The organism is Streptomyces sp. NPDC031340 (assembly GCF_055569945.1).
Window position 1 is genome coordinate 112989 of sequence record NZ_JBVIIE010000016.1, and the last position, 57475, is coordinate 170463.

General features: G+C 73.1%; 49 protein-coding genes and 1 pseudogene (2 of these 50 only partly in view). 24 read left to right on the top strand and 26 right to left on the bottom strand.

All coding sequences use genetic code 11. From position 1 onward, the window contains the following. The 3 genes in view from ACZ5GT_RS15105 to ACZ5GT_RS15115 are tightly spaced (each overlapping or abutting the next) and all read right to left on the bottom strand, a layout consistent with a single transcriptional unit that may run on beyond the window. Nucleotides 1–198 carry the beginning of a class I SAM-dependent methyltransferase gene (locus ACZ5GT_RS15105; RefSeq protein ID WP_469021846.1) on the bottom strand. 684 nt of this gene lie to the left of the window's left edge, so 198 of the gene's 882 nt are visible here — the first part of the coding sequence; the start codon lies at nt 196–198; its stop codon lies beyond the left edge, outside the window. After that, nucleotides 195–803 (bottom strand): TIGR04282 family arsenosugar biosynthesis glycosyltransferase, encoded by a 609-nt coding sequence (locus ACZ5GT_RS15110; RefSeq protein WP_469021852.1) that lies wholly within the window; start codon nt 801–803, stop codon nt 195–197. Before ACZ5GT_RS15110 ends, ACZ5GT_RS15105 begins: the two co-directional genes overlap by 4 nt. Next, the gene (locus tag ACZ5GT_RS15115; RefSeq protein WP_469021855.1) at nt 800–1528 is read right to left on the bottom strand and encodes a glycosyltransferase family 2 protein; all 729 of its coding nucleotides are present in this window, start codon (nt 1526–1528) and stop codon (nt 800–802) included. The genes ACZ5GT_RS15110 and ACZ5GT_RS15115 overlap by 4 nt, the downstream gene beginning before the upstream one ends. Before the next feature lie 103 nt (nt 1529–1631). Here ACZ5GT_RS15115 and ACZ5GT_RS15120 point away from each other — a divergent pair. After that, nucleotides 1632–2336, top strand: a pseudogene (locus ACZ5GT_RS15120) (response regulator transcription factor); the annotation flags it as partial. Between the two features lie 497 nt (nt 2337–2833). Then, a complete protein-coding gene (locus ACZ5GT_RS15125; RefSeq protein WP_469021860.1) occupies nt 2834–3946 on the top strand; it encodes a sensor histidine kinase in 1113 nt (370 codons plus the stop codon). An 81-nt stretch (nt 3947–4027) separates the two neighbouring features. Here ACZ5GT_RS15125 and ACZ5GT_RS15130 read toward each other — a convergent pair whose 3' ends face one another. Continuing rightward, nucleotides 4028–5026: an NAD-dependent epimerase/dehydratase family protein gene (locus tag ACZ5GT_RS15130; RefSeq protein WP_469021866.1), complete on the bottom strand. Its 999-nt coding sequence runs from the start codon at nt 5024–5026 to the stop codon at nt 4028–4030. Between the two features lie 79 nt (nt 5027–5105). After that, nucleotides 5106–5234: a hypothetical protein gene (locus ACZ5GT_RS15135; RefSeq protein WP_469021871.1), complete on the bottom strand. Its 129-nt coding sequence runs from the start codon at nt 5232–5234 to the stop codon at nt 5106–5108. Nucleotides 5235–5348: 114 nt separating this feature from the next. Between ACZ5GT_RS15135 and ACZ5GT_RS15140 the strand changes: the two genes are divergently transcribed. The 3 genes from ACZ5GT_RS15140 to ACZ5GT_RS15150 are packed head-to-tail and all read left to right on the top strand — an operon-like array spanning nt 5349 to nt 7854. Then, nucleotides 5349–6470 carry an ABC transporter ATP-binding protein gene (locus tag ACZ5GT_RS15140; protein ID WP_469021874.1) on the top strand — a complete coding sequence of 374 codons (1122 nt, stop codon included), beginning with the start codon at nt 5349–5351 and terminating at the stop codon, nt 6468–6470. Then, nucleotides 6467–7189: an ABC transporter permease gene (locus tag ACZ5GT_RS15145; protein ID WP_469021877.1), complete on the top strand. Its 723-nt coding sequence runs from the start codon at nt 6467–6469 to the stop codon at nt 7187–7189. The genes ACZ5GT_RS15140 and ACZ5GT_RS15145 overlap by 4 nt, the downstream gene beginning before the upstream one ends. Continuing rightward, the gene (locus ACZ5GT_RS15150) at nt 7186–7854 is read left to right on the top strand and encodes an ABC transporter permease (RefSeq protein WP_469021880.1); all 669 of its coding nucleotides are present in this window, start codon (nt 7186–7188) and stop codon (nt 7852–7854) included. Before ACZ5GT_RS15145 ends, ACZ5GT_RS15150 begins: the two co-directional genes overlap by 4 nt. A 91-nt stretch (nt 7855–7945) precedes the next feature. On the opposite strand, the gene ACZ5GT_RS15155 is transcribed toward ACZ5GT_RS15150, so the two are convergent. The 4 genes from ACZ5GT_RS15155 to ACZ5GT_RS15170 are packed head-to-tail and all read right to left on the bottom strand — an operon-like array spanning nt 7946 to nt 12056. After that, nucleotides 7946–8548 carry a GTP-binding protein gene (locus ACZ5GT_RS15155; protein WP_469021884.1) on the bottom strand — a complete coding sequence of 201 codons (603 nt, stop codon included), beginning with the start codon at nt 8546–8548 and terminating at the stop codon, nt 7946–7948. Beyond that, nucleotides 8535–8951: a DUF742 domain-containing protein gene (locus ACZ5GT_RS15160; protein ID WP_469021888.1), complete on the bottom strand. Its 417-nt coding sequence runs from the start codon at nt 8949–8951 to the stop codon at nt 8535–8537. Before ACZ5GT_RS15160 ends, ACZ5GT_RS15155 begins: the two co-directional genes overlap by 14 nt. 34 nt (nt 8952–8985) lie before the next feature. Then, nucleotides 8986–9462, bottom strand: coding sequence for a roadblock/LC7 domain-containing protein (locus ACZ5GT_RS15165; protein WP_469021892.1), 477 nt, complete (start codon nt 9460–9462; stop codon nt 8986–8988). After that, entirely contained in the window at nt 9459–12056 is a 2598-nt protein-coding gene (locus tag ACZ5GT_RS15170; protein ID WP_469021896.1) for a sensor histidine kinase, read from the bottom strand. The genes ACZ5GT_RS15165 and ACZ5GT_RS15170 overlap by 4 nt, the downstream gene beginning before the upstream one ends. A gap of 445 nt (nt 12057–12501) precedes the next feature. Between ACZ5GT_RS15170 and ACZ5GT_RS15175 the strand changes: the two genes are divergently transcribed. Both ACZ5GT_RS15175 and ACZ5GT_RS15180 read left to right on the top strand, forming a co-directional pair. After that, nucleotides 12502–13422 carry an ABC transporter substrate-binding protein gene (locus tag ACZ5GT_RS15175; RefSeq protein WP_469021899.1) on the top strand — a complete coding sequence of 307 codons (921 nt, stop codon included), beginning with the start codon at nt 12502–12504 and terminating at the stop codon, nt 13420–13422. Nucleotides 13423–13427: 5 nt separating this feature from the next. Further along, nucleotides 13428–14912 carry an aromatic amino acid ammonia-lyase gene (locus ACZ5GT_RS15180; protein WP_469021904.1) on the top strand — a complete coding sequence of 495 codons (1485 nt, stop codon included), beginning with the start codon at nt 13428–13430 and terminating at the stop codon, nt 14910–14912. 175 nt (nt 14913–15087) lie between these two features. On the opposite strand, the gene ACZ5GT_RS15185 is transcribed toward ACZ5GT_RS15180, so the two are convergent. The 7 genes from ACZ5GT_RS15185 to ACZ5GT_RS15215 all read right to left on the bottom strand — a co-directional run bounded on the left by ACZ5GT_RS15185 (nt 15088) and on the right by ACZ5GT_RS15215 (nt 22015). Further along, entirely contained in the window at nt 15088–15699 is a 612-nt protein-coding gene (locus ACZ5GT_RS15185) for a GTP-binding protein (protein ID WP_469021909.1), read from the bottom strand. Then, entirely contained in the window at nt 15686–16045 is a 360-nt protein-coding gene (locus ACZ5GT_RS15190; protein ID WP_469021916.1) for a DUF742 domain-containing protein, read from the bottom strand. Before ACZ5GT_RS15190 ends, ACZ5GT_RS15185 begins: the two co-directional genes overlap by 14 nt. Before the next feature lies 1 nt (nt 16046). Beyond that, nucleotides 16047–16478, bottom strand: a complete 432-nt coding sequence (locus ACZ5GT_RS15195; protein WP_469021923.1) for a roadblock/LC7 domain-containing protein — start codon at nt 16476–16478, stop codon at nt 16047–16049. A gap of 14 nt (nt 16479–16492) precedes the next feature. After that, nucleotides 16493–19054 (bottom strand): sensor histidine kinase, encoded by a 2562-nt coding sequence (locus ACZ5GT_RS15200; RefSeq protein ID WP_469021926.1) that lies wholly within the window; start codon nt 19052–19054, stop codon nt 16493–16495. A 243-nt stretch (nt 19055–19297) separates the two neighbouring features. After that, nucleotides 19298–20302, bottom strand: a complete 1005-nt coding sequence (locus ACZ5GT_RS15205; protein ID WP_469021929.1) for a substrate-binding domain-containing protein — start codon at nt 20300–20302, stop codon at nt 19298–19300. A 340-nt stretch (nt 20303–20642) separates the two neighbouring features. Continuing rightward, nucleotides 20643–21074 carry a DUF6114 domain-containing protein gene (locus ACZ5GT_RS15210; protein WP_469022073.1) on the bottom strand — a complete coding sequence of 144 codons (432 nt, stop codon included), beginning with the start codon at nt 21072–21074 and terminating at the stop codon, nt 20643–20645. 269 nt (nt 21075–21343) lie between these two features. Continuing rightward, entirely contained in the window at nt 21344–22015 is a 672-nt protein-coding gene (locus ACZ5GT_RS15215; RefSeq protein WP_469021937.1) for a DUF6230 family protein, read from the bottom strand. Between the two features lie 675 nt (nt 22016–22690). On the opposite strand from ACZ5GT_RS15215, the gene ACZ5GT_RS15220 reads away from it, so the two are divergent. Further along, nucleotides 22691–23338: a Tat pathway signal sequence domain protein gene (locus ACZ5GT_RS15220; protein WP_469021942.1), complete on the top strand. Its 648-nt coding sequence runs from the start codon at nt 22691–22693 to the stop codon at nt 23336–23338. 70 nt (nt 23339–23408) lie between these two features. Here ACZ5GT_RS15220 and ACZ5GT_RS15225 read toward each other — a convergent pair whose 3' ends face one another. Beyond that, on the bottom strand, nt 23409–24329 hold the full coding sequence (locus tag ACZ5GT_RS15225) for a lytic polysaccharide monooxygenase auxiliary activity family 9 protein (RefSeq protein WP_469021949.1): 921 nt from the start codon (nt 24327–24329) through the stop codon (nt 23409–23411). Nucleotides 24330–24618: 289 nt separating this feature from the next. Here ACZ5GT_RS15225 and ACZ5GT_RS15230 point away from each other — a divergent pair, with 289 nt between their 5' ends. The 7 genes from ACZ5GT_RS15230 (at nt 24619) to ACZ5GT_RS15260 (ending at nt 33392) form a co-directional block, all read left to right on the top strand. Further along, the gene (locus tag ACZ5GT_RS15230; RefSeq protein ID WP_469021952.1) at nt 24619–25572 is read left to right on the top strand and encodes a ScbA/BarX family gamma-butyrolactone biosynthesis protein; all 954 of its coding nucleotides are present in this window, start codon (nt 24619–24621) and stop codon (nt 25570–25572) included. A 90-nt stretch (nt 25573–25662) separates the two neighbouring features. Then, entirely contained in the window at nt 25663–26310 is a 648-nt protein-coding gene (locus ACZ5GT_RS15235) for a ScbR family autoregulator-binding transcription factor (protein ID WP_469021955.1), read from the top strand. Between the two features lie 22 nt (nt 26311–26332). Continuing rightward, entirely contained in the window at nt 26333–27496 is a 1164-nt protein-coding gene (locus tag ACZ5GT_RS15240; RefSeq protein ID WP_469021958.1) for a damage-control phosphatase ARMT1 family protein, read from the top strand. Nucleotides 27497–27571: 75 nt separating this feature from the next. Then, entirely contained in the window at nt 27572–29794 is a 2223-nt protein-coding gene (gene cyc2 / locus ACZ5GT_RS15245; RefSeq protein WP_469021963.1) for a germacradienol/geosmin synthase Cyc2, read from the top strand. Nucleotides 29795–30495: 701 nt separating this feature from the next. Then, nucleotides 30496–31149 (top strand): PDZ domain-containing protein, encoded by a 654-nt coding sequence (locus ACZ5GT_RS15250; RefSeq protein ID WP_469021971.1) that lies wholly within the window; start codon nt 30496–30498, stop codon nt 31147–31149. A 118-nt stretch (nt 31150–31267) separates the two neighbouring features. Further along, a complete protein-coding gene (locus ACZ5GT_RS15255) occupies nt 31268–32395 on the top strand; it encodes a M24 family metallopeptidase (RefSeq protein ID WP_469021976.1) in 1128 nt (375 codons plus the stop codon). Nucleotides 32396–32441: 46 nt separating this feature from the next. After that, a complete protein-coding gene (locus ACZ5GT_RS15260; protein WP_469021981.1) occupies nt 32442–33392 on the top strand; it encodes a phosphotransferase family protein in 951 nt (316 codons plus the stop codon). A gap of 50 nt (nt 33393–33442) precedes the next feature. Here ACZ5GT_RS15260 and ACZ5GT_RS15265 read toward each other — a convergent pair whose 3' ends face one another. Continuing rightward, nucleotides 33443–34828, bottom strand: a complete 1386-nt coding sequence (locus ACZ5GT_RS15265; RefSeq protein WP_469021988.1) for an esterase/lipase family protein — start codon at nt 34826–34828, stop codon at nt 33443–33445. Next, the gene (locus ACZ5GT_RS15270; RefSeq protein ID WP_469021992.1) at nt 34825–39264 is read right to left on the bottom strand and encodes a hypothetical protein; all 4440 of its coding nucleotides are present in this window, start codon (nt 39262–39264) and stop codon (nt 34825–34827) included. Before ACZ5GT_RS15270 ends, ACZ5GT_RS15265 begins: the two co-directional genes overlap by 4 nt. A gap of 135 nt (nt 39265–39399) precedes the next feature. Between ACZ5GT_RS15270 and ACZ5GT_RS15275 the strand changes: the two genes are divergently transcribed. Continuing rightward, nucleotides 39400–40419: a translation initiation factor 2 gene (locus tag ACZ5GT_RS15275; protein WP_469021995.1), complete on the top strand. Its 1020-nt coding sequence runs from the start codon at nt 39400–39402 to the stop codon at nt 40417–40419. Here the strand turns inward: ACZ5GT_RS15275 and ACZ5GT_RS15280 are convergent, their stop codons facing one another. Then, nucleotides 40420–40848, bottom strand: a complete 429-nt coding sequence (locus ACZ5GT_RS15280) for a hypothetical protein (RefSeq protein ID WP_469021998.1) — start codon at nt 40846–40848, stop codon at nt 40420–40422. Nucleotides 40849–40990: 142 nt separating this feature from the next. After that, entirely contained in the window at nt 40991–42736 is a 1746-nt protein-coding gene (gene treZ, locus ACZ5GT_RS15285) for a malto-oligosyltrehalose trehalohydrolase (protein ID WP_469022001.1), read from the bottom strand. A 175-nt stretch (nt 42737–42911) separates the two neighbouring features. Here treZ and ACZ5GT_RS15290 point away from each other — a divergent pair, with 175 nt between their 5' ends. The 3 genes from ACZ5GT_RS15290 to ACZ5GT_RS15300 all read left to right on the top strand — a co-directional run bounded on the left by ACZ5GT_RS15290 (nt 42912) and on the right by ACZ5GT_RS15300 (nt 45442). Then, entirely contained in the window at nt 42912–43463 is a 552-nt protein-coding gene (locus ACZ5GT_RS15290; protein ID WP_469022004.1) for an FHA domain-containing protein, read from the top strand. Between the two features lie 216 nt (nt 43464–43679). Continuing rightward, complete coding sequence (locus ACZ5GT_RS15295) at nt 43680–45029, top strand: M14 family zinc carboxypeptidase (protein ID WP_469022011.1); 1350 nt, start codon at nt 43680–43682, stop codon at nt 45027–45029. Next, a complete protein-coding gene (locus ACZ5GT_RS15300) occupies nt 45026–45442 on the top strand; it encodes an SSI family serine proteinase inhibitor (protein ID WP_469022018.1) in 417 nt (138 codons plus the stop codon). Before ACZ5GT_RS15295 ends, ACZ5GT_RS15300 begins: the two co-directional genes overlap by 4 nt. 427 nt (nt 45443–45869) lie before the next feature. On the opposite strand, the gene treY is transcribed toward ACZ5GT_RS15300, so the two are convergent. Both treY and glgX read right to left on the bottom strand, forming a co-directional pair. Then, nucleotides 45870–48227, bottom strand: coding sequence for a malto-oligosyltrehalose synthase (gene treY / locus ACZ5GT_RS15305; protein WP_469022021.1), 2358 nt, complete (start codon nt 48225–48227; stop codon nt 45870–45872). Between the two features lie 129 nt (nt 48228–48356). Further along, a complete protein-coding gene (gene glgX, locus ACZ5GT_RS15310) occupies nt 48357–50597 on the bottom strand; it encodes a glycogen debranching protein GlgX (RefSeq protein ID WP_469022026.1) in 2241 nt (746 codons plus the stop codon). A 202-nt stretch (nt 50598–50799) separates the two neighbouring features. Between glgX and ACZ5GT_RS15315 the strand changes: the two genes are divergently transcribed. The 4 genes from ACZ5GT_RS15315 (at nt 50800) to ACZ5GT_RS15330 (ending at nt 55249) form a co-directional block, all read left to right on the top strand. Continuing rightward, nucleotides 50800–51624 carry a Tat pathway signal sequence domain protein gene (locus ACZ5GT_RS15315; protein ID WP_469022029.1) on the top strand — a complete coding sequence of 275 codons (825 nt, stop codon included), beginning with the start codon at nt 50800–50802 and terminating at the stop codon, nt 51622–51624. 54 nt (nt 51625–51678) lie between these two features. Then, nucleotides 51679–53067 carry a copper amine oxidase gene (locus ACZ5GT_RS15320; protein ID WP_469022032.1) on the top strand — a complete coding sequence of 463 codons (1389 nt, stop codon included), beginning with the start codon at nt 51679–51681 and terminating at the stop codon, nt 53065–53067. Nucleotides 53068–53169: 102 nt separating this feature from the next. Further along, on the top strand, nt 53170–54417 hold the full coding sequence (locus ACZ5GT_RS15325; RefSeq protein ID WP_469022037.1) for an SAV2148 family HEPN domain-containing protein: 1248 nt from the start codon (nt 53170–53172) through the stop codon (nt 54415–54417). A gap of 118 nt (nt 54418–54535) precedes the next feature. Beyond that, nucleotides 54536–55249, top strand: coding sequence for an exonuclease domain-containing protein (locus tag ACZ5GT_RS15330; protein WP_469022040.1), 714 nt, complete (start codon nt 54536–54538; stop codon nt 55247–55249). A 66-nt stretch (nt 55250–55315) separates the two neighbouring features. On the opposite strand, the gene ACZ5GT_RS15335 is transcribed toward ACZ5GT_RS15330, so the two are convergent. Further along, nucleotides 55316–55918, bottom strand: a complete 603-nt coding sequence (locus ACZ5GT_RS15335; protein WP_469022043.1) for a TetR/AcrR family transcriptional regulator — start codon at nt 55916–55918, stop codon at nt 55316–55318. 77 nt (nt 55919–55995) lie between these two features. Here ACZ5GT_RS15335 and ACZ5GT_RS15340 point away from each other — a divergent pair, with 77 nt between their 5' ends. Beyond that, a complete protein-coding gene (locus ACZ5GT_RS15340; RefSeq protein ID WP_469022048.1) occupies nt 55996–56814 on the top strand; it encodes an NAD(P)H-binding protein in 819 nt (272 codons plus the stop codon). A 46-nt stretch (nt 56815–56860) separates the two neighbouring features. On the opposite strand, the gene ACZ5GT_RS15345 is transcribed toward ACZ5GT_RS15340, so the two are convergent. After that, a complete protein-coding gene (locus tag ACZ5GT_RS15345) occupies nt 56861–57358 on the bottom strand; it encodes a YbaK/EbsC family protein (protein WP_469022051.1) in 498 nt (165 codons plus the stop codon). Then, nucleotides 57328–57475, bottom strand: partial view of a DMT family transporter gene (locus ACZ5GT_RS15350; RefSeq protein WP_469022076.1) — the 3' portion only. The gene runs 863 nt beyond the window's last position; the window shows 148 of its 1011 coding nt (coding positions 864–1011); its start codon lies off the right edge, out of view; the stop codon is at nt 57328–57330. Before ACZ5GT_RS15350 ends, ACZ5GT_RS15345 begins: the two co-directional genes overlap by 31 nt.

Here is a 57475-nt window from a genome sequence, read left to right on the forward strand (position 1 = left end):
CCGGCCGCTGCGCAGGGCGTCGGAGTAGGGATCGGCGGACCAGGCGCCATGCCCACCCGCCCACCCGGCCGACTCCGGACCGGCTTCCCCGGCGGCTCCCGGCGCGGCGACCGGGAGCGGTCCGGCCTGCCGCTCGGTGAGTGCCGCCGCGTCACCGGTACCCCTGACACCGGCGTCCCGCACCCTGGCACCGCTCACCCGGACACCGCCCCGAGACGTGCTCGTACCGCGGCGAAGCGGCTGCCGGGTGCGGACCCGGCGACGGCGTCCGCGTCCCGTACGGTGTCCACGTCCCGCAGCCGTGGCAGCTCCCGCACCCGCAGTCCCGCGAGCCGGGCGCGCTGCGCGGTGCCGGTGTGCGGCGTCGACATGGGCACGCCGCGCAGCAGCGCCGGATCGGGGTCGGCCAGGCCCAGCGCCCAGAAGCCGCCGTCCTCGGCGGGGCCGAAGCAGGCGTCGCAGTCCGTGAAGTCGACGGCGAGGAGTTCCGGGGTCACCTGGGGCGTGTCCATGCCGATCAGGAGGGCCGGGCCGTCGCAGCCCGCGAAGGCCGCGGCGAGCCGTTCGTCGAGGCCGCCCGCGCACTGCGGCACCACCTCGAAGCCGGCCGGCAGCCAGGTGCCGGGCTCTCCGTCCAGCACCAGCACCCGGCGCCGGGCGGGCGTCCGCGCCACCGCGTCCAGGGTGTCCGCGAGGGCCGCCTCCGCGAGCGCCGCGGCCTCGTACGGGGTGAACGGCGGCGTCAGCCGGGTCTTCACCCGCCCCGGCCGGGGTTCCTTGGCGATGACCATGAGCGTCGTCACGCGGGGCCTCCCTCGCCGGCCGGTCCGGTGGCCGGGTCGGTGAGCACGCGGCTCATGTCGCGTACCGCCTGCCAGGTGCCGCGCCAGGTCCCGGTCACCTTGGAGGAGCCGGTGCGCGGGCGGTACGGGACGTCGTACTCGGCGATCCGCCAGCCCGCGTCGGCGGCGCGGACCACCATCTGCAGGGGGTAGCCGCTGCGCCGGTCGGACAGGCCGAGGGCGAGCAGCGGCTCGCGGCGGGCGGCGCGCAGCGGGCCGACGTCGTGCAGGCGCAGACCGGTGCGGCGGCGCAGCAGGCGGGCGAGGGCGAGGTTGCCGGCCCGGGCGTGCGGGGGCCAGGCGCCGCGTGTCTGCGGGCGTCGCCTGCCCAGCACCAGGTCGGCCTCGCCGACCAGGATCCGCCGGACGAACGGCACCAGGCCGGCCGGGTCGAGGGAGGCGTCGCAGTCGCAGAAGCACACGATGTCGGCCGTCGCGGCGGTCAGGCCGGCGTGGCACGCGGCGCCGAAGCCGCGCCGTTCCTCGCGCACGACGTGCGCGCCGAGATCGCGGGCGATGCGGGCGGAGCCGTCGGTGGAACCGTTGTCCACGACGAGCGCGCGCCAGCCGGGCGGGATGCGGCGCAGCACCCAGGGCAGGGCCGCGGCCTCGTCGAGACAGGGCAGCACGACGTCCACGGACGCCGTGACCGGTGCTGAGGCGGAAGAGGTCGTCACCCCTCTCACCCTACGAACGCGAAACGGGCGAATCGGACGCAAGCTCCTTACGGAAAAAGGACGTCACGGTGCGGCGGCGGCGTCACCGTGCGCGCGGTGCGACGCTGGCTTCATGGAGCAGCAGCCGAACACACCCGGCGGGGCCCGGGTCCTCGTCGTGGACGACGACCCCACCGTCGCCGAGGTCGTCACCGGATACCTCGACCGGGCCGGATACGTCGTCGACCGGGCCTGCGACGGCCCCGACGCGCTCGCCCGGGCCGCCGCCCACTGGCCCGACCTGGTCGTCCTCGACCTGATGCTGCCCGGCATGGACGGCCTGGAGGTGTGCCGGCGGATGCGCGGCCGCGGTCCGGTGCCGGTCATCATGCTCACCGCCCGCGGCGACGAGGACGACCGCATCCTCGGCCTGGAGGTGGGCGCCGACGACTACGTCACCAAGCCCTTCAGCCCCCGCGAACTCGTCCTGCGCGTCGAGTCGGTGCTGCGCCGCACCCGGCCCGCGCGGCCCTCCGGCATCCTGCGCGCGGCCGGCCTGAGCGTCGACCCGGCGGCCCGCCGCGCCGTCAAGGACGGCAACGAACTCGCTCTGACTGTGCGGGAGTTCGACCTGCTCGCGTTCTTCCTGCGGCACCCCGGGCGGGTCTACGGCCGTCAGGACCTGATGCGCGAGGTGTGGGGCTGGGACTTCGGCGACCTGTCGACCGTCACCGTCCACGTCCGCCGGCTGCGCGGCAAGGTCGAGGACGACCCGGCACGCCCCCGCCTGATCCAGACGGTTTGGGGCGTCGGCTACCGCTTCGACACCTCGGGAGCCTCCGGTGCGCTCGACGCCGCTGGAGCTTCCGACGCCTCCTGGGCCTCCGGCGGCTCCGGGGTGTCCGGCACCTCCGAGGCTTCCTGGGCATCCGGCGGATCCGAGGCATCCGGAGTGCCCGACGCCTCCGGTACCTCCGTGGTGTCCGTAGCGTCCGACGTTTCCCGGGCTTCCGATGACCCCGGGGCTTCCGACGGGGCCAGGGCTTCCGGGGCCTCCTGGGCTTCTGACAGCCCCGGGGCTTCCGCGGCCTCCGACGGGCCCGGGGCCTCCGACGGGCCCGGGGCCTTCCGCGCATCCGATGACGCCGGGGTGTCCGGAGCAGCCGAGGCGTCCGATGGGCCCGGGGGCCCCGGCGGGCCTGGGGCGTCCGGCGCACTCCGGACTCCCGGCGCGCCCGGGGCGTCCGGGGCGTCCGGCGCACCCCGGACTCTCGGCGGGCCCGGGGCGTCCGACGCGCCCCGGATTCCCGGCGCGCCCCGAGCGGAGGCGTGACCGTGGGGGACGCTCTGCTCATCGCCCTGTTCGCCTTTCTCGGTGCCGCCGCGGCCGGGCTCCTCGGCGCCGGGGTGCTGCTGATGATCCGGCGGCGCTCGCTCGTCACGCACCTCGCCGTGGTCGCCGGCGTCGCCGTCACCGCGATGCTCGCGGGCACGCTCGCGGTCGCGCAGGCGATGTTCCTGTCCGGGCACGACCTGCGCGTCGTCACGACCGTCGTCGCGATGGCCGCCGTGGTCTCCCTCGCCACCGCCCTCCTGCTCGGCCGCTGGGTCGCCGCCCGCAGCCGGGCCCTCGCGCTCGCCGCCCGCTCCTTCGGTGACGGCGGCGACTTCACCTCGCCCGACGGTCCCGCCGCCGCCGAACTCGCCACGCTGAGCCGGGAGTTGGAGGCCACCAGCGCCAGGCTCGCCGAGTCCCGGGAACGCGAGCGCGCCCTGGAGTCCTCCCGCCGCGAACTCGTCGCCTGGATCTCCCACGACCTGCGCACCCCGCTCGCCGGACTGCGCGCGATGTCCGAGGCACTGGAGGACGGCGTCGCCGCCGACCCCGCCCGCTACCTGAGGCAGATGCGCACCGAGGTCGAACGCCTCAACGACATGGTGAGCGACCTCTTCGAACTCTCCCGCATCCACGCCGGCGCCCTGACCCTGTCCGTCTCCCGGATGTCCCTGTACGACCTCGTCGGCGACGCCCTCTCCGGGGCGGACGCCCTCGCCCGCGAGCACGGCGTGCGGCTCGTCGGCGACCGCATCGAGCCGGTGCCGGTCGAGGTGGACGGCAAGGAGATGAGCCGCGTGCTCGGCAACCTGCTGGTCAACGCGATCCGCCGAACCCCGGCCGACGGCACGGTCGCCGTCGCCGCGGAACGCTCGGCCGACGGCGTGGTGGTGTCCGTCACCGACGGCTGCGGCGGCATCCCCGAGGAGGACCTGCCCCGCGTGTTCGACACCGGCTGGCGCGGCACCCACGCCCGGACGCCGCCCGCCGGGGCGGGACTCGGCCTCGCCATCGTCCGCGGCATCGTCGAGGCCCACCGGGGCCGGGCCGGCGTGCGCAACATCCCCGGCGGCTGCCGATTCGAGGTGACGCTGCCCGCGGCCCGAACCTGAGCGCACGCGCCTCGGGCCTGAGCGCACGCGCCTCGGGCCTGAGCGCACGCGCCTCGGACCTGAGCGCACGCGCCCCGGCACTCATCCGGCCGCCGCGAACTCCCGCATCCCCTCCGCGAACCCCACCCGCGCCGTCCACCCCAACTCCCCGCGCAGCCGCGCCGAGTCGGCCGTGACGTGCCGCACGTCGCCGAGCCGGTACGCGCCGGTGACGACCGGTTCGGGGCCGCCGTACGCCGCCGCGAGCGCCCGGGCCATCTCGCCGACCGTGCGCACCTCGCCGCTGCCGGTGTTGTACGCGGTCAGCGCACCCTCCGGTGAACCGGCCGAACCGGCCTCCAGGGCGGCCACGTTGGCGGCGGCCACGTCCCGTACGTGGACGAAGTCCCGCCGCTGGCAGCCGTCCTCGTAGACCTGCGGCGCCGCACCGCGCGCCAGCGCCGAGCGGAAGAAGGAGGCCACACCGGCGTACGGGGTGTCGCGGGGCATACCCGGCCCGTACACGTTGTGGTAGCGCAGCGACACCGCCGAGCCGCCGGTGTCCCGCGCCCACGCCGCCGCCAGGTGCTCCTGGGCGAGCTTCGTCGTGGCGTACACGTTCCGCGGATCGGCGGGGGCGTCCTCGCCGACCAGCCCGGGGGCGAGGTCCGCCCCGCACACCGGGCAGGGCGGTTCGAAACGGCCCGCGTCCAGGTCGGCCACGGTCCGTGGCCCCGGCCGCACGGTCCCGTGCCGGCCGCAGGTGTACCGCCCCTCGCCGTACGCCACCATCGACCCGGCGAGCACGAGCCGCCGTACGCCCGCCTCCGCCATCGCGGTCAGCAGCACGGCGGTGCCGAGGTCGTTGCGGGAGACGTACTCCGCCGCGTCCGCGAAGCCGGTGCCGAGCCCCACCATCGCCGCCTGGTGGCAGACGGCGTCCACCCCGGCGAGGGCGCGGCGGACCGTCTCCGCGTCCCGTACGTCGGACGGCGGATCCGCCCGGACGTCGAGGACGACGGTTTCGTGGCCCCGCGCCCGCAGCGCCCGCACGACATGGGACCCGATGAACCCGGCACCGCCGGTGACCAGTACACGCATGGCCCAACGCTAGGGCGCCGGACGGCCGCGTCGGCCGGGCCGGCCCGGCACGTCACCGGTCCGTAAGACCTCCGCGCCGTCAGATCTGCGCCGCCGTCAGCCGGCCACGGCCGCCCGGGGAGGCCCGGCCCGGACGCCGTCGTCCCACCCGGCCGACGGCGAAAGCGTGCGCGAACCGGGCCACGGTCTCGACGAGAAGACGCGACACGACTCGACGAGAAGACGCGACACGAGAGGTCTAGACTCGGCCCCTCAGCGGCCCGCGTGACCGCGGCCGGGAGCGGGCAGCACCTGCTGCCAGACCCGAAGGGTATTCGGCGCCTTGATACGGATGGATTTAGTCACCAAGCGGTACCCGGACGGGACGGTGGCGGTCGACGATCTCTCCTTGGAGATACCCGACCGCTCCATCACCGTGCTCGTCGGTCCGTCGGGCTGCGGCAAGACGACGACCCTGCGCATGATCAACCGGATGATCGAGCCGACCGCGGGCACCATCCGCCTCAACGGCAAGGACATCCAGCAGCAGCCGGTCAACACCCTGCGCCGGTACATGGGTTACGTCATCCAGAACGCCGGCCTCTTCCAGCACCGCACGATCCTCGACAACATCGCCACCGTCCCCCGCCTGCTCGGCTGGAGCAAGCAGGACGCCCGGGCGCGGGCGAAGGAACTGATGCAGCGGGTCGGGCTCGACGAATCACTCGCCCGGCGGTACCCCTACCAGCTCTCCGGCGGCCAGCAGCAGCGCGTCGGCGTGGCGCGCGCCCTCGCCGCGGACCCGCCGGTGCTGCTGATGGACGAGCCGTTCTCCGCCGTCGACCCGGTGGTGCGCAAGGGGCTGCAGGACGAACTGCTGCGCATCCAGGGCGAGTTGGGCAAGACCATCGTCTTCGTCACGCACGACATCGACGAGGCCGTCAAGATCGGCACCATGGTCGCCGTGATGCGCACCGGCGGCCGGCTCGCCCAGTTCGCGCCGCCCGCCGAACTGCTCTCCAGCCCCGCGGACGACTTCGTCGAGGACTTCCTCGGCGCGGACCGGGGCATCCGGCGGCTGTCCTTCTTCTCCTCCGCCGGCCTCGACCTGCTCAGCACCCCGATCGTCGCCCTGGACTCCACCGCCGAGCAGATCGCCGCCCGCGACACCGGGGAGGCGCCCTACCTCCTCGTGACGGACCCGGCCGGCCGGCCGCTCGGCTGGAGCGAGCCGCGCGACCTGGTCGCCGGGCAGATCGACCCCGGCCGGCTCCTCGCGCACGGGCGGCCCTTCGCGGCCGGCGCCGACTCGCTGCGCGCCGCGCTCGACTGCGCCGTGCTCTCGCCGACCGGCTGGGCGGTCGCGGTGGGCGACGACGGCCGGGCGGTCGGCGTCGTCTCGCAGCAGGCGATCGCCGAGGCCATCCGCGGGGCGCACGAGGAGAGCGCGAAGGTCGCCGGATGAACGGTTTCTTCGACATCCCGAGCGACCTGCAGAACACCTACTGGGGCCTGGTCGGCCTGCACCTGCGCGAGGCGCTGCTCCCGGTGCTGGCCGGGCTGTTGACGGCGCTGCCGATCGCCCAGCTGTGCGTGCGGCTGCGCTGGCTGTACCCGCCGGTGCTGTGGGTGACGACCGTGCTGTACGCGATCCCGTCGCTGGCCTTCTTCGTCGTCCTGATCGACTACACCGGCCAGAGCGAGACCACCGTGATGATCCCGCTGGCCGTCTACAGCCTGGTCGTCTTCGTCCCGGCGATCGTGGACGGCGTCCGCTCGGTGCCCGAGGAGACCCTGGACGCCGCGACCGCCATGGGCTTCGGCCCCGTACGCCGCTACCTCCAGGTGCAACTGCCGATCGCGGCGCCCGCGATCATCGCCGGACTGCGGGTGGCGACGGTGTCGAGCATCTCCCTGGTCAGCATCGGCATGCTGATCGGCAACCAGGGCGGACTCGGCAACCTGCTCAACGACGGCATGATCTACCACCAGCCGCGCCTGGTCTGGCTGTCGGTGATCGGCACGGCCGTGCTGGCCATCGTCGCTGACGCCCTGCTGGTCCTGGCGCGCGTCCTGGTGACGCCGTGGATGCCGCGCGGCGGCACCGGCGGGACCCGCCCCGTCGACGAGCCCGACGCCCGGCCCGAACCGGCCGCGGCCGCACTGGAGAAGACCGCCCGGTGAACGTACTCCACTTCGTCAACGCCTTCTTCAGCGACGGCGCCCACTGGCACGGCTACGACGGCATCCCCACCCGGCTGCGCGAGCACATCCAGTACTCGCTCATCGCGCTCGGCGTCGCCGCCGCCATCGGACTGCCGGTCGGCCTGGTCACCGGGCACACCGGCCGCGGCGGCAACGCCCTCGCGTTCGTCGCCACGGCCGCCCGCGCGCTGCCCAGCTTCGGTCTGCTGGTGCTGATGTTCGTGCTGCTCGGCCTCGGCCTGCTGCCCGTGATGATCCCGCTGGTCGTCCTCGCCGTCCCGCCGATCCTGGTCACCACCTACGAGGCGGTGCGCTCGGTCGACCCCTCGCCGGTGGACGCGGCGCGGGGCATGGGCATGGCGGAGCCGCGGATCCTGTTCCAGGTCGAGCTGCCGGTCGCGCTCCCGCTGATCCTCAGCGGCCTGCGCTCGGCGGCCATCCAGATCGTCTCCACGGCCACCATCGCCGCCTACGTCAGCCTCGGCGGCCTCGGCCGCTACATCGTCGACGGCCTCTACCAGCGCGACTACGAGAAGGTCGTGGGCGGCGCCACCCTGGTCGCCGTACTGGCCCTGGTGACGCTCGGGGCCTTCTGGGCGGTGGCCCGGCTCTCGGTGTCGCCCGGGGTGCGCCGCACCGGCTGACGGCCGGACCACCGGGGAAGACCGCGGGCCCGGGGCGGAACCTCCATCCGCCCCGGGCCCGCTTCGCCGCGTCCCCGGTCCTCGGCCCGTCTCACCCCTCCGCGCGGGCCAGCGCCAGCTCCAGGACGACGAGCAGCGCGTCGCGTACCGAGCCGCGCTCACGCGCGTCGAACACCACGACCGGGACGCGGTCGGCGACGTCCAGCGCCCAGCGGACCTCCTCCAGCGTGTACTCGACCTTCCCGTCGAAGGCGTTCACCGCCACCGCGAACGGGATCTGCCGGTGCTCGAAGTAGTCGACGGCCGCGTAGCAGTCGTCGAGGCGGCGCGTGTCGACGATGACGAGGCCCCCGATCGCGCCCTCGACGATGTCGTCCCACATGAAGCCGAACCGCTCCTGGCCGGGCGTGCCGAACAGGTACAGCTTCAGCGTCGGGTCGATGGTGATGCAGCCGAAGTCCAGCGCGACCGTGGTCGTGGTCTTGCGCGGGGTGTGGGTCAGGTCGTCCACGCCCGCCGCGACCTCGGTGATGGCGGCCTCGGTGGTCAGCGGCTCGATCTCGGAGATGGCGCCGACGGCGGTGGTCTTGCCCACGCCGAAGCCGCCCGCGATCACCATCTTGACCGGCAGCGGCGGTCGTACGGCGGCCGCACGGACGGCCGAAGGGCGCGTGGCCATTTCAGTCGGTGTCACGGACTACCCCTCGGGAGTCGGGGATGGCGCGCAGGGCGTCGATCACCCTGCGCAGGACGTTGGCGTCGTGGACCATGCCGGAGTCGGGGACGTGCACCGCCAGGTGTCCGGCGGCGCGCAGGTCCTCGGCCAGGATGCGCACGACGTTGAGGTGGAGCCGCAGCCGGGCCGCGATCTCCGCGATGGACTGCGGCTGCCGGCAGGCGGCGACGATGTCGTGCTGCTCGAAGGTGAGCCCGTCCAGCACCGCGAGGCCCTCGGCGGTCGCCACCACCTGGGTCTCCACGGGTACCGGCCGGCCCGGCGCGGTGGGCGCCACCCGGCCGGCGGTGACCAGGAACGGCCGTACGGCGGGGGCGGGGCCGACCGGGTCCGGTCCCGGGCGCGGGGAGCCGTCCGCCATGGATTGTCTTCCTCCTCGACCGGGCCCGGCCCGGTCAGCGCATCGACGTGGAGCCGACGCTGTTCTTCAGTTCGAGCACCAGCTGCGGGCTGAGCGCGCTGCCCGCCCGGTTGGCGAAGAGCGTCATCTCGTAGGCGATGTTGCCCAGCTTGGCCTCCTTGTCGGTGACCACGCCGAGCACGGCGCCGCAGCCGATCGCGGAGACCAGCACATGGCCGCCCTCCAGGTCGATGATGACCTTGTTGAGGGCGCCCAGGCCGTAGTTGCCGGAGGCGCCGGCGGCCAGGCTGGTGATGCCGGAGACGATCGCCGCCAGCCGCTCGGAGTCGGCGTGCTCGCGCAACTGCGACACGGCGATCAGCAGGCCGTCGGAGGACACCGCGATGGCGTCGACGACGCCCGCGGTCTCGGTGGCGAACCGGTTGAGCAGCCATGTGAAGTCGGCTGCGGCGGCCTGCAGATCGGTCGGCGTGGCGCCTCCCGTCGGAGTGTCACCTGACGACGTGCTCACTGCTCCGCTCCTTCCGGGAGGTCGTTCTGCTGGTGCTGGTGCTGGTGCTGGTGCTGGTGCTGGTCAGGGGTGGTCGGGCGGGTGCAGCTGTCGCGGTTCGCGCGCTCCACGGCCGCCTCGAACTCGTCGAGCGCGGCACGGACCGCTTCCGCGTCGGCGGGCCGGGGAGCCTGCCGTGCCGCCTGCTGGCCGGCGTCGGCGGTGGTGTGGAGGGTGGCACCGCGCACGCGGCGGCGCAGGGGACGGGCGGAGCCGTCGCCGGACGGTGCGGGGGACAGCGTCGTCTCCGGGAGTGTCGTCTCGGTACGTGCCCTGGGGATGAGCGGAACGCCACCCGACGGCGTCCCGGCCACGTCGGCCTTTCCGGCCGTGCCAGCCGTTCCGGCCGTGCCGGTCGCGGCGGCCGGCTCGCGCCGGGGCAGACGGCGGGGGAGTGGTCCGGGGTCCCCGGGGTCCCCGGGGTCCCCGGCGTCCGCCACGGCGGCGCCCGGCCGGACGCTCTCGACAGCGGCGGGCCGGGGCCCGGAGCTCTCCGCCGACGAGGCGTACCGCGGGCCGGCCGGCGGCAGTGCGGGTCCGGGGCGGCTGCCGGAGGCGTCCGCGGCCGGCGGGCTCATCGTCAGCAGCAGCGACGAGGGGATGGTGACCTCGGCCGTGATGCCGCCGCCCGGCGTACGGGACAGCAGCACCTCGACGCCCCAGCGGCGGGCCAGCGTACCGACCACGAACAGGCCGAGCACCTTCGTCGGCATCACGTCCAGGCGTTCGCGGCGGACCAGCCGGGCGTTCTCCTCGGCGAGCCGCTCGGCGCTCATGCCGAGGCCGTGGTCGCAGACGACGATCGAGGCGCCGGCCGGGCCCTCGCCGGAGGAGTTCCGCACGAACACGTCCACCGGGCTGCCGGCGGGCGAGAACGACACGGCGTTCTCCAGGAGTTCGGCCGTCATCAGCGTCAGGTCGCCGACGATGTCGGGCTCCAGCATGACCTCGGTCCGCGCCTGCAGCCGCACCCGCTGGAAGCCCTCGATCTGGCCGAGCGCGGCCCGCACCACGTTGGTGAGCGCGGTGGGACCGGAGTCCAGGACCGTCTCGCGGATGCCGGCGAGCAGCATCAGGCTGTCCGCGTTGCGGCGCAGCCGCACGGCGATGTGGTCGATGGAGTAAAGGCGTTCGAGCAGGGCGGGGTCGGTCTCGCCGCGCTCCACCGCGTCGATCAACGCCAGCTGACGGGTCGTCAGGTTGCTCACCCGGCGGCCGACGTTGCCGAACATCTCGGCGACGTTGCGGCGGCTGAGCACCTGACGTTCCAGCAGCGCGACGGCGTTGGTCTGCACGCGGTTGAACATCCGGGCCAGTTCGCCGATCTCGTCGGCCGCGGTGACCGGCATCTCGCGCAGCTTCGGCGGGCTCGCGTCCTCGGCGTCGTCGTCGGCCACCCGGGCCAGTTCGCGCCCGGCCACGTCGGCGACCTCCTGGGCGGCGTCGGTCAGCGCCAGCACCGGCCGGACCACCGAGCGGCGTACCAGGACGGAGAAGGCGATCCAGACGGCGAAGCCGATGAAGCCGAGGTTCAGCAGCAGGCCCGCGCGCCACGAGGCGTCCTCGGAGGCGTCCTCCGCGCGGTCGGCGATCTGGTCGATCAGGGAGGCCGTGATCTTCAGCCGGGTCCGGGACTGCTCGTGGTAGACGGGGTAGGCGGCGAGCGCCTCACTGAAGGTCCGGCGTACCTGCGCGGGCGTCGTGGCCTGCAGGCCGCCCGGGTCGAGCTGCAGTTCCGCGTAGTGCCGGATGATCGACGCCTGCGCGGTGTTGTGCTCGATGCGGCCCAGCTCGTCGGCCTGCGTCTCGGTGGCGAACCGGGCGAAGCGGTCGGCCTGGTCGGTGTACAGGGCGTAGGAGGCGACCGCGCTGTTGTACTCGATGAGCGCGTTGGTGTCCCCGGTGCGGGCGGAGAGCACGCTGGTCTCGAAGGCGCTGTGGGCGCCGGCGGCGCGCAGCAGCGAGTCGAGCAGGTTGCCGGTGAAGGTGGCCGCCAGCGCCGCGTTGCGGTCCAGCCCGAGGCCGTCGATCAGCCCCTTGGCGGCGTTGGTGTACGCCGGGTCGATGTTGTTGGCGGGCAGGTAGCCCTGCTCCACGGTGGACCGCAGGCTGCTCAGGCCCAGGACCTCCTTCAGGGCCTGCGCCTCGGTCTCCGGCAGCCGGTCGCCGAAGGTGCCGGACACCTTCTCGACCTGGGCGTCGACGGCCTGTTGCGCCGCGCGGTAGCCGGCCGTGGACGGCGTACGGCCCGTGTCGGTGGCCTCGAAGCGCACGGAGAGCAGGATGGCCTGCTGGTGCTCGGCCTCCACCCGGTCGACCAGTTCGGCCACCTGCGCGCTGTCCCGCACCAGTCGGGCGGCGTCCGCTGCGTCCTGCGACGTGCGCACCTGATCGGCGAAGAGGTAGGCCAGCAGGACGGCGACCATGGCGAGCGGAATGCCGACCAACAGGTTGAGCTTGCGCCTGAACGGCCACCGGTCGGCGAACCTCCGTGTGCCGCCACTGCGCGGTGACGGGGCGGGCCGGGCGGTCGCGTCCACTTCGTCCGTGGACACCGGGCCTCCTTCAGGAAGAACTCACTCGCGCGACGGCGGCGTGTGACCGATTCGGAGCGACTTCGACTGACTCTGCATGGCGCTGCATGACTCTGAACGACTCTGGGCGGCTCTGGTCGACGGCGATGGTGCGTGAGGGCACCGAAGTGGCCCCTGTAAACGACTGTGACCGACGTCGACGGCGGTGAGACTACCGCCTTCGGACGATCAAGCGTGTCGCTGTACGTCAAGAATCCGTTACAACGCGCCTCCGCTTTCGCGTGAGTCCGCTCGCCCGGTCTTCACAACTGATCACTCATCGAGGCCGATTGGTGACCGTGGGGCACTTGACTGCGGGAGAACGGGCTGGATTGGATCAGTAGCGCAGCTCGCTCTTTCCCACCCAACCCCCAAGTCCGGAACGGGAATCGTGACTTTCAACGCCCATCGCAGCAGGTCCCTCAGGATGCATCCCGCGGCCGTCGCCGCGCTCGCCGCCACCACGGTCCTGCTGGCTGGATGTTCCTCCTCCTCCGAAGACAAGTCCGACCCGCTGAAGGAAGGCGCCTCGGACGGCAAGAGCGTCGTCGTCGGCTCCAACAACTTCGCCGAGAGCATCCTGATCGCCGACATCTACGGCGAGGCCCTCAAGGCCAAGGGCGTCAAGGTCACCTACAAGTCCAACATCGGCAGCCGCGAGACGACGTACGGCCTGCTCAAGAACGGCTCCGTCACGGTGCTGCCGGAGTACAACGGCGCACTGCTGGCCTACCTCGACGCCAAGGCAGCCCCGAAGACCGTCGAGGCCACCACCACCGCCATCGAGGCCAAGCTCGACTCCAAGCTGACGCTGCTGGAGCCGGCGTCCGCTCAGAACAAGGACTCGGTCACCCTCAACAAGGCCACCGCGGACAAGTACCGGCTGACCTCCGAGTCCAGCATCGCGGACCTCAAGGACGTCGCGAAGGACCTGACCCTCGGCGGCTCGCCGGAGTTCCAGACCCGCCAGCAGGGCCTGGTCGGCCTGAAGTCGGTGTACGGCCTGGAGTTCAAGTCCTTCAAGGCGCTGGACGCGGGCGGCCCGCTGACGCAGGCGGCGCTGAAGAAGAACACCGTGCAGGCCGCGGACGTGTTCACCACGGACCCGACCATCCAGAAGGAGAAGTTCGTGGTCCTCCAGGACCCGGAGAACCTCTTCGGGTTCGAGAACGTGCAGCCGCTCGTCTACAAGAGCGGGCTCTCCCAGAAGGGCGTCGACGCGCTCAACGCGGTCTCGGCCAAGCTCGACACCAAGGTCCTGATGGACCTCGACTCCCAGGTCCAGCTCGACAACAAGGACCCGCTGGACGTCGCCAAGGCCTGGCTGAAGTCGGCCGGCCTGGACTGACACCGTTGGAGACGACCCCCGACGGACCGACGCGGGTGCTCCCTCGCCAGGGCGGCACCCGCGTCGGCCTGGACGGCGCCACCCTCGACGTCGACGGGGTGGTCGCGCTCGCCGACGCCGCGGCCGTGCCCGCCGTGCCGCCCGAGGCGATCGAGCGGGCCCGCCGCTCCTGGCAGGCCGCCCAGCGGCTCGCCGCCGCCGGACTCCTCTACGGCCGCGGCACCGGCGTCGGCGCCCACCGCTCGGTGACGGTCGAAGCGGACGACGAGGCGGGCCACGGGCTGCGCCTGCTGCGCAGTCACGCGGGCGGCGCCGGTGAGCCGCTGCCGGCCCGTCAGGTGCGCGCCATGCTCGCCGTGCGCGCCAACCAGCTGCTCGCCGGCGGCTCCGGCATCCAGCCCGCCTTCGTCGACGCCCTCACCGAGGCCCTGCGGCTGGGCGTCCACCCCGCGGTCAGCGAGTACGGCGGTCTGGGCACCGGCGACCTGACCGCCCTGGCCCAGACCGGCCTCACCCTCATCGGCGAACGCCCCTGGCTGGGCGACCCCTCGCACGGCCTGCCGGCCCCCGTCGTCCTCCAGCCGGGCGACGCCCTCGCACTGCTCAGCAGCAACGCCCTCGCCCTCGGCCAGGCCACCCTGGTCTGCCACGACCTCGGCGTCCTGCTGCGCGCCACGCACGCCGTCGCCGCCCTGTCCCTCGCCGCCGTCTCCGGCTCCCCGGAGGCCTACGCGGCCGAGGTGCACGCCCTGCGCCCCTACCCGGGCGCCGCGCACGCGGCGGCGGAGACCCGCCGGCTGCTGGGCAGCCCGGTCCGGCCGGGTCGTCGTATACAGGACCCCTACGGCTTCCGTGCCTTCCCGCAGGTGCACGGCTGCGCCCTGGACGCCGCCGACGCGCTGCGGCGGGTCCTGGAGACCGAGGTCAACTGCCCGTCCGAGAACCCGCTGATCGCCCTCGACGGCACCGCGGCCCACCACCACGGCGGCTTCTTCGCCGCCCCGCTGGGCCTCGCCCTGGACGGCCTGAACCTTGCCCTGCTGCAGACCGCCCAGCTCTCCGCGGCCCGCCTCACCGCCCTCGGCCGGACCGACCTGACCGGCCTGCCCGCCCACCTCGCCGCCGGCCCGGCCGGCAGCTCGGGCACGATGATCCTGGAGTACACCGCCAACTCGGCGCTGGCGGAGCTGCGTTCCTGCGCCACGCCCGCGTCGGCGGGGCACGCCGTGCTGTCGCACGGGCTGGAGGAGGCCGCGAGCTTCGCCTCCCAGGCCGCCCGCCAGGCACTGCGCGCGGTGGACGCCTACGCCACCGTCCTGGCCTGCGAACTCGTCGTCGCCGTCCGGGCGTTGCGGATGCACCCCGCCCCGCCGCCGGCCGACGCCTTCACCGTGGCGGCCCAGGCCCTGCCGCCCGGCACCGACGACCGCCCCCTGACCGCGGACGTGACGACGGCGACGGCCCTCCTCCCCGCCCTCGCCCGCCTCTGACCTCCGCCGGAACTCCCGCGAGGCGGTGCGGAGTTCGCTCCGGGCCGGAACTCCCGCGCGGGGGTGTGACGTCCGCTCCGCGCCGGAACTCAGGGTCGGCGGCCCGCGTGTGGCTGCCCGGCGTCCGCTCCGGGCCGGAGACCGTGCGGGTATCGGCCCCGGACCGGCTGCCGGGTCAGCCGACCGGGTGGGTGAGCCGGTCGTCGCCGTCCGGGCCGGCCGCCGCGGCGATCAGCTGGTCGAGCAGGGCGATCAGGACGTCCCGGCTCGACGCGCGGTCCCGGGCGTCGCACAGCAGCACCTGGACGTGGTCCGGCAGCGCCAGAGCCTCGCGGATCTCCTCCGGCGGGTAGGGGTGGTCGCCGTAGAAGCCGTTGACGCCGACGACGAAGGGGATGCCCCGGCGTTCGAAGAAGTCCAGCGCGGCGAAGCTCGTCTGCGGGCGGCGCACGTCGATCAGGACGACGCCGCCGAGGGCGCCCACGGCGAGGTCGTTCCACATGAACCAGAACCGCTGCTGGCCGGGCGTGCCGAACAGGTACAGCACGAGGTCGTCGCCGACGGTGATCCGGCCGAAGTCCAGGGCCACCGTGGTGGCCTTCTTCCGCTCGATGCCGTCGAGGTCGTCGACGCCCAGCCCGGCCGCGGTCAGCGGTTCCTCGGTGCGCAGCGGGGCGATCTCGCTGACCGACCCGACCATGGTGGTCTTGCCGACGCCGAAGCCCCCGGCGATCAGGATCTTGACCGTGTCGGGTGCCGCCCGGGTGACGGTGTCAGAGTCGGCCAAGGCCGTCCCTCACTTTCTGCAACAGGTCCAGGTCGGGTGATGTGCGGGTGACGGAACGCGGCGGGCGGACGGTGATCCAGCCCGCCTCCAGCAGATCGTCGAGCATGATGACGATCACGCTCACCGGGAGGTCCAGCAGGGCGGCGATCTCCGCTACGGCGACCGGCTCGGCGCACAGGCGCAGGATGCGCTGGTGCTCGGGCTGCGGCCGGGTGGCCCAGGTCGGCGGCGGGTCCACCGCGGTCACCGTCGTGATGAGCGTGAAGTCGGCGCGGCTGGGCCGGGTCCGTCCGCCCGTCAGAGCGAACGGTCGTACGAGCCGGCCCGTCGTATCGCCTCCCCCCACCTCACGCGCCGGAGCCGGCGGCGGGGCCGATGCCGGCCCGCGGCGCGGCGCTGAGGTGCTCGCCGATCTTCTTCACCAGCATGTTCATCTGGTACGCCACCACGCCGACGTCCGCGCCCGCGCTGGTGAGCACCACGAGGTGGGCGCCCGGCCCGGCGGAGGTCAGGATCAGGTAGCTGTTGGCCATCTCGATCAGCGCCTGACGCACCGGGCCGCCGCGGAAGTCCATGCTGACGCCCTTGCTGAGGCTCATCAGACCGGACGCCGTCGCCGCCAGGCGTTCGGCGTCGTCCCGCAGGAACCCGGTCGACTTGCTGACGACCAGGCCGTCCTCGGAGAGCACGACGGCCTGGTTCACCTCGGCGACCCGGTCCACGAGTCCGGTCAGCAGCTGGTCGAGCTGGGTGTGGGTGGCGGGCGTGGGGCGTGTCATGGCGATGTCCTTCGTCAGCTGTCGGCGGGCGGGGTCGAGGGCTCGGGGTCGGCGGGGGAGCCGGGGGCGGCAGGGGAGGCGGCGCCCGGCTCCGGGTCGCTCGGCGGCTCGGCGCCGTCGTCGCGGGCCCGCAGCGTGCCGCGCTGGAACCCGGCGAGCGAGGAGGCGGCGCGTTCCGCGGTGAAGTCGTCGTCGTCCTCCGCGGGGGGCATGACGTCCTCGCGGAGCTCGGCGGCGAGGCTGGTCTGCGGAATCCGGCGGGGCAGCGGGGCCGGCCGGCCGCGCCGACCGTCACCTCCCGCACGGCCGGCGTCCCCCGGCTGCGGGTGCCCGGCGTCCGCGGGTTCCGTGTGCCCGGCCCGGTCCACGCGCCCGTTCTCCTGCGCGCGGGCGTGCTCGCCGTCGTCGGCGGAGCCACGGGGCCGGGCCGCGGGCGCCGGCCGCGGCCGGGCCTCCACGGCCACGGTCCCGGCCAAGGTCGTGTCCACGGTCGTGTCCGCGGTCGCGTCCGTGTGCCCGTCCGCCGGGACCGGTCCCGCGGTCCGAGCAGCTTCCTCCGGCCCCGCGAAATCCGCGGCATCCGCAGCACCTGCGGCATCCGCCGCGTGCGCCGCGTCCGCGTCCCACGCCGCCTCCCGTACGACGATGTCGTGCGGCAGCAGCACGATCGCCGTCGTCCCGCCGTACGGCGACGGGCGCAGCGTGACGGCGATGCCGTGCCGGGTGGCCAGCCGGGCGATCACGAACATGCCGAGCCGGAGGTCGTCGGCCAGCGCGACCACGTCGAACTGCGGCTCCACGCCCAACTGGGCGTTGAGCGCGAGGTACTCCTCCTGCGACATGCCGAGCCCGCGGTCCTCGATCTCCACGGCCAGGCCCTTGGCCACCATCGCGGCGCGCACCCCGACCGGGCTCGGCGCGGGCGAGTAGGCGGTCGCGTTGTCGATGAGTTCGGCCAGCAGGTGGATCACGTCGGCCACCGCGGGCGGCACCAGGTACACGTCCTCGTCGGTGTCCACCTCCACCCGCCGGTACTCGGCGACCTCGCCGACGGCGCTGCGCAGGATGTCGATCAGTGCGACCGGCTCCCGCCAGCTGCGGCGCGGCTGTTCGCCGCTGATGATGACCAGGTTCTCCTCGTACCGGCGCAACTGGCTGGCGGTGGAGTCCAGTTCGTAGAGGCCCTTCAGGACCTCGGGGTCGGAGTGCTCGCGCTCCAGCGCGTCCAGCTTGGTGAGCTGCAGGTTGACCAGGTTCTGGCTCTGCCGGGCGATGCCCAGGATCACCTTCTGGAAGCCGCGCCGGGTGTCGGCGAGTTCCACGGCGGTGTGCACCGCCGTGCGCTGCGCGGTGTTGAACGCCTGTGCCACCTGGCCGAGTTCGTCGCGGCCGTAGTCCAGCGGCGGCGTCGCGAGATCGACGTCGACCTTCTCGCCCCGGTCGAGGCGGGCGACCACGTCCGGCAGCCGTTCCTCGGCGAGGCTCAGGGTGGCCTCCCGCAGGCCGCGCAGCCGCCGGGACAGGGAACGGGTGATCCGCCAGGACATGCCGACGCACAGCAGCAGGGCGATCAGTCCGCCCGCGCTCAGCGAGGCGGCGGTCAGCAGCAGGCTGTGCGATTTGTCGGCGCTGCGGTCGAGCAGGCCGGACGTCTGGGACCGGATCAGCCGCGCGTACGCGTCGCCGACCTTCGTCAGGGCGTCGGCCCACTGCCGTCGTGCGTCCGGCAGCGCGACCCTGCCGCCGTCGGCCACGGGTCCGGCCGCGAGCACCTGGTCCTCGACGCCCTCGAGCGCCCGCCACTCGGGGCTCTGCAGGATCCGCTCGGTCTGCGCCTTCGCGCTGCCCCGCAGCAGGGGAACGATCTGGTCCTTCACGAGCCAGCGGCGGGTGCCGACCAGCTGGGAGAAGTCGCTCCAGGCCTTCTCGTCCAGGTACCCGGACGGCCAGGCCAGGGTGAGCCGGGCGTTCTCCTGCGAGACGAGTTCCGCCGCGTGTTCGAGGGCGACCAGCGGTCCGGCCTGGGAAGTGAGGTCGCCGTCGTCGACCTGGGAGAGTTCCTGGTAGGCGTGGATCTGCTCGTCGATGATCGAGCTGTACTGCCCCAGCGCCTGCTCGGCGGTGATGTCGGTCAGGTTGTCCACCTGGCCCCGGTAGTACTCGAGGCTGCCGACCGAGCCGACCACCGAGTACAACTGGTCGGAGATGCGGGCGGGGGCCCGGTTGATGGCGTCGGACTGGCCGACCAGCTTGGCGACCGCCCGGTCCGTCTCCGCGCGCTGCTCCTCCAGGGCCGCCCGGGCGCCCTCCCGTGCCGTCCGCGAGCCGTGCGGCGAGGCCAGCCACGCGGCGGACAGGCTGCGTTCCCGCTGCAGCGCGAGCGTCGCGTCGGTGCCCATGATGCCGGTCGACCGGCTCAGCTCGGTCTGAGCGCGCAGCCGCAGCCCCTCGGTGAACATCTGCTTCGTCGTGACGCCCCACACGGCGGCGAGCGTGACGCCGGGCACCAGCGCCAGCAGGATCAGCGAGAGGCGTATGGAGCCGAGACGGCGCCGGGCACCTGTCCGTGGAGACATCGTCGTCCTAGGCGATCAGCAGGAGATGAGCGGGAGGGGAACGGAGACGGATCGGAGGGCGTGACGGGGACGGGGACGGATCGGGGAGAGGACGGGGAGGGATCGGGGAAGCGGACGCGGGGGTGGTCGCGTGTCCGGTACGGCACAAGGGGTGTGCAGGATGCTATCCGCACAATTGACCGGACGTGGCGTGGGTCACCGAAATCCTTCGCGGCATCCGGGCATCCGGGGACGAAGCGTCCGTCAGCGGGTGCCGCCCGCGGCGAACCTCGCCACGGAGGCCACGTTCGCCTTCGTCACGAACGCCGGCCCGGTGAGCACGGGGGCCACCCCGCCGCCGCTGACGTTGCCGTTGGTCCGGTACAGCCACAGCGCGTCCACGGCCAGGTAGCCCTGCAGGTAGGGCTGCTGGTCCACGGCGAACTGCACGTCACCGCCCTGGACGGCCTTCACCAGGTCCTCGTTCAGGTCGAAGGTGGCGACCTGGGCCCTGCTGCCCGCCTGCTCGACCGACTTGACCGCGGTCAGCGCGAACTGGGCCCCGTTGGTGACCACTTCGTCGATCGTCGGGTCCTGCCGCAGCCGCGCCGTGATCGCGGCACCGACCGCCTGGTGATCGGTGCCCTCGACATAGAGCATCTCGGTCTGCCCGCCGAAGGTCTTCTTCACGCCGGCGCAGCGCGCCTCGAGGGCCACGTTGCCCCGCTCGTGGATGACGCACAGGGCGTGCCGGGCCTTCAGGGCGTCCAGTTTGTCGCCGACGGCGCGGCCCGCCACGCTCTCGTCCTGCCCGAAGTACTCCAGCAGCCCCTCCGACTGCCAGGCGCCGATACCGGAGTTGAGGCCGACCACGGGGATGCCGGCGCTCCTGGCCCGGGCGACCGGGTCCCTCATCGCCTGCGGCTTGGCGAGGGTCACCGCGATGCCGTCGGCCTTGTCGCGGACGGCGTCCCGCACCAGTTCGGCCTGTCCCGCCGTGTCCGGGTCGTTGGCGTACGTCAGCTCGATGCCGTCCTTGGCGGCCGCCGCCTCGGCGCCCCTGCGCACCAGGTCCCAGAACGTGTCGCCGTCGGTCGCGTGCGTGATCAGGGTGACCTTGAGGCGGGAGGTGCCGGCCCGGCCGGCCGCGTCCGTGCCGGAGTCCGACCGGCCGTCCGGCGCGGAGCAGCCGGTCACGAGGAGGACGGCCGCGGCCAGGGCCACGAAGCGGACGGTTCTGCGGGAGGCGGGCGGGGGAGCAGTGTTCATGAGGGTGCGGCACCTCGCTGTGCGGCCGAGCAAGAGGAACGGCGAGACGGCAGACCCCCCGGACGGCATGCGAACGCCGTACGCCGACCGGGTGATTCTCGCTGGCCCGGAGCCAATCGTGTGTGACCGCCGGCAGTCAAGTGAATGGCCACGTGGAGTGAGTCGATGCTGTCGCATTGTGATCAACTCTCCGGGTCGCGTCACACGACGGCCCCGTCACGGCAGCCATGACGGCGTCCGGCGCGGCATCCGTCACGGGCCCCGCCACAGCCCCGCACGACGCAACCGGCCGGCCCCGTGACAGGGGCCGGCCGGTGCGGGGCGGGATGCCGCCGAGGGCTCAGGCCTGGACGGTCTTCGCGGCCCGGGCCTCCCTCCGGCGCTGCCGGCGGACACTGCGCGGCTCCTGGTCCGGCAGCCAGCCGAAGGCCAGGCAACTGCCGACGAGCCCGAGCAGCAGGCCGACGAAGAAGCCGCCCAGGTTCGAGGTGACCCAGGTGCCCAGCGAGGAGAGGACCCCGACGATCGAGTAGAACAGGCGCTGCGCTGGGCTGAAGAGGATCAGCAGTCCGCACAGCAGCATCAGGGCCGGCAGCAGGTAGCCGGCCAGACCCTGCATGCCGATGTGCATGACGACCTTCAGCGAGGCCTTCTCGGTGAGCAGGATCTCCGCCCCGCCCAGGGCGAGCAGCAGCCCGCCCCAGAACGGCCGGCCGGCCCGCCAGCGCCCGAAGGCCGCCCGCACGCCCCGCCGCGCCCCGGCGTCGGCCACGGGTGCCGTGTCAGGCTCGCGCCGGACACCCTGCTCCGGTCCGCCGGCCGCCCCGGGGTCCGCGGCCGGCCCGGGTCCGGCGACCGACTCCAGGCGTGCGGCCGGCTCCGGTCCGGAGGCCGACTCCGCTCGCAGGGCCGACTGCGCTCCCGCGGCCGGCTCCGGTCCGGTGTCCGGCTTCGCGTGGGTACGCCGCTCCGGGCCGAAGGCCGCCTCCAGATCAGCGGCCGTCGTCCCCGGGCGGATGCCTTCGTCCGAGCCCGCCGACATCAGCAACCCGAGTCGCTGAAGCGCATCTTCAGGCCCGGGAGCTTGAACACCCCGGCCGTGGTGGCGTAGTTGGTCTGCCGCAGGTTGGCGATGTGCACGGTGTCGGCCTGCTGGCTGAAGACGCCCTTCGGGCCCTTCACTCCGGCCTTGGTGAGCGTGCTGGCGTCGTTGCCGATCTCGATGTTGTTGAAGGAGGCGTCGCCGGACACCTCGGTCGAGTCGGTGGTGAGGTCGCTCGCCTGCACCTTCGACGCCCCACCACCCGCGGTGATGAGCAGGTTGGTGCCGCCGAGGTCGACGCTCTGGCACAGCTTCGTCAGCGTGGCGTTCTTGATCGCTGACGTGATGACCAGCACCTGGCCGCCGGTGTCGCCGGCGTTGGGGCTGTCCTCGGCCATTTCGTCGAGCGCGCCGAACTGCTCGAAGCCGGTGCCGTCGAGCTCGGTCGCGGTGACCGTGAACGGCATCCCGGAGATGGAGAACTGCACGCCGAGCGCTCCCTCGGCGGTGAGGATCGCCATTCCGGCGACGGCCGCGACGGCAGGAACCGCCATCACCGCGGCGCGGCGCAGGCGGACCCGCCCGCGTCTCGCCGGATCGGACACGGAACCGCTCTCCGGGTTCCCTGGGTTGTGCTCGGCGGACGAGGTGACGTCCGAGGACGAGGCCATTTCTGCTCCCGTGTGCATAGTCAGTGCGAGTTGGGCATCAGCGGCGCGTTGTCCTGGCGCGGACAGCGGCTGCGGCGCACCACTCCTCCACCTCCCGGCGGATGGAAGGGCTTTCACGTACTCCGCAGTAGCCTCCGAGGAAGTTACCCGGGGTTACATTCGAGGGTCAAGGGAGTTGTAAAAAAAGGGTGTCGGTTGTGTGTCACCTGGACGTTCGCGCTCTGCCGCAGCTGTCGGGCGCCCCCTCGAAGACGCCCCAAGCTCGGGTCAACTCCGGTGTGATGTATTGACGTTGACTGAGCATCAGGTCTAGAACTGCCCCTGGCTTCCCCCGGATCCGTGGCGCCGGATCCCGCCGCGCGGCATCGTCCGCGTCTCCCGGATCCCGCCCGTCCTGTACGGGCAGTTCTCGTCCGACCCCCTTCACGGCTCAGCACGGGCGCCCTATCCCCTGGTCCCGTGCCGGCCGGTTCTCCCGCCCGGCCCGGCCGGAGGCCCTTTCCAGGTCCCCGGCCGGTCACCGGCCGGTCGCCGCTCCCGGCCCGTCACGTACGGAGAAGGCGTCACGGGCCGGCAACGGCGGGCGCCGATCCGCGTCCCGCACCCTCTCGCGCATCACGCCGGAAGCCTGCACTCCCCCAACCCGCAGCCCCCACCGGAAAGAGGTACGCACCCATGCGCACTCGCACCCTCCTCAGCCTCGTCGGAGCCGTCGCCGCCCTCTCCCTCCCGGCCATGCCCGCCTCGGCGGCCGGATCCGTCCTCACCACCGGCTCCGCCGGCGGCTCGGCCGCCGCGGTCGGCGACGTGCTGACGGCTCCGCTGGCCAGCGGCACCTCCGCCACGCTCTACTCCAGCGCCACCGGCACCAGCGGCGTGACCTGCACCTCGTCGCAGTTCACCGCGACGGTGACCGACAACCCGGCCGCGCCGGGCACGGCCACCGAGCAGGTCACCGCGCACACCTTCGACAGCAGCAGCTGCACCAGCAACGTCACCGGTGTGCTCGGCGTCAACAGCATCACCGTCGACAACCTGCCCTACACCGCCACCGTGACCTCCGCCGGAGTCGTCACGATCAGCCCGGCGAGCGGCTCCACCATCCAGACCACCGTCAAGCTGCGGACCCTGCTGGGCTCCATCACCTGCGTCTACCAGGCGCCGAGCCTCACCGGCACGGCGAGCAACACCGGCAACAGCATCTCCTTCACCAACCAGCAGTTCACCAAGACGTCCGGCTCGTCGCTCTGCTTCAGCAGCGGCTACTTCACCGCCAAGTACGCCCCGGTGACGGACAACGGCGCGACGGTCTTCGTCAACTAGCGCAACCGCAAGACGAGTTCAACCAGTTGCGTCAGTTCCACCAGTTCGACAGTCCACGCAGCACGGAACCTCAGCGTCGACGCAGACGCAGCGCCAGGGCGGCGCCGCCGGTGAGCACCAGCACCGCGGCGGCGCCGCCCGCCACCACCGGCGCGGACGGGCCCGAGCCGGCGGCGGCGGTGGAGGCGACGGGAACGCTGTCGGAATCCGACGGCGTCACCGCCGCCTTCGCCGTCGTCCCGGCCGGGTCCGCCTGCGCGCGGCGCCCGTCCGCGGACGGCGTCGGCGTGCCGCTCGCGGCTGCCCGCTGCCCCGTCGCGGAGGGTGACGCGCCGTCGGCGGCCGTCCCCGCCGACCGGAACACCACGTCCGAGCACGAGTAGTACGTGTCCGTCGTGCTGCTGTTCTGCCAGATCGTGTACAGCACATGGCGTCCCGTCCGGTCGGACGGCAGCGTCGCGCCGATGTGGTACGCCCCGTTCGTCAGGGCCGGGTCCGTCACCTCGGCGAACGGCTTCTCGGGCAGGTCCGACCAGGTCAGCGGCTTGGCCGGGTCGTATCCCGGCCTGGTGAGGTACAGCTTGAAGGTGCCGGTGTGCGGAATCGTGGAGGCGTACGTCATCGTCAGCCTCCCGCCGGGCGTCAGGTTCGTCGCCGGCCAGTCGGAGCGGGCCAGGTCGAGGCCCTTGTAGGCGGCCAGGCCGCCGCTGCACAGCTGCCCGTCGGGGATGACCTGCCGGTCCCGGCCGCCGACGTCCGCCACACGCAGGTTGTCCCAGAGGGTGAAGGGGGCGCCGTTCGCGGTGACGGCGGCCCGGCAGGCCGCCGAGCGGGAAGCGGCGCCGCCGTCGGGGGAGCAGGCGTACGCCCGGCTGACCGGATCGGTCGGTGCGCCGTGCGCCCGCGCCGGTCCGGCCGCCCACAGGGGCAGGGCGAAAGGGATCAGGAGGGCGGCTGCCAGGGCGGTGCGGTGGGTGGTCATCCGGGGCATCCGGAACGTCTCCTCGGCGGCGCGGGAACGGGCTGCTCCCGTCAAGTACGGGAGACCCGCCGGGCGCGTTCAACCTCCCGATCCGGACGGAATGGGTCATGTCGCCAACTGGCGTATGGCTCAGGAACAGTTGACGGGCGCCCCGGGAGGCGCGGGAGCGGTCGTACGCAGCGGTGGATCACCCGCGTCTCATTGAAAACCAACCGGTCGGCTCGTATTGTTGCGTTTCACGGACGTCGGAAACCGGCCGTCCGGCCTGTCATGTCATTCGGGGAGCCGAGGGAGAGACATGCCCCAGCTGCGGCAGCACGCCGGCGCCCCGACCCCGGCGAGCCTCTCGAAACCCAGGCAACTGAACCTTCCAGAAGGCGAGTTGACGGCGACGGTGCCGTGTCGGCTGGTGCATCGCGTCGCCGTCGCGGAGACCCTGCTCACCGGCTGGCGGCGCACCGGCGCCGACCGGTTCGTCCTGTCCGCCCAGTGGCCCCGGGCCCACCCGGTGTACGTCTCCCCCGACCGGACCGCGTACGAACCGCTGCTCGTGGCCGAGACCGTCCGCCAGTGCGGCGCATTGCTCGCCCACGCCGAGTACGGCGTCCCGCTGGACGACCGCTTCGTGCTGCACGACCTGAGGGTCGCCGTCCTCCGGCCCGGACGCCTGACCGTCGGGGCCGCACCCGCCGCACCCGCCGTCGCCGTCGCCGTCACCCCGAGCCGTCACCGCGGCGGCCGTCCCGCCGCGCTCACCTGCGACGCGGAGGTGCGGCTGGGTGACGAACGCGTCGCGACCGCGCGGCTGGACGTCAGCTGGACCCGCGAGTCCGTCTATCGCAGGCTGCGCGGCGGCCGCACCCCCGGCGCCGTGCCCGCGGCGCCCCTTCCGCCCGCCCTGCCGCCGGACACGGTGGGCCGCGGCCTGGCGGCGGACGTCGTGCTCGCCCCGCCCGGCCCCGCCGGGCGACTGCGGCTCCGCGTAGATACCGCCCACCCTGTTTTTTTCGACCACCCACTTGATCACGTACCCGGCATGCTGCTCCTGGAGGCCGCCGGCCAGGCCGTGCGGGCGCGCACCGCGGGCCGCCGCGCGCCCGTGTCGTTCCACGCGCTGTTCCGTCGCTACGCTGAACTGGACCGTCCCGTATGGGTGGAGGTGCGTGACGACGACCGGACGGTCCTTCAGGTCCGTGCGGTGCAGGGGGAATCGGTGGTCTTCGAGTGCGCCGTCGAAGTCGCCGAACCGTGAGATATCGTGTACGGCGAGTAAGAAACAAACGGCACGACCCGTTCTTTCCCGTCCAGGAGTGTTCAGTTCCGTCCCAGGAGTGTTCAGTCGATGGCGAGGCAGTTACGCGCCGAGCAGACCCGCGCGACGATCATCACGGCCGCCGCCGACCTGTTCGACCGTCACGGTTACGAATCGACCAGTCTCAGCGACATCGTCGAGCACGCCCAAGTCACCAAGGGCGCGCTGTACTTCCACTTCGCGGCGAAGGAGGACCTGGCCGACGCCATCATGGAACTGCAGTCCAGGGCCTGGCGTGAGGTGGTCGCCGAGACGGACGGCCGTGGACACTCCTCGCTCGAGGCGCTGATCCGCATCACCTTCGGCATCGCGCGCCTGTCCGTCGAGGACCCGGTCCCGCGGGCCGGCCTCCGGCTCGCCGCCGGGCAGGTCGAGGTGCGCCCTCCGCTGACCCATCCCTTCACCGAGTGGCGGGAGGTCGCCATCCGCAAGCTCAACGGCGCCGCCAGGGAGGGCGACGTCCACCAGGACATCGACGTCGAGGCCGCCGCCCACGCGCTCGTCAGCTGGTTCGTCGGGGCACGCGTCGTGGGCCGGTCCCTCGAACCCGTCGCCCGTCAGCCGCGGCGGGTGGCCGAGATGTGGCACGTGATGATCCGCGGACTGGTACCGGTCCCGCGGCGGCCCCGCTACCTCACCCTCGCCACCCGGCTGGAGCGGGAGATCAGGACGCTGTGAACCGCGCGATACGGTGAGCCGCATGCCCGACACCCCGTCCGCGCCCGTGATCCTCGGCGACGAGCCGGGCTCGTTCCCGCACAGCGTGCTCGCCGAACGGCACCCCGCGATCATCCGGCAGGTACGGGATTCCTTCCCGTACGGCCCCGCGCAACTCCGCGCGCTCGACGCGCTCCTCGCGAGCTGCGCCGAGGGCGTGCTCGAACCACTCCCCGCCGGCGCCCACGACCGGGACCGGTGGACGGCCTGGGGCGCGGACGAGTACACCGGCCGGTCCTGGTTCAAGATCCCCTGGCTCTGGTCGGAGAGCTACTTCTACCGCCGACTGCTCGAATCCGTGGGCTACTTCGCACCCGGCCCCTGGCAGGGCGTCGATCCCTTCGGGCCGCTGAAGCGGGCCGAGCTCGACTCCCCGCGGACCGACGAGGAACTGGCCGCCCTGGACGACCTGGCCGGCCGGTCCGCCGAGGAGCAGGAGGCGGCACTGCTGCACGGTTCCCTCTGGGGCAACCGCGCCGACCTCGGTTTCCGCCTCTCCGGGCACGACGGGACCGCGGAGCCCGCGCCCGGTCTGGTCGCCGACGACAGCGAGCTGCTGTGGCCGCTGCTGCGGGGCACGCTGTGCCTGATCGCGGACAACGCCGGCCGGGAACTCGTCCCCGACCTGCTCCTGATCGCCCACCTCCTGCGGCAGGGGCGCATCTTGCGGGCCGTCCTGCACGTCAAGCCGTACCCGTACTACGTCTCCGACGCCACGGCCGCCGACGTGGTGGACGCCCTGCGCCGGCTGACCGCGGCGCCTGGCCGGGCCGCCGCCTACGGGCGCACCCTGTGGTCGGCGATGGGGGACGGCCGCCTCACGGTCCGCGCGCACCCCTTCTCCGCCGCGCCCCTGCCCTTCGCCGAGATGCCCGCCGACCTGCGCGCGGAACTCGCCGGCGCCGCCCTCACCGTCGTCAAGGGCGACCTCAACTACCGCCGCCTGGTGGGCGACCGCCGGTGGCCGCCGACCACGCCCTTCCGCGACGTCACCGTCGGCTTCCCGGGCCCGGTGGCCGCCCTGCGCACCCTGAAGTCGGACGTGATCACCGGCCTCGACGCCGCCACGGAGACCGCGCTGGTGTCGGCCGAGGGACAACGCTGGCGCACCGGCGGCACACACGCGCTGATCCAGGTGAGGGCCTGACACCGGTTCACGCGATGGGGTGGTCGTCCCCCCGCCCGCGGATGCCGCCGGAGAGCCACGGGTAGAGCCCCGGCCATGACGCAGCAGCCCTTCGAACTCCCGCACTTCTACATGCCGTACCCCGCGCGGCTGAACCCGCACGTCGACGAGGCCCGCGCCCACTCGACCGCGTGGGCGCGCGAGATGGGCATGCTGGAGGGTTCCGGGATCTGGGAGCAGTCCGACCTCGACGCCCACGACTACGGCCTGCTCTGCGCCTGCACCCACCCCGACTGCGACGGCCCCGCCCTGTCCCTGATCACCGACTGGTACGTGTGGGTCTTCTTCTTCGACGACCACTTCCTCGAGACCTTCAAGCGCACCCAGGACCGCGCCGGCGGCAAGGCCTACCTGGACCGCCTGCCGCTGTTCATGCCGCCGGCCCTGTCGGCCCCGGTCCCGGAACCGCTGAACCCGGTCGAGGCGGGCCTCGCCGACCTGTGGGCCCGTACCGTCCCGGCGATGTCCGCGGACTGGCGCCGGCGCTTCGCCCTGGCCACCGAGCACCTGCTCAACGAGTCGCTGTGGGAGCTGTCCAACATCAACGAGGGGCGGATCGCCAACCCCGTCGAGTACATCGAGATGCGCCGCAAGGTCGGCGGCGCCCCCTGGTCGGCGGGGCTCGTGGAGTACGCGACCGCCGAGGTGCCCGCGTCGGCGGCCGGCACCCGGCCGCTGCGGGTGCTGATGGAGACGTTCGCCGACGCCGTGCACCTGCGCAACGACCTGTTCTCCTACCAGCGGGAGGTCGAGGACGAGGGCGAGAACAGCAACGGCGTGCTCGTCCTGGAGACCTTCTTCGGCTGCACCACCCAGCAGGCCGCCGACCTCGTCAACGACATCCTCACCTCCCGCATGCAGCAGTTCGAGCACACGGCGCTGACCGAGGTGCCCGCGCTGGCCCTGGACCGGGGCCTGACCCCGGACGAGGTCGCCGCCGTCGCCGCGTACACGCGCGGACTCCAGGACTGGCAGTCCGGCGGCCACGAATGGCACCTGCGCTCCAGCCGCTACATGAACGCGGGCGCGCGTGCCGCCCGCCCGTGGCAGACCCCCACCGGGCCCGGCACCTCCGCCGCCGACGTCCGCGGCCTGCTCGCGGCGGCCGGTGCCGACCGGCTGCGCGCCTGGACGTACGTGCCGTACCAGAAGGTCGGCCCGTCGCTGCTGCCCGACTTCCCGATGCCCTTCCAGGTCGAGCTCAGCCCGCACCTGGCCGCCGCCCGCCCCCGCCTCACGCAGTGGACGCGACGCATGGGCATCCTCCAGGAAGGCGTCTGGGACGAGGACAAGCTCGCCGCTTACGACCTGGCGCTCTGCTCGGCCGGACTCGACCCGGACGCCACACCGCAGGCCCTCGACCTCAGCGCGCAGTGGCTCGCCTGGGGGACCTACGGCGACGACTACTACCCCCTCGTCTTCGGCCACCGCCGCGACCTGGCCGCCGCCCGGCTGACGACCCGGCGCCTGTCGGCGTGCATGCCCGTCGACGGCGAGCCGGCCGTCGTCCCCGTCAACGCCATGGAACGCGGCCTCCTCGACCTGTGGCCCCGCACCACGGCCGGGATGGGCCCGGACGCGCGGCGCTCCCTGAAGGACGCCATCGACACGATGACCGAGAGCTGGGTGTGGGAGCTGTCCAACCAGCTCCAGAACCGCATCCCCGACCCCGTCGACTACCTGGAGATGCGCCGCGCCACCTTCGGCGCCGACCTGACCCTCGGCCTGTGCCGGGCCGGGCACGGGCCCGCGGTGGCGCCGGAGGTCTACCGCAGCGGGCCGGTGCGCTCGCTGGAGAACGCCGCCGTCGACTACGCGTGCCTGCTCAACGACGTCTTCTCGTACCAGAAGGAGATCGAGTACGAGGGCGAGATCCACAACGCGATTCTCGTCGTGCAGAACTTCTTCGGCATCGACTACCCCACCGCGCTCGGCGTCGTGCACGACCTGATGGCCCGGCGGATGCAGCAGTTCCAGCACGTCGTCGAGCACGAACTGCCGGTCGTCTACGACGACTTCGCGCTGTCGAAGGAGGGGCGCGACGCCATGGAGGGTTATGTGGCCGATCTGCGGAACTGGATGGCGGGCATCCTCAACTGGCACCGCTCCGTGGACCGTTACAAGCCCGACTTCCTGGCCCGCCGGGCCCACGCCTTCCTGCCGGACCGCCCGCCCGCGCTGCCCGTCGGCCGACGCCACCAACCGGCCCCCGGCCGTCCGCCCGGCGACCCGCTCCGGCTGTCCGACGCGGCCCGCTGACCACGCACGGCGCCGGAAGGAACCCCGGGCACACCCTGCCACCCGGCACACCCCGGGGCGCCACCCGACACACCCCGGGGCGCCGCCCGACACACCCCGGGGTTCCGCCCGGGCGCCTCGGACGGCGCCCCGGCAACCACCGACGCCCCCGCCTGGGCGCGCCGCACGTGCCGGACGCAGGCCGTGAACGGCCGCCGCCGCTGCCGCCTCTCGACGCGCCCCGGGGTTCCGCCCGGGCGCCCCGGACGGCGCCCTGGCGAACCCACCGATGCCCGCGACTGGGCGCGCCGAACGTGCCGGACGCAGGCCGTGAACGGCCGCCGCCGCTGCCGTCCCTCGACGCGTCACGGGGGCGCCGACGTCCGTACCCTCACCGCGTCGGCGCCCCTGCCGACGCCAGCGCGGCGCCGCCGTCGGCCCCCGCACGCCAGCGCGGCGCCGCCGTCGGCCCCCGCACGCCACCGCCCGCCGCGACCTGCCCCTGCCTGCCCCGATCCGCGGCCACGGGCGTCCCCCGCGCGGCCGTGATCCCGCTCCCGCTCCCGTCCCGGGCCGTGGCGGATGCGGTGGCCGTGACGATGCGTACGGGACCGTCTTCCCGGTTCCGCCCCCTGGTCAGTCTCACTCGTTCGTGGCTCGTCGGCCGCCGGTCCGCCGGGTAGGGCACCGGCGGACCGATCCGCGTCAGCCGGAGGCGTTTGATGGAACAGACCGCGTTGCGTCCCAAGCCGCTGCCCGGCCGGCCGCCCGGCGACGGCTCGGCGACCGTGCCACCCCCCGCCCGGCGTCCGCACACCGCACGGCGGCGGCTCCGACGGCTCAGGGCCGTGCTGTCCGGACTGATCGCCGGCACGGTGCTGCTGCTGTCCGGGGTCGGCCTCGGCACCCTCGGCGCCACGGCGATCGGCATGGACGGACTCCTCCGCCCGGGACGCCACGCGGCACCGGCGGCCCGGCCCCCCGCCCGTCCAGAGCCGCCCGCCCCGCCGGCCTCCTCCGCACCGGCCCCGGCACCCGTCGCTGCGGCCGCGACCCTCGGCGTGGAAGCCGTGGACGCGGCGGAAGCCGCGAACCCGACGGACGCCACAGACGCCACACGGGCCGCAGCGGCCACGGACGACGAGAAGACGACCGGCGCGCTGCTGGTCGCCGTCCACGTGCCCGGCCCGGCAGCCTCGGCGGGCCTGGTCCGGGGCGACGTGCTCCTCGGGTTCGGCCGTACGCCCGTCGGCTCGGCCGCCGACCTCGCCCACGCCGTCGCCCGGACCCGCCCCGGCTCCCGGGTCACGCTGACGGTGCGCCACCGCAACGGCGTCCACCAGCGGCTGACGGTCGTGCCCGGCGTCGTCACCTGACCCGCCCCGGGACCGGAAACGCGCGCGAAACCGGGGAACCGGCTCGCGTCGTTCCCCGCGTACGGGCAGGATGCTGAGCGTGGCACAGTGATCCCGTCACCCGCTCGAGGAGGCCCGGATGACCGGCAGCACGACCTCGCCCTTCACCGCCGACGACTACCGGGCCCGTATGGAGCGCGCGGCGGCCGCGGCCGCCGACGCCGGTCTCGCCGGGCTCCTGGTGGCGCCGGGGCCGGACATGGTGTGGCTCACCGGATACGCGCCCCCCGCGGTCACCGAACGGCTCACCCTGCTCGTCCTGGCCCCCGGACGCACCCCCGTCCTGGTCGTGCCCACCCTGGAGGCCCCGGACGCCGCCAAGGCCCCCGGCGCGTCCGCCATGAGCCTGCGCGACTGGACCGACGGCAAGGACCCGTACGCGGCCACCGCCGTCCTCCTCGACGTCGACGGGACCTTCGGCATCAGCGACAACGCCTGGGCGATGCACCTGCTCGCCTTGCAGAAGGCGCTGCCCGGCACGTCCTACGCATCCCTCACCGAAGCCCTGCCGATGCTGCGCGCGGTCAAGGACGCCGCGGAACTGCGGCTGCTGGCCGCCGCCGGCGCGGCCGCGGACCGGACGTTCGAGGAGATCCGCGAGGTTGCCTTCGGCGGCCGCCGGGAGTCGGAGGTCGCCGCCGACCTCGCCGGCCTGCTGCGGCAGTACGGCCACGAGCAGGTCGACTTCACCATCGTCGCCTCCGGTCCGAACGGCGCCGACCCCCACCACGAGGCGGGCGACCGCGTCATCCAGCGCGGCGACATGGTCGTCCTCGACTTCGGTGGCCTCAAGGACGGCTACGGCTCCGACACCTCCCGCACCGTGCACGTCGGCGAACCCACCGAAGAGGAGCGCCGGGTGCACGACATCGTGCGCGAGGCGCAGGAGGCGGGCTTCCGCGCGGTCCGCCCCGGCGTGGCCTGCCAGGACGTCGACCGGGCCGCCCGCGCGGTCATCGCCGACGCCGGATACGGCGAGTACTTCATCCACCGCACCGGCCACGGCATCGGCGTCACCACGCACGAGCCGCCGTACATGATCGAGGGTGAGCGGCAGCCCCTGGTGCCCGGCATGTGCTTCTCCGTGGAGCCCGGCGTCTACCTGCCCGGCCGGTTCGGCGTGCGCATCGAGGACATCGTCACGGTCACCGAGGACGGCGGCCGACGGCTGAACACCACCGACCGGGAGATGGTCATAGTGGAGTGAACCACTCCGAAAGACCCGGCACATCCCCGAGGACGACGGCGCGACCATGACCCAGGCACCGACACCCACCGCGGACACCGTCCGCCGGCTGGTCCGCACCCTGCTCAAGGAGGGCGCGGACGGCGCCGGCACCGCAGGACCCGAGGTGCGGCCCGTCACCGAGGGCGGCGGGCACTCGACCTGGTGGGTCGGCGGCAGGCACGTGCTGCGCCTCGCCCTCGACCGTGAGGCCGCCGTCCGGCAGCGCCGCGAGCTGCGGCTGCGCGAGCTGGTCCGGCCCCACCTGCCGGTCACGGTGCCGACCAGCGTGGCGCGCGGCGAGTGGGCGCCCGGGCTGACGTACACGCTCGACGCGAAGCTGCCCGGCGGTACGGCGGAGGAGCACGACGTGTCGGCCGTCGGCGAGGCCGACCTCGCCGGGCTGCTCGGCGGGCTGCGCGAGGTGCCGGTCCGGCAGGCCGAGACGCTCGGCGTGCCGCGCACCGCACCGCGCTCCCTGGAGGCGCTGCGCCGGATGGCCGTGCAAGCGGCCGAACGACTGCGCGCCGCCGACGAGTTCGACTCCGACCGGATGATCCAGCTGACCGGTCCGGCCGCGGCGCAGCTCGCCGCCCAGCCCGGCACGGCGGTCCTCGTCCACCACGACCTCAGGGGCGAGCACCTGGTGACCACCGCCGACGGCCGGGTGCGCGGAGTCCTCGACTGGTCCGACGCGGCCGTCGGCGACCCCGCCGAGGACATCGCCGGCCTCGCCCTCGCCGTCGGCTCCCCGGCGGCCGTGCGCGCCGCCACCCTGGCCGGCTACGGCGCCCGGCCCTGTCTGCGCGGCCTGTGGCTGGCCCGCTGTGACACGGTGATCCGGCTGGCCGCACGCCTCGGCGGCCAGGACGTGGGCCCGCTGCCGCTGCTGCGGACCCAGCTGCGGCGGGCCTGGGAGGCCATCCTCCTGGAACGGGTGACGGAGCTGCGCGAGGACGGCTCGGACGACGGGTTCTGAGAGTTCCGTCCGGCCTCGCGCCAAGAGAGTCCCGCAACGCGTCGACGTGGTCACACGACCAGAAGCACGTCCCGGCACACGTAGCCGGCCGTCGGCGAATACACCTCCAGTGTCCACCGCCCGCGCTCGGCGCGTGTCTCGGCGAGGAAGGCCCCGTCACCGCACGGCCGCATCTCCTCGTCCCACACGCATCCGCCGTTCTCGGCGAGGCGCCGCACCCGCAGACGCAACGCGGGTTCGGCGTTCGTCGCCCAGATCTCGAACGGCTCGCCGGCGACGGCGACATCGGGCAGCTCCACGCCGACCGGGTACTCGGAACTCAGCGCCTGGGCGAGCGGTACGTCGTCACAGATGCGCTTGAGCTGCTCGATGGCCTTGTCCGCGTTCATGAGATCAGCGTGCCTGCTGTCCAGCCACAGCGGCCGGCCGGTACTCGACCACTCGGGCGGGGTCTGGGCAAGGTAGGACACCGTGCCGTCACCACGTGGAGGCGGCAGGTACCGGTCATGGAAATCGGTGGACTTCGAGAAGTCGGAGTGGAACCTCGGTCGGCTCCCCATGGGGAACGAGACCGCCTGATCGGTGCGGTGTTTGTCGCCCCCGAACGCGAACAGGTCGTAGCGATGACGCCCGTACCGGGCGTCGTTCTGCTGCATGGCATCGTCGATCTCCATACAGAACCGCACCGAATCCTCGATCATCGACGGGTCCACTCCCTCCGGCGGGGTGCGGCTGTCCAGCGCGACCCTGCCGTGCTCCTCGTCCAGCACGATCCGGTAGGTCGGAATCAGCTGCCCGAGCGAGGGATACGTCGAGCAGATCTCGCGGATCTGCTCGTTGAGAGGTCCGGGCACCCACCGCGCCTGCCCCGTCAGGAACCGCAGCGCCTTGACGCTCCCCGAGAAGGGCGTGCCCAGCGTCGTGACCGACCGGGTCTTCTCCCATCCGCCGAGGACCTCTGTGTAATACCGCACGACGAGGCCGCCCATGGAACGGCACAGGAAGACCACCTTGGCGTCGCCGGCTCCGGGATGCAGTGCCGGATCGGCTGTCTCCTGCCAGCGCGACAGCCGCTCGTCGACGAACCGCCGCAGTTTCCGGGCCGAGTTGCGGTTGGACAGCCGCCAGTCGTAGGAGAAGACCAGGAACCTGTCCGCCTCGACACCCAGCTTCCCGCGGAGGCCGGCGTATCCGGTGTCGGAGATCAGGCCGGGCAGCAGACGCGGGCCGAGGATGGGCCCGCCCACGTCCAGGGCGTGCGGCGGTTCCGGATCTTCGTCCCCGATGCCCTGCTGCAGCTTGAGCGTCTCTCTGGTCCGCGTCGACCCGAGGACGCCGCCGATCGCCCGCAGGCTCAGGTCCCAGACGTCGTGCCCGTCCCGGGTCAGGGCCGTGCCCATGATTCCCGAAACCACGACGACGAGATCGTCTCTCACCGAATGCTCTCGCTTCCCTCTTGGGCGGTCTCCGCCCCTTGCCGCCGGACGATCCGTGGCGTCGGACCGCCCCCGTCGGCCGGCCAGGGCAGCACCACCTGGTCGCAGCGGAGGCTCTTCTGCGCGATGCCCTGGATCATGAGTGTGATGTCGTGCCCGTCGTAGGCGGAGTCCACGCTGGTCACCTCGTAACCGCGGGACTCGACCGGCTCCAGCCGCCGCTCCTGCCTGACGTCCCACAGCCGCAGGCTCCCGGACTCCCGGCTCCAGCCGGCGAGCAGGGGCCGTTCCGGCGGCCCGGCCAGAGTGAGCCCGTCGAGCGGCGCGCCGGGCTGCTCCGGAAGGTCGACCGGCCTGCCGATGCGGCCGTCGCACTGGCGGAAGCGCACGGTGTACGGCGTCGCGTAGGCGACCAGCGGAACGGACCGGACCGCCCGTCTCAGCAGGCCGGTCGCGACCGCCCTCGCGCCGGGGCAGTCGACCGGTTCCGGCCGGGCCTGGGGCTCGGCGAGGTTCCAGACCCGGACCGCGTCGCCGCCCCAGAGCGACAGCCAGGACGGGCCGCCGGGCACGCCGACCACGTCCAGCTGCTGCACGGAGCCCGAGGCGGTCAGCACGAAGGTGCGTCCCTCCCGCCAGGGGCCGGCCCGCTCCCACTGCTCGCGTTCCCAGGTGATGACGTTCTGCCCGGACGGCCACATCAGGCGCATCAGACCTGTGCCGGTGACGGACAGCCCGAGCGTGGGGGTTCGCAGGTCGGACGCGCCGGGCAGGTCGAACTCCTCGGTCCCCAGCAGCTCCAGTCGCGGGCCGAGCTTCCACAGCACCACGTGCCGGCGACCGACCGCCGCGGTCGCCCATCCCTCACCGGTTCTCGCGGCGGCGACCGCGGTCACCTGGTACGAGTGCGGGAGCCGTGGTCCCTCGACGACGCGGCCGGACCCGGTGTGCAGACTGAGCAGCACGTCGATGCCCTGTGAGCGGGCGAGGAGCATGGTCCCGTCGGAGTCCCGCACCAGCCGCAGTTGCGGGCTCTCGGCAACGCGGCCCCGGACAGGCGCCCGGGCGGCGCCTCCTGCCTCGAAGGGAGCGTGCGGCTCCCAGATGTGGAGCCGGGTGTCGTCGGCGACCGCCAGCCGGCCGGTTCCCGAGGGGTCGAAGGCCAGGGAATCGTGCCCGTGGTCGCAGGGCAAGGGGGTGTACTCCCTGCCGGACTCGTCCCACACATGCAGCTCGGCGTTCTCCTGCACGGCGGTCAGCACGCCGTGGGGGCCGTGCCCGAGGGTCACGGCCCCTCCCGCGCTGCGGGCGCGGAACCGGAGTTCCGCCTCGCCGTGGAAGAGGTCCTCCACGTGCCAGACGTGGAGCGTGTGGCCGTCCAGGGCGGCGATCACGGCCTCGGGTCCGTCCCCGCGAACCAGCACCGAAACTGCCTTGACCACCTCCGCGCCGTCGGTCAGGGAACGCGTGCGCACGAGCCGGTTCTGTCCGGTCCGCAGCCCCTGCACCTCCCACACGGTCACCCCTCCGGGGCCGCCCGTGACCACGCCCACCCGCCCGCCGGAGACGGCCAGAGCCACACAGCGCGCCTGCGCGGAGACGTGGAACGGCCGCCTCAACCGCCCTCGGGCGTACTTCAGGGAGGAGTCCCACCGCCACACCCAGGTGCCGGTCCGGTCGACCGCGGCGAGGAAGACGTCCCGGCGGTGCCGCGCGGAGGCGAGGGCGTTCGGCGTTCCTCCCCAGTACAGCTCCTCGACCGGGTGCCTGCGGTGGCCGTGCCAGATCCGCACGCACTGGCTGTCGTGCGCGGCGATCACCCGGCTCTCCCCGCGTCCGGAAGCCGTGACCCCCCGTTGCACGGGCGGCGAGTGCCATGTGGCCGGGCCCGTGGTCCTGGTCCGCGTCTCCCGCCCGTCCTCGGTCCACGAGGTGATCTCACCGGCACCGGCGATGTGGATGAGCCCGTCGCCGTCGGTCTCCCAGTGCACCGCGAGCGCCCCGCCCGACGGAGCGGGCCGGCTCCGTCGCAGCGGAAGCCGCTCCGCGCTGCTCCACACGTCGTCCCAGAAAACGGAAGGGGGCTTCGGCACGGCGTTCAGGAACTCCGGGGAGAACATGGCCAGGGCGGTGGCCCGCAGCACCGCCCATCGTGCCGGCGGCGACGGATGTCTGCGGAAGTGGTCGGCGACGCGCAGGTACAACGCGCTCTGCCGACCGGTCGCCAGCCGGCCGGCGACCAGCGGCTCCAGGACGTCGGGCGAGGTCGCCACCAGGAAGTGGTGGTCGGCCACCAGCTCCTCCAGGGCGTCGTCCCCGGCCAGAGCGGCGTGCGCCGCCAGGTAGTGGGCGACGTAGGGTTCGACGTCCTGCCAGCCCACACCTTCGCGCGGGGTGAGGGCGCGGACCACCGCGCGGTGCTGCTGTCTCTGCTCCGTCTCGCCGTACAGCAGGTGGGCGCCGAAACTGGGATGGTGGAGGCGGTAGACCTCCTGGCCGAACTCCTCGTCCTTGGCGATCGTCACGCCCGTGGCCGCGCGGATCACGGTGCTCAGGTCGGCGCTGTCGTATTCCCTGCCGACGGCGTCGTCCCGCACCGCGTTGGTCACGGCGAGCCACACTCCCGGCTGGGGCAGCCCGACGCCCTGAGCGAGAGCGAGGCTCCGCATGAAGTCCCGGACGCGGGCCGGGTCCTGCGGGTCGAGCCGGTCCAGCTCCTCCGTCAGCAGGGAGTCCAGGACGGCCGTGCCGCTCCGGAGTTCCCGGTCGAGCCGGTGCTCGTCGACCGGAGTGGGCAGCTGGGCGAGACGACGTGCCCACAGGGTGGCCACGAGGAAGAGACCGCTGCTGCGGCTCGCGATGTACTGCGCGACCGCGCTGCGCGTCTGTGCCGCGTCTCGCAGCCGGCTGTACGGGGAGTTCTCCTCGCCGAGGAGACGTTCCACATGGCGGGCGATGTCCTGCTCGACCTCGGCGGACCGGTCCAGCTCCATCGGACGCACGCAGTGCAGGACTTCCAGCAGGGTCTCGGCGGGCGGATCGCCCGGCAGATTGCGGCGCGGGTTGGCCCGGGTGGCGACCACCACGCGCACCCGCGGCTGTGCCGCGAGCGGGTTGAGCAGGCCGCGTGCGATGTCGAAGGCGTGACCGGCCGCGGCTTCGTCCAGTCCGTCGAACATCAGGGTGAGGCTGCCCTTCCGGCCGGCCAGGTCCCTGACCCTCTCCACACAGCCGGGCGGGGATAATCGGGCCCCGTCGGGCACCACCAGGCCCAACGGCCGCAGACGCTCCGTCAACTCCTCGCACAACCCGGCGAGCGTCTTGCCCCGGCAGTGCAGAGCGGCGTTCACCGAACGGAGTTCGGGCAGGTTCCGCGGCCGGCGATCCGCGGGCAGTGAGGCGACGAAGCTCTCCGTCGTCAGATGCGCCACATAGGCCAGCAGGGTCGACTTGCCCGCACCGGACGCTCCGGTGACGGCGAACATCCCCGATTCCTGGACGCGCAGCCAGTCGACCACTTCCGTGACCACCCGGTGTCGCGAGGCGAAGTCGCGCAGGTGCCAGCGCTCGCCGGAGTCGGAGAAGACGGGCAGTTCCGCGCGCCGGAACTCCCTGCCGATCCAGGACTCGTCGTCCTCCGGACGCAGCGCGGCGTTGACCCGCGGGGACCAGTGGGGATTGGTGAGGAACTCGGGGCTCAGGGTGTGCACTTCACGCCAGACCGGTGCCTGCCCCCGCATCAGGGTCTGCACGCCGAGCATGAGGTGCTGGAAGACGACGGTGTCCTTCTCCCGGCTGAAGATCCGCTCGCTCTCACCCACGACGAAGGCGGGATTCGACAGCACCTCTTCGAGACGCTCGACGAAATGGCCCTCCACCGCTTCCTGCCGGGACTCGGCGGTGGCGAGGTAGGCGAATCCGGCGAGGGAGCCGGACCGCCGCATCAGATCGCGCGCGTTCTCGACCTGGGCGCTCAGTCCCCGTACCGCCTCACCCGCGAAACAGGCGTCCAGGACGAGCAGGGTGTCCGTGGCGTCCTGGGCGAGCCACTCGACGAGTTCCGCGGCCGCCACGGCCCGGCCGGGGTCGAACCGGCCTGTCTCATAGCTGTCCTCACAGGCCAGGTAGAAGGTGTCGCCGACGACTTCGCCGTGCCCCGTCCAGTAGAGGATCCGCCGCCGCACCGCCTGCTGATGCAGCCGCCGCACGAACGCGCGAATCCCCTCGCGTCCCGCGGACGGGGGCGCCGCGGCCGTGACGTCCGCGCTGGCCAGGCTCAGCGCAGGGGCGTCGAACCCGAGGCGTCGGGTCTGCTCGACGAAGCGCGCGGCGGTCGTCCTCAGGCGAGTACGGTCCCTGGCCCCTCGCGCGTCCCCCCGGTACCGGTCGACGACGACGGTGGCGACCACCCCGTCCCGCCCGTGCGCTGGCTGCATCCCCGGGACTCCCCCCTCGGAGGCCGTCCCCACCTACCCGCCCATGGACAGAATGCTCGTGGAGACCTGACATCTCACGCCAAGAAATGTGTGCCGTCTCACATTACTGGACGGCTGGGCGGGTAAGGAGGCCGAATGAATCAGCGCGACGCGTTCGTCATCGGGGACATGGAGACGGACTGTCACATCTTCGAGGGAGACGGCACGCGCCCGATCCGCGAGGAGAACGTCACGGTCATCTATGAGGCGGGCCTTCGCCGGGTGGACCTTCCGGTGCGGGTCCAGCAATGGCGCCAGGAGATCGAGGCCGAGCAGAAACGCAGGCAGGCGGCGGGCGAGCGGTTCGCCTGGAACAACCCGCGGTTCGCCGTGGAGAGCGTCATCCTCTCCCGGACCGACGAGGACGAGGAGCCCCAGGTCCGGATCAGCCTGTGCGACGCGGACTACTACGACTTCCTCGCCACCTCGGTCAACCTGGACCGGCCGTTGGAGGAGCAGGACGCCTCCGCCACCCTGCGCTCGCAGTACCTGACGAACTCCGACCCGGTGGAGGCGCCGTCCTTCCTCTCCTGCAGCTTCGGCGTCAACGTCGCCGTGGAGACGGGGCGCGACCGGATGATGGTCTTCGCACGCCGGAGCGTGCACGTCGAGGGTCACAACAAGCAGCGCTGGAACTCCTCGGTCAACGAGGGGCTCGCCGCGATCCATGACGTGCCCAAGGACGGCGGGCCCATCAGCCTCAGTGCCGTGGCGCACCGCGCCCTGCGTGAGGAGCTCGCCGTCCAGGACGGGGACGACGTCCAGCTGGAACTGCTCGCCTTCGCGCTCGATCTGCGCAACCACCAGTGGGCCGCCTTCTACCGCGCCGTACTGACGGACCTCAGCGCCAAGGACCTCGTCGCCCGCCGCAGCCGGGGCGTCGAGGACAAGTGGGAGCACGACCAGTTCCGGTTCGTTCCGGCCGATCCCGACAGCGTGCTCGACTTCCTCCTGGAGAAGGACCCGGACAAGATCTGGACGCCCTGCGCGCCCGCCCTGTTCTACCTGGCTCTGGTCCGGGCCGCCGTCATCGCGCGGGGCGGCAGCCCGTCGGGCCGGCTGGACGTGGAGGCCGCCGAGCGCCGCGCGCTGCGGCGGCTCCAGGAGCACACGTGATCAGAAGATGTTCCGTACCCGATGCTGCTGGCGCAGCTTGAGGAACCTGGCCCGGACCTGATCGGCCGGCATCCCGGCCTCGGCCTGGATCAGGAGGTCCGCCAGGGCGTCTCGTGACTCCATGAAGCCGTGCCACTTCTGCTGGGGCTTCAGCCAGGTGTCCACCGCGGTCATCACCGCCACGATCAGCGCCAGCGCCGGCACCCACTTGATCAGCGAACTCCCGTGGCCGCCGCCCAGGTTCTGGTCGGCGGCCACGACGGCACTGGCGAGAATGAGCAGGATCCGGCTCAGGTAGTACGTCAGTCCGTAGTTGAAGGTCCCGACCCGCCAGCGACGCATCTCCCGGTCCATCTCCCTGCAGAGGGCCTCCGGCAGTCCGGCCGGTCCCCCGCTCTCCGCCGTAGTCTCCACCACGTCCTCGGCCATGCGTCCCCCTGCGACTCGTACCACGAATGGACGCTCCATTCTCCCAGGCCGGGCAGGGCCCTCCGGCCCGTCCAGGAGCCGCTGCCGGCCTGCGGGGGCCCGCTGCGCACCGCATTTCACCGGCCGTCGTGGCAGGCCCGGGTCAGCCCTGCAGCAGGACCACGCTCGACCGGGCCGGTACGTGCAGCACCCCGTCCGCGCCCGGCGGGTCGACGGGCTCCCACGCGGCCAGCACGCGCGCCTCGCGGGGGCCGAGGGGGATCGCGGCCGGCTTCTCGGCGAGGTTGACGGCCACCCGGACGTCGCCGCGCCGGAAGGCGAGCCAGCGTTCGGTGGCGTCGTAGGCCACCTTGATGTCGCCGAGGTCGGGGTCGGTCAGGTCGGGCTGCTCGTGCCGCAGCGCGATCAGCCGCCGGTACCAGGCCAGCACGCGCGCGTGCGGCTCGCGCTCGGGTTCGCTCCAGTCGAGGCAGGAGCGGTCGCGGGTCGCCGGGTCCTGCGGGTCGGGCACGTCCTCCTCGGCCCAGCCGTGCGCGGCGAACTCCCGCCGCCTGCCGCGCCGTACGGCCTCGGCGAGCTCGGCGTCGGTGTGGTCGGTGAAGAACTGCCAGGGGGTGCCGGCCGCCCATTCCTCGCCCATGAACAGCATCGGCGTGAAGGGCGCCGTCAGCGTGAGGGTGGCGGCGCAGCCGATCAGGCCGGGGGAGAGGGAGGCGGCGAGCCGGTCGCCCTGGGCGCGGTTGCCGACCTGGTCGTGGGTCTGGCTGTAGCCGAGGAGCCGGTGGCCGGCCACCCGTGTGCGGTCCAGGGGGCGCCCGTGGTGCCGGCCGCGGAAGCTGGAGTACGTGCCGTCGTGGAAGTAGCCGTTCGTCAGCGTCCGGGCCAGCGCGCCCAGTCCGGCGTGCGCGAAGTCGGCGTAGTAGCCCTGCGACTCGCCGGTCAGCGCGGTGTGCAGGGCGTGGTGGAAGTCGTCGTTCCACTGCGCGTGCAGCCCGAGGCCGCCCTCCTCGCGGGCGGTGATGAGCCGCGGGTCGTTCAGGTCGGACTCGGCGATCAGGAACAGCGGGCGGCCCGCCTCCGCCGCGAGGCCGTCGACGGCCGTCGACAGCTCCTCCAGGAAGTGGCACGCGCGGGTGTCCTTCAGCGCGTGCACCGCGTCCAGCCGCAGCCCGTCGAGCCGGTAGTCGCGCAGCCACGCCAGAGCGCTGCCCAGCAGGTAGGCGCGCACCTCGTCCGACCCCGGGGCGTCCAGGTTCACGGCCACCCCCCAGGGGGTGTGGTGGGTGTCCGTGAAGTACGGGCCGAACTCCGGCAGGTAGTTGCCCGACGGCCCCAGGTGGTTGTGCACCACGTCCAGGACCACGCCGAGGCCGAGTTCGTGGGCCCGGTCGACGAACCGTTTCAGCGCCTCGGGCCCGCCGTACGGCTCGTGCACGGCCCACAGCGAGACGCCCTCGTACCCCCAGCCGTGCCGCCCGGGGAAGGGGCACAGGGGCATCAACTCGACATGCGTGACGCCCAGGTCGACGAGGTGCCGGAGGCGTTCGGCGGCCGCGTCCAGGGTGCCCTCGCGGGTGTACGTGCCGACGTGCAGCTCGTACAGGACCGCGCCGGGCAGCGGGCGCCCGGCCCACTCCGTGCGCCAGGCGTAGCGGCCCTGGTCGACGACGGCGCTCGGTCCGTCCGGCCCGTCCGGCTGCCGGCGGGAGCGCGGATCGGGCAGCACGGGGCCGTCGTCCAGGGCGAACCCGTACCGCGAGCCGTCCTGCGCCTCGGCCTCGCCGACCCACCAGCCCTCCCGCTCGGGATCGCGCTCCAACGCGCGCGTGGCGCCGTCGCAATGGAGCGTCACACGGCCGGCCTTCGGTGCCCACACCTCGAACTGCACGGACGGTTCCCCTTCGTCTGCTCACCGTGATGTAGCCCGTCCATGGTGCTTCAAACGAGATCGATCCGCCCTCGCATCCGGCCTTTCGCGGCGAGTGTCGTCGCCGGGCCTGCGCGCGGGGGCCGTTTTCCCGTCTTCTGGACACCCGCTGGTCCCCTGACCGACAATCACGGATGTGACGTCGTCCTTCGAGTTCTCCACCTACCCCGCGCGGCTCTCCGACGCGGAGCGCGACAAGGCGCTGCAGGTGCTGCGCGACGGCGTCGCCATGGGACGGCTGTCGCACGACACGTTCGTCCGCCGGATGGAGCTCGCCCTCGCCGCCCGCCGTGCCGACGAGCTCGCCGCGCTCACCGCCGACCTCCCGCGCGAGAGCCGCTTCTCGCGCGTGGTCTTCGGCTCCGTCGAGGCGGTCTCCGGGTTCACCGTACGGCTGCGCAGGGCCTGGCAGATCGAGCGCCTGCCCAAGCTGCTGCTGCCCCATCCGGGCGACGGTCACCCGCTGCGCATAGGCCGCGACCCGGTCAACGGGCTGCGCCTGACCCACGAGACGGTCTCGCGGGTGCACGCGGAACTCAGCCGGCACGGCGGCACCTGGCTGCTGCGCGACCTCGGCTCGACCAACGGCACGACGGTGAACGGCCGGCGCGTCATCGGCGCGGCCGTCGTGCGCGAGGGCGACCAGGTCGGGTTCGGCAAGATGTCGTTCCGGCTCGCGGTCGGCTGAACGTCGTACCCACGATCCCGGCCCGGGCCCAGGCCCCAACCCCGGTCCCAGTCCCGGTCCCAGCCTTGGCCTGAGCATGATGCCGCGCTCGCCTGCGGTGATGGCTCAAATGGCTTTCTTCTCCGCAGTGTTGACGTATCCGACAACTCGTGACTGACTGTGCGTACGCCATGTATCCCCGATGCGACCGGCGACGCCGCACAGTGGAGGTGTGCCTTGACGCCCCTCCTCCGCTACCCGACCGTCGACGAGCTGGGAGCCCGCGCCGCGGCACTCGTCGCACGTCGTCCCGGGGACGCGCGGCTGCGCCGCGTCGGCACCTCTCGAGCCGGCACCCCGATGTGGCTGCTGTCCGTCGGGCACGGCAGCCGTCACGCCCTCGTCGTCGCCGGACCGCACGCCAACGAGCCGGTCGGCGGCGCGACCGCGCTGCGGCTGGCCGAACGCGCGCTGGCCGACCCGCTGCTCACCGAGGGCGCGGACGCCACCTGGAACCTGCTGCTGTGCCTCGACCCCGACGGCCTGCGCCGCAACGAAATGTGGCTGAAGGGCCCGTACACGCTCGGCCGGTACTTCCGGAACTTCTTCCGGCCGGGCTTCCTGGAACAGCCCGAATGGCTGCCCGCCGGCGCGGCGGCCGCCGCCCTGCCGGAGACCCGCACGTTGCTCGCCCTCCAGGACGAGCTGCGCCCCTTCCTGCAGTGCTCCCTGCACGGCGTCGACGTCGGCGGCGGCTTCGTCGAGCTCACCGACGACCTGCCCGGACTCGCCCCGCGCGTCGCGCACGCCGCCGCCCGCCTCGGCGTCCCGCGCGAGCTCGGCCCGTACGACACCCTGTACTGGCCGACCCTGGGTCCCGCCGTCCACCGCATCCCGCCGCCGCAGCCCGGCGACCTGGTCGCCGCGATCACCGAGGCGGCCGTCGAGTCGACCTGGTACCACCCGCACCGGCACGGCACCGTCACGGCGGTCGTGGAGGCGCCCATGTGGGGGGTGGCCGCCGTGGAGGACGGCTCCCCGCCCGCCGACGCGGCGGCCGTGCTGCGCACCGCCAGCCGCACGCTGCGGCGCGACACCCGGCTGCTGGGGCGGCTGCTCGCGCGCGTCCGGCCGTACCTCGCCGACGTGCCCGACACGGCCCGCCTGCTCGCCCCGGTGGACGACTACCTGCTGGTCTCCCCACGCCTCGCGGACACCTGGGACCCCGACGTCGCGGATGTCGCACGCCCGCTGCCGCCGCTGAGCACCGCCCACCTGACCGCGCTGCGCATCGCCGGGCGGCGCATCGCCCTGCGGACGGCCGGACTGCTCCACCAGCTCCTGACCGGCGCCGGGGGCGACCCGGCCGGCGCGCTGCCGGAACTGGACCGGCTCATCGACGAGTGGTGCGCCGACTACCGCGACGGCTGCTCGGCGCACTGGATACCGGTCGCGCGTCAGGCCGAGTACCAGACGCGGGTGGTGCGCGCGGCGTTCGAACTGGCCGCCCGGCGCGCGCCCGCCGCCTCCCGTTCGGGTGAGCCGGGCTGGGGTGCGCAGGCCGCCGTGCCGATGCATGGGGAATGAAGACCAGCCTCAAGGCGAAAGCGGTACGGGACGTATCCGTGGCCGCCGCCCTCCTCCTCGCCGGAGCCGCCCCCGCACAGGCGGCCGCCCGGCACCATGCCCCGGACGAATGGCTCTACCTCACCGTCGCCCACGGCGACGCCCCCGCCGGCGCCGGCCGCGACGCGCTGCTGCTGTGCGACCCGCCCGGGGGCCACGCCCGCGCCGCCGAGGCGTGCGCGGACCTGGCCGCCGTCGACGGCGACATCGGCGCCCTCCCGGCACGGAACGCCGTGTGCCCGATGGTCTACGCCCCGGTGACGGTCCAGGCCCGCGGACAGTGGCACGGCCGTCGGATCGACTACACCCACACCTACGCCAACTCCTGCGTCCTGCAAGCCCGCACCGGGCCGGTCTTCGCCCTGGACGACTGACCGGCGGCACGGGATCGCGCGCGGCGACGGTCGCGGTCCCCCTGCGGGGGCCGCACGACCCGCCTCCGCGCGCCTGCCCCTGCCCGGCTCGCAGCACTCCGCCTCCGCGCGAGTGCCCCGCCCGGCGTCGCAGCCGCACGCCGCCTTCGCGCGCGTGCCGTTGCCGGGTGTAGCGGCCGTGCGCTGCCTTCGCGTGCGGAGTGCCCCGCCCGGCGTCGCAGCCGCACGCCGCCCTCGCGCGCGTGCCGTTGTCCGGCTTCGCGGCAGCGGGCACGGCCCTCTGCGGTGTCGTGGCCGGAACGGGGAGGGACCGTGCGCGCGGGCGTCGGCGTCTCCGTCCGTCTGCCGCCATCCGGAGCGGGCGCGGCCGCCCCCTGCGGTGCCGTGCCGTGGCCCGGGGGCAGGAAGGGCCGGTGGGGGTCATTGTTCAGTCGGCCGTCTCCACCCGTTCCAGCAGGGCCACCGGCAGCCGCTCGAAAAGCTCGGCCACGCGCACGCGCCCCGTGAACCGGCGTTCCGGGGACAGCAGGTCGGACCAGCGGCCCGGCGGCAGGGACAGCTCGGTGTCGCCCCAGCCGCCCGCGCGGGACAGCCCCAGTGACAGCCGGGTGACGGCGGTGACGGCCTCGCCGGAGCGTGCGAACGCCACGCAGTGCGCCGCCGCCGCGCCCTCCGCCGTCAGCGGCTGGTACGTCGCCGTGGACCCGAAGGCGCCGGGCCGCCGGGCGCGCAGCTTCAGCGCCGCCGCCGTCACCGCGCCCTTGTCGCCCGGATCCTCGGGAGGGAACCGCACCGCCCGCCGGTTGTCCGGGTCCACCAGCGCCCGGTACTCGGCCTCTGTGCCCTGGTAGACGTCCGGCACGCCCGGCATCGTCAGGTGCACCAGCGCGGTGCCCAGGACGTTCGCCCGGATGTGGGGTTCCAGGGCGTCCCGGAGGGCGGCGATCCGCGCACCCGGCGCGCCGCACGGCCCCGCCGCGACGAACGACGCCACCGCCTCCTCGTAGGCCGCGTCCTGCTCCGTCCAGCTCGTGTGCAGCCCGGCCTCGCGCACGTGCTTCAGCAGCGCGCCCCGCACCCGCTCCTCGTCCGCCGGCCCCAGCCCGAACACCGTCTGCCAGGCCGCCCACGCCAGTTGCGCGTCCGGCGCGCCCGCGCCGTTGTGCGTCACCTCCGTCAGGACGTCCGCCCAGCGCTGCGGGCACTCGGTGAGCACCGCCAGCGCCGCCCGCACGTCGGCGCTGCGCTTGGTGTCGTGCGTGGACACCACCGTCCCCGTCGCCGGCCAGTCCCGCTGCAGGCGCGCGCAGTAGGCGTGGAAATCCGCCGCGGACACCGCGGGACGCCCCGGCTCGCCGCCCACCTCGGTCGCCGAAAGCAGCGGCACGTAGCGGTAGAACGCCGTGTCCTCCACGGACTTCGCGCGCAGCGCCGACGCGGTCTGCGCGAACCGGGCCCGGAACTCCACGTGGTCGGGCCCGTCGCCGTACCGCCCGAGCACCAGGCCGCGCACCACGTCCACCGCCCCCGCCTCCTCCGGCACCACGAAGGCGAGCCGCGCCTCGGTCGCGGCCTGCTCGGTGACGACCGAGGAGGCGTCGCCGGAGGCGTAGGGCCGGTAGACCTCCAGGCGGACCAGGAGTTCCTCCAGCGCGGTACGCAGCGCCCACGGCGCCCGGTCGCGCAGCACCGGGTCGGGCGACGTCGAGCACACCCGGCTCGCCACCCGCGTCAGCCGGTCGATCTCGGTGGCCAGCTCGTGCGTGAGCACCTTGTACGCCGCCCGCCGCACCGTCGCCGCCCAGTCCCCGCCGCGGTCCGGCTCCGGGGCCGCGAAGCGCCGGTACCCGTCGAGCAGCTCCACGGACCCGGCCGGATCGGTGAACAGGCCGTCCACGTGGCGCAGGGCGTCGTAGCCGGTGGTGCCCGCCACGGGCCAGGAGGCCGGCAGGTGCTCCCCGTCCGCCAGGATCTTCTCCACCACCGTCCAGCGGCCGCCGGTCGCCTCGTGCAGCCGCCGCAGATAGCCGTCGGGGTCGGCCAGTCCGTCGGGGTGGTCCACCCGCAGCCCGTCGATCACGCCCTCGTGCAGCAGCCGCAGGACCGTCGCGTGCGTGGCCTCGAACACCTCCGGGTCCTCCACCCGCACCCCGATCAGCTCCGAGATGCTGAAGAACCGCCGGTAGTTGAGCTCGGTGCGGGCCAGCCGCCACCACGCCGGCCGGTACCACTGGGCGTCCAGCAGCTGTGGCAGCGGCAGGTCCGCGGTGCCCTCCCGCAGCGGGAAGACGTGGTCGTAGTAGCGCAGGACGTCCCCGTCGACCCGCAGCTGCCCGATCTCCTCGCCGAGGGGACCGCCGAGCACCGGCAGCAGCACCTGGCCGCCCTGCGCCTCCCAGTCGATGTCGAACCATCGCGCGTACGGCGACTTCGGGCCCTCCCGCAGCACCTCCCACAGGGCGTGGTTGTGCCGCGGCGACATCGCCATGTGGTTCGGCACGATGTCCACCACCAGGCCGAGCCCGTGCTCCCGCGCGGTGCGCGCCAGCGCGCGCAGGCCCTCCTCGCCGCCCAGTTCCTCGCGCACGCGCGCGTGGTCGACGACGTCGTAGCCGTGCATCGAGCCCGGCACGGCCTCCAGCACGGGGGACAGGTGCAGGTGCGAGACGCCGAGCGAGGCCAGGTACGGCACGGCGGCCGCCGCGGCCTTGAAGGGGAAGCCGGGCTGCAACTGCAGCCGGTAGGTCGCCGTGGGCACCGTGAGGTCGGGTCGCTCAGATGTCATGGAAAGCTACGTACCCGCCCAGCCGCCCTTCGTGTCACCGTCTTGCTCCACCGGCGGCGGGACGGCCCGCACGCGCACGCGTGCGGGCCGTCCCGGCTGCCGTCCTGCCGCGGTCCCGCCGCAGTCCCGCTACACCGGCCGGTGCAGCACCGTCAGGCTCCGGTCGATCAGCGTCAGCCGGTCGCCGGCCTGCACCTTCTGCCCGGTGCCCGGCGGCACCCCGTCCGTGCGGGCGGTGTCGACCACCACCTGCCACTGCCGGCCGTGGTCGACCGGCACCACGAAGTCCAGCGCCTTCGGCGAGGCGTTGAACATCAGCAGGAAGGAGTCGTCGGTGATGCGCTCCCCGCGCGGGCCCGGCTCGGAGATCGCGTTGCCGTTGAGGAACACCGTCAGCGCGGACGCCTGCGCCGAGTCCCAGTCCCGCTGGGTCATCTCCCTGCCCTCGGGAGTGAACCAGGCGATGTCGGACAGGTCGTCGTGGGTGCCCTCCACGGGCCGTCCGTGGAAGAAGCGGCGCCTGCGCAGGACGGGATGGTCCTTGCGCAGCCGGACCATCGCCCGCGCGAAGTCCAGCAGCCCGGGGTCCGGCGACCCGCCGCCCGGCGACCCGTCACCGCCCCGCGACGCGCGCTCCCGAGTCCCGCGCTCCTGCGCCCCCCGGCCCTGCAGCCCGCCGCCGCGCGACCCGCCCTCCCGCGACCCGCCGCCCCGCGTCTCGCCGTCCGGCCACCGCAGCCAGGCGATCTCGTTGTCCTGGCAGTAGGCGTTGTTGTTGCCGCCCTGCGTCCGCGCGAACTCGTCGCCGTGGCTGATCATCGGCACGCCCTGGGACAGCATCAGCGTGGCGATGAAGTTGCGCATCTGCCGGCTCCGCAGCTCCAGGATCCCCGGATCGTCGGTGTCGCCCTCGGCCCCGCAGTTCCAGGACCGGTTGTGGCTCTCGCCGTCCCGGTTGTCCTCGCCGTTGGCCTCGTTGTGCTTGTCGTTGTACGCCACCAGGTCGTGCAGGGTGAAGCCGTCGTGGCAGGTCACGAAGTTGATCGAGGCCAGCGGACGGCGGCCGTCGGACTGGTAGAGGTCCGAGGACCCCGTCAGCCGGGAGGCGAACTCCGCCAGCGCCCGCGGCTCGCCCCGCCACAGGTCCCGCACCGTGTCGCGGTACTTGCCGTTCCACTCGGTCCACAGCGGTGGGAAGTTGCCCACCTGGTAGCCGCCCTCGCCGACGTCCCACGGCTCGGCGATCAGCTTCACCTGGGAGACCACGGGATCCTGCTGCACCAGGTCGAAGAACGACGACAGCCGGTCCACCTCGTGGAACTGCCGCGCGAGCGTGGCGGCGAGGTCGAAGCGGAAGCCGTCGACGTGCATCTCGGTGACCCAGTACCGCAGCGAGTCCATGATCAGTTGCAGGACGTGCGGGGACCGCATGAGCAGGGAGTTCCCGGTGCCCGTGGTGTCCATGTAGTAGCGGGGGTCGTCCGTCAGCCGGTAGTACTGCGGGTTGTCGATGCCCTTGAAGGACAGCGTCGGCCCCAGGTGGTTGCCCTCGGCGGTGTGGTTGTAGACCACGTCGAGGATCACCTCGATGCCGGCCTCGTGCAGCGCCCGCACCGCCGACTTGAACTCCAGGACCTGCTGGCCGCGGTCGCCCCAGGAGGCGTACGCGTTGTGCGGGGCGAAGAACCCGATCGTGTTGTAGCCCCAGTAGTTGTTCAGGCCCATGTCGACCAGCCGGTGGTCGTTGACGAACTGGTGGACCGGCATCAGCTCCAGCGCCGTCACCCCCAGCTTCACCAGGTGCTCGATGATCACCGGGTGCGCGAGCCCCGCGTACGTCCCGCGCAGCTCCTCGGGCAGCCCCGGGTGCTGCATGGTGAGGCCCTTGACGTGCGCCTCGTAGATCACCGTCTCGTGGTAGCCGCGCCTCGGCGGCCGGTCGTCGCCCCAGTCGAAGTACGGGTTGACCACGACCGACGTCATCGTGTGCGGCGCCGAGTCGAGGTCGTTGCGCTCGTCGGGCGCGTCGAAGTGGTAGCCGTACACCTCCTCACCCCAGCGGACCTTGCCGCTGATCGCACGCGCGTACGGGTCGAGCAGCAGCTTCGCGGAATTGCAGCGCAGCCCGCGCTCGGGGGCGTACGGACCGTGCACACGGAAGCCGTAGCGCTGCCCGGGCATGATCCCGGGCACGTACGCGTGCCGTACGAACGCGTCGCTCTCACGCAGTTCCACCGCCGTTTCCGAGCCGTCGTCGTGCAGCAGACACAGCTCTACTCGGTCCGCGGCCTCCGTGAAGACCGCGAAGTTGGTGCCGGCGCCGTCGTACGTGGCACCGAGCGGATACGCCTCGCCAGGCCAGACCTGCATGGATACGACTCTTTCAGGTGGAGCGCGCCCTCGGTGGCGCCTTCACTCCGAGTCTCCCGGAAAGTGAGGGAACCACCTATGACTTACGTCCCTCTTACCGGTCGACCAGTGCATACGCGTACGCCGACGAATACGTACGCCGTCATGCCGAACCAGTGGGGCGACAGATACTCCCGTGACCAGGGGGAGTAGGGGGAAGATAGTGCGCAGATCAGTGCACCGTCATCTGGGCAAGGTGGTGGCCGGTGCGGCCGTCGCGGTGGCGGGGACCGCCGCGATGGTCGCCGTCACCCTGCCGGGGACGGCGGGGGCGGACGAGAGCGGGGGAACCGGTGCGGGGAGCCGGGCGGCGCGGCAGGCGGGACAGCAGGCCGGTGACGGCGCGGTACGGCCCGGCGTCGTCGAGCGGGCGCCCGCCGAGGGGGACCGGGGCAGGGGCGTCGATCCGCTGACCGACGACGAGATGGCGCGGGCCGAGCGGCTCGCCGCCGGGCGGCAGCTGCTGCGCGACGCCGAGAACGTGGAGGGCGAGCGCGGCGCGCAGCGCCTGACCGTCGACCTCGCCGACCCCGAGAACGCGGACGACGCGGACGACGGCGCGGACGCGCCGCGCCGCGCCGACGTGACGTTCTACGACTACGGCAACGACACCCTCGTCACCAGGACCGTCGACCTCGACACCGGGAAGGTCGTGCACACCGGTGTCCAGCACGGCGTGCAGCCGCCGCTGAGCCGTGCCGAGAACGCCGAGGCGGCCCGGCTGCTGATCGCCGACCCGCTCGGCGCCGGCCTGCGGGCGGACTACAAAGACGCCACCGGCAAGAAGCTGACCTCCCCGGACCAGCTGCTGTTCAACGGCGCGGTGTACCGGGCGGTCCCCGGCGCCCAGCCCGCCGTGCTCGACCGGTGCGGCGAGCACCGCTGCGTGCGGCTGTTCCCGAAGGTCAAGAACGGCCCGTGGATCGACGCCCGCTCGATCGTGATCGACCTGAGCGCCCGCAAGGTCGCCGAGCTCGACCGCCGCTGAGCCGCGGCCCGTCCACTTTCCGATTCGCATCTCCTGCAGGGGAGTCACTTCTTCATGCGCACAGAGAGTTCGATCAGCGGCGTCCGGCCGCGGGGAACCGTCCGGCCGCGGGGAACCGGCCGTGTCCGCACGCGCGCTGCCGTGGGCCTGTCGGTGGCCGCGCTGGCCGCCGGCGCGACGACCGGCGCGGGGCCGGCGGCCGCCCAGCCGAGGACCGCCGCGGCCGCCCAGCCGAGAGCCGCCGCCGCTGCCGCGGCCGACTGCAGCGCCGCCTACCGGATCGAGCAGAAGCTCGCCGGCGGCACGACCTGGCGGATGTGCTGGCGCTACGACAGCAAGGCCGGCCTCGTCCTGAACAACGTCTCCTACCAGCCCAAGGGCGAGAGCGCCCCGATCAAGGTGCTCAACAGCGCCCGGCTGGCCCAGATCGACGTGCCCTACGACGACGGCAGCGTCGAGTACGACGACCTGACCGGCTTCGGCTTCGCCCAGGGGCTGGTCAACCTGGCGCCGGGCGAGTGCCCCGGCGGCACCATCAAGACCGTCAAGGTGCCGGACGCCTGGGACCCGCAGCACCCGAACGTCAACGGCTTGTGCACCACCACCCGTTCCCGCGGCCACGCCTACCGGATGCAGGGCGACAGCGCCAACAAGGTCTACCAGGCGCAGGGCACCGACCTGCTCGTCTACACGGTCAACCAGGTCGGCTGGTACGAGTACATGACCGAGTGGCGCTTCCAGGACGACGGCACGGTCGCCATGAACGTCGGCGCCACCGGCAGCCTCTCCTACGACGACTACGACGCCGGCGACGGCCGCGGCTGGCCCATCGGCAAGGGCGCCAAGGCCTACGCCACCAGCCACAGCCACAACGTGTTCTGGCGGCTCGACTTCGGCCTCGACGGCTCCTCCAAGACCAAGGTGGAGCAGTACGACTCGAAGGTCACCGCGCCCGCCCGCGGCCAGGAGGCCCCGACCAACAAGACCACCCGCACCAAGGTCACCAAGGAACTCGCGGGCGACGCCAAGACCTACCGCTGGTGGCGTGTGGTGAGCGCGACCGGCAAGAACAAGGACGGGCACGCGCGCTCGTACGAGATCGTGCCGGGAGCCACCACCCGGTACCCGGGGCGCGGCTTCACCAAGCATGACGTGTACTTCACCCAGTACAACAAGTGCGAGCAGTTCGCCAGCAACAACACCGGCGGCTGCCCGGCCGGTTCCGGCAAGTCCGTCGACACGTGGGTCAACGGTCAGACGCTCACTCACCCGATCGTGTGGATGAATGTGGGCTTCCATCACATAGCCCGGGACGAGGACCAGCAGCCCATGCCGATCCACTGGCAGGGGTTCGCCATCGCACCCAGGGACGTCACGGCTATGAATCCGCTCACGCCGGACGAGCTCGCGTGGCAGAACGGCCACTGGCGGCCGCGTAGTTGAGAACGACCCTGTCCATCCGGCTGCACCGCCGACCGCTCCCGGAGTAGGCTTCCTTGATCGTTGGGACGGGAAGTGCCCGGGGGAGCGGAAGGCGGTGCGCGGGTGGGCTCGGGAGGGCTGGAGCTGCCCCCTGGTGACGAGGGTCACGAGGGGAACTCCACGGACACCCCGCCCGGCACGGTGTCGCTGGCCCGGCCGATGGAGACGACGTCCATCGGGCCGGAGCTGGACTGGGACGCCGACGCCTGGCGTGAGGTACGGACACGCGCCCAACGGGCCGGCCGCGCGTACATCTGGCTGAACCTCGTCGAACAGCGGATGCGCGCGGTCGTCGCCGCGGTGCTGCGGCCGGTCTACGAACCGGTCCACGGCGACGACTGGGTCGTCGCCGCGGCCGGGCCGGCCGGCCAGGAATGGGTGCAGCGGGCGGTCGCCGTACGCGAGGTCAGCCGCCGCAAGGGCTACTTGCTCGACCCGGCCGACGACAACGTGCTGAGCTTCCTCACCCTGCCCCAGTTGCGCGAGCTGATGGTGCAGCACTGGCCGTGCTTCGAGCCGTACGTCGACGACCGCCGGGACGTCGAACTGGTCCTGGACGAGCTGGAGGTCACCCGCAACGTGGTCTCCCGTAACCGGGCCCTGTCGGAGGCCGTCCTCAACCAGGCCGAGCGGGCCTCGGCCAGGCTGCTGGAGACCCTGGGCACCAGCGGCGACGTGCCGTCCGCGTGCCGGCTGCCGGTGGACGCGGTGGAGGACCTGGTCGGCGACCGGTACGCGGACGTGGTCGCCGTGCACTCCGACCGGGTGCGGCTGATGCGCCAGTTCCCCGCCGAGGACATCTTCGGCGGCGCCCGCCGCATCGACGCCGTCGGCATCGGCCTCAACCTGCTCGTGCAGAACTTCTCCGGCCGCCGCCTGGTGCGGCTGGCAGACGCCGGCTGCCGGGTGCGGCTGCTGTTCCTCAACCCGGCCTCCAGCGCCGTCAAGCGCCGCGAGCGCGAACTCGGAATGAAACGGGGTGAGTTGAGCCGCGCGGTGGAGATGAACATCCTGCACATGCGGCGGGTGCGCTCCCGGCTGCGCGACCCGGGCGCCTTCGAGATCCAGGTGTACGACGAGACGCCGCGCTTCACGGCCTACCTCGTCGACGGGGACGGCCCGGACGGCGTCGCCGTCGTGCAGTCCTATCTGCGGCGCTCGCGCGGCATGGAGGCGCCGGTGCTGGTGCTGCGCAACGGCAGCCGGGTGGTCAAGCCGGACGATCGGGACGAAGGGATCGATTCGGGGCTTTTCCCCACCTATCGCGAGGAGTTCGAGCTGGCCTGGACGGACTCGCGGCCGGTGTCCTGAACCACCCCCGCACCCCGGGCGGAACGCCGCACGAGCGGAACGCGGTCCGCCGATTGTCAGTGGCCCGTGCGATGGTGGAGGCCACTGGGGGAGAGCACCACGAGAAGGGGGGCCGCCGATGGGCTGGCACCGGGAGCCGCTGGTCGGCTTCGACCTGGAGACCACGGGGACGGACATCGAGACCGACCGGATCGTCACCGCGGCGGTGGTGGACGTGGACCCGGACGGCCGGCTTCCGAAGCCCCGGACCTGGCTGCTGGACCCCGGGGTGTCGATCCCGCGGCAGGCTTCGGCCATCCACGGCATCTCCACCGAACAGGCCCGCGAGCACGGGATGAAGGCGGCTCCAGCGATCGAGGAGATCACCTCGGCCGTTGCCGAGGTGCTGAATTCGGGAACTCCGCTCGTCGTGATGAACGCGCGGTACGACCTCTCCCTCCTCGACCGCGAGTGCCGACGGCACGGGATAGCGCCTTTGGCCGACCGGTTGCACGGAAAGGCGTCACCGGTCATTGACCCCTTGGTCCTGGACAAGCATGTGGATCGGTACCGGAAGGGGCCGCGCAATCTCCAGGCCCTCTGCGCGCACTACGGGGTGCCGCTCGATGACGCGCACAACGCCGTCGCGGACGCGGTGGCCGCGGCACGTGCGGCGCGGTCGATGGGGGTCAAGCACTCGGGCATCGGGGCCTTGGCGCCGACGGACCTGCACGACCTGCAGGTTCGCGCGGCAGCCGAGCAGGCCGAGTCGCTGCAGAAATACCTTCGGCGTACCTCTGACCCGAAGGCGACCGTCCCTGCGGCCTGGCCTGTCATACCGTACGCGGGCTGACGGCCGGATCCGGTTGCCCGGCCGAGGATCGTCCGCCTGGTCAGTAGCTCTGGTCAGTGGCTCTGGTCAGTGGCTCTGGTGGGGCGCCTGCAAGGAGTCGACCCAACGGAGGAGGCGGGCGCCCTCGCGGGTCATGATGTCCGGGTCGCGCAGGGTGTTGGCCAGAAGTGACATGCCCTGGTAGGCGGAGACGAGGGTGACGGCGAGGTCGTCCGGGTCGGGCAGGCCCAGGACGCGGAACTGGTGCCCGGCCCAGTCCAGCAGCCGCCGCATCACGACGGCGGCCTCCATGTCGAGGGTGCCGTCGGCGCGTTTGCCGAGTTCGACGGCCAGGGTGCCGGTGGGGCAGCCGTAACGGGCTGCGGTGTCGCGCCGGCCGACCCAGGCTTCGATCAGGCCCTTGAGGCGGTCCCGCGGGTCGGGCAACCGGTCCAGCGAACCGGTGAGTTCGTCCAGATGTGCGCTGTGCTCGGACAATGCGGCCCGGACCAGCTCGTCCTTGGTCTTGAAGTAGTAGTAGACATTCCCGACGGGGACGTCGGCGGCGCGCGCGATGTCGGCGAGGGTGGTGCGTTCGACGCCCTGTTCGTGCAGGACCTGTGCCGCCGCGGCGGTGAGACGCCGGCGCTTGTCGGCTGCCCGCGTCCTGGGCTTCGCTGAGTTGGTCACCTAACCAACTGTAGATCCACCGTGCGGCGTGCTACGGTCATCGAGTAAGTCAGTCAACTAACTCACATGGAGGTCCCGTGATTGCAGTGACCGGCGCCACCGGGAACGTCGGCCGTGAACTGGTCCGCATCCTCGCCGAGGCGGGGGAGACGGTGACCGCCGTCTCGCGCGGCGAGGCGCGCGACCTCCCCGCCGACGTGCGACATGCGCGAGCCGACCTCGCCGACCCCGAAGCTCTGCGCCCGGCGCTCGACGGCGCCGACGCGCTGTTCCTGCTGGTGGCCGGCGACGACCCGCAGGGCGTCCTCGACGCCGCGAAGGCAGGCGGCGTCCGCCGGGTCGTCCTGGTCTCCTCTCTCGGCGTCGCCACCCGCCCGGACGCCTACCGCCATCCCGCCGCCTTCGAGGCCGCACTTCGCGGCTCCGGCCTCGACCGGACCGTGCTGCGCTGCAACGGGCTGAACTCCAACGCCTTCGCCTGGGCCGAGTCGATCCGCGCCGACCGGCTGGCCGCCGCCCCGTTCGGCGACGTCGGCCTGCCGATGGTCGACCCGGCGGACGTCGCCGAGGTCGCCGCCGCCGCGCTGCTGAAGCCCGGCCACGCCGGCGCCGTCTACGAGCTCACCGGCCCCGCCCCGACCACCCCGCGCGAGCGGGCCGCGGCGATCGGCGCCGCGCTCGGCGAACCGGTCCGCTTCGTCGAGCAGACCCGCCAGGAAGCCCGAGAACAGATGCTCGCGTTCATACCCGAGCCGGTGGTGGAAGGCACCCTCGCCATCCTCGGAGAGCCGCTGCCCGCCGAGCGCCGGGTGAGCCCCGACGTCGAGCGGGTCCTGGGCCGTGCACCGCGCCCCTTCGCCGACTGGGCCACCCGCAACGCCGCCGCCTTCCGCTGATCCGGCGGGGCGACGCGGTGATCCGGGCCACCCGCGCGGCCTCCCGTCAGGCCGGGGCGGGGCCCGCGATCGGCGCCACGCGGGGCCGGGCCACCCGGGCGTAGTCCGCGCCCGACATGCGCAGCGACCGGTCCAGGCGGGCGGCGTTGAAGTAGAGGTGCGGTCGCGCCACGACCTCGGGGTCGGCGACGAGTTCCAGCTCCGGGGCGAAGCTGAACGGCAGCACGCTGCCGGGCACCGCGCGGGCCAGCCGCTCGGCCGTCTCCGTGTCGCTGAACCCGGCGTACCGTGCCGCGAACAGCGTCCGTACGGCGTCCAGGTCCACGCGCCGGTCACCGGGGACGACCGCCAGCACGTGCCGGGTGGTGCGGCGGTCGACCTTGACCCGCAGCACGATGCACTTCGCGGCCTCGGACACCGAGTGCCCGCGCAGCGCGCTCACGGCGTCGGTGGCGCCTTCGGGCACGTGGTCGATGAGCTTGTAGTCGACGCTGGAGCCGTCGAGAAGGGAGATCAGACGCTGGTAGGTGTCGTGGTCCGGCATCGGGTGTCCTCGTCCTGGGTGCCGCGGATTTCGCTCGGGTCGTGGGTGTCGTGGGTTTCGGTGGCGTCGGGGGTGCCGATGCCGGTCTCGTCCGGGGGCGCGGTGCGGTGCGCGCGC

Bases quoted from the DNA above. Each gene is read 5' to 3' on its own strand.
- ACZ5GT_RS15220 (WP_469021942.1), top strand. From the start codon at position 22,691: ATGCGCACTCGCACCCTCCTCAGCCTCGTCGGAGCCGTCGCCGCCCTC.
- ACZ5GT_RS15195 (WP_469021923.1), bottom strand. From the start codon at position 16,478: ATGACACGCCCCACGCCCGCCACCCACACCCAGCTCGACCAGCTGCTG.
- ACZ5GT_RS15280 (WP_469021998.1), bottom strand. From the start codon at position 40,848: ATGGCCGAGGACGTGGTGGAGACTACGGCGGAGAGCGGGGGACCGGCC.
- ACZ5GT_RS15205 (WP_469021929.1), bottom strand. From the start codon at position 20,302: ATGAACACTGCTCCCCCGCCCGCCTCCCGCAGAACCGTCCGCTTCGTG.
- treY (WP_469022021.1), bottom strand. From the start codon at position 48,227: ATGACATCTGAGCGACCCGACCTCACGGTGCCCACGGCGACCTACCGG.
- ACZ5GT_RS15255 (WP_469021976.1), top strand. From the start codon at position 31,268: ATGACCGGCAGCACGACCTCGCCCTTCACCGCCGACGACTACCGGGCC.
- cyc2 (WP_469021963.1), top strand. From the start codon at position 27,572: ATGACGCAGCAGCCCTTCGAACTCCCGCACTTCTACATGCCGTACCCC.
- ACZ5GT_RS15145 (WP_469021877.1), top strand. From the start codon at position 6,467: ATGAACGGTTTCTTCGACATCCCGAGCGACCTGCAGAACACCTACTGG.
- ACZ5GT_RS15320 (WP_469022032.1), top strand. From the start codon at position 51,679: ATGCGCACAGAGAGTTCGATCAGCGGCGTCCGGCCGCGGGGAACCGTC.
- ACZ5GT_RS15250 (WP_469021971.1), top strand. From the start codon at position 30,496: ATGGAACAGACCGCGTTGCGTCCCAAGCCGCTGCCCGGCCGGCCGCCC.
- ACZ5GT_RS15270 (WP_469021992.1), bottom strand. From the start codon at position 39,264: ATGCAGCCAGCGCACGGGCGGGACGGGGTGGTCGCCACCGTCGTCGTC.
- ACZ5GT_RS15130 (WP_469021866.1), bottom strand. From the start codon at position 5,026: ATGCGTGTACTGGTCACCGGCGGTGCCGGGTTCATCGGGTCCCATGTC.
- ACZ5GT_RS15275 (WP_469021995.1), top strand. From the start codon at position 39,400: ATGAATCAGCGCGACGCGTTCGTCATCGGGGACATGGAGACGGACTGT.
- ACZ5GT_RS15175 (WP_469021899.1), top strand. From the start codon at position 12,502: ATGCATCCCGCGGCCGTCGCCGCGCTCGCCGCCACCACGGTCCTGCTG.
- ACZ5GT_RS15300 (WP_469022018.1), top strand. From the start codon at position 45,026: ATGAAGACCAGCCTCAAGGCGAAAGCGGTACGGGACGTATCCGTGGCC.
- ACZ5GT_RS15260 (WP_469021981.1), top strand. From the start codon at position 32,442: ATGACCCAGGCACCGACACCCACCGCGGACACCGTCCGCCGGCTGGTC.
- ACZ5GT_RS15240 (WP_469021958.1), top strand. From the start codon at position 26,333: ATGCCCGACACCCCGTCCGCGCCCGTGATCCTCGGCGACGAGCCGGGC.
- ACZ5GT_RS15345 (WP_469022051.1), bottom strand. From the start codon at position 57,358: ATGCCGGACCACGACACCTACCAGCGTCTGATCTCCCTTCTCGACGGC.
- ACZ5GT_RS15230 (WP_469021952.1), top strand. From the start codon at position 24,619: ATGCCCCAGCTGCGGCAGCACGCCGGCGCCCCGACCCCGGCGAGCCTC.
- ACZ5GT_RS15235 (WP_469021955.1), top strand. From the start codon at position 25,663: ATGGCGAGGCAGTTACGCGCCGAGCAGACCCGCGCGACGATCATCACG.
- ACZ5GT_RS15330 (WP_469022040.1), top strand. From the start codon at position 54,536: ATGGGCTGGCACCGGGAGCCGCTGGTCGGCTTCGACCTGGAGACCACG.
- ACZ5GT_RS15225 (WP_469021949.1), bottom strand. From the start codon at position 24,329: ATGCCCCGGATGACCACCCACCGCACCGCCCTGGCAGCCGCCCTCCTG.
- ACZ5GT_RS15215 (WP_469021937.1), bottom strand. From the start codon at position 22,015: ATGGCCTCGTCCTCGGACGTCACCTCGTCCGCCGAGCACAACCCAGGG.
- ACZ5GT_RS15200 (WP_469021926.1), bottom strand. From the start codon at position 19,054: ATGTCTCCACGGACAGGTGCCCGGCGCCGTCTCGGCTCCATACGCCTC.
- ACZ5GT_RS15160 (WP_469021888.1), bottom strand. From the start codon at position 8,951: ATGGCGGACGGCTCCCCGCGCCCGGGACCGGACCCGGTCGGCCCCGCC.
- glgX (WP_469022026.1), bottom strand. From the start codon at position 50,597: ATGCAGGTCTGGCCTGGCGAGGCGTATCCGCTCGGTGCCACGTACGAC.